Genomic DNA, 57,671 nt, shown 5'->3' on the forward strand with positions numbered 1-57,671 from the left:
TCGAGCGAGGAGGCCCGGCGCGTCTGCGCCGGGCCTCGTGCTGACTCTGCGCGAGCCCACGGCGACCGGCTTGACGCTGTTGCCGATAATCGTCGCCATGTACTACACGGACGCGCCCGGGGTGCGGCGGCATCGTCACCCCGAGGCCGGCAAGGGTCGTACCAAAGTCGCCTTCGCAGTCGTCGTCCTGCTGCTGGCGGCCCTCGGCGTCGGCGGGTACGCCGGCTACGACCGCGTCCGTGGCTTCTTCTCCGCGGCCGACTACGACGGGTCGGGGGTGGGGGACGTGCGGGTGGAGATCGGCGCCGGCTCGCTCACCGCCGTGGGTGACACGCTCGTCCGGGCCGACGTCGTGAAGAGCACCAAGGCGTTCATCGGGGCGGCCGAGAAGAACCCGGCCGGCACCGGCATCCAGCCCGGCACCTATGCGCTGCGTAAGCAGATGTCGGCGGACGACGCGGTGACGTTGCTGCTCGACCCGAAGGCCCGGGTCTTCGAGGGCGTCACGATCCCCGAGGGCAAGACCGCCAACCAGGTCTACACCATGCTGGCCAAGGCCACCGGGGTGCCGGTCGACGACTTCAAGAAGGCCGCCCGGGACCCGACGGCCCTGGGCGTGCCCGACTCCTGGTTCGTGCGCACCGACGGGCAGAAGGTCACCCGCTCGATCGAGGGCTTCCTCTTCCCGGCCGGTTACGACTTCAAGCCCGGCAAACGGGCGGCGGACTACCTGCGGATCATGGTCGAGCACTTCATGAAGGTCGCCGGCGAACTGGATCTCACCACCGGATCGAAAGACCGGGACCTCTCCGCGTACGAGGTTCTGACCGTCGCCTCGCTGGCCCAGGCCGAGGCCGGCAACACCGCCGACCTGGGCAAGGTCGCGCGCACCGCCTACAACCGCCTGCAGGTCGGATCACCCGAGATCCCGTGCAAGTGCCTCGAGTACGACGTCGGCATCAACTACTACTACCAGCTCACCGGCCGGCCCACGAAACCGTCCGGGAAGATGACCACCGAGGAGCTGCGGGACAAGAAGAACCCGTACCGCCTGCACGGTAAGGAGGGGCTGACCCCGACGCCGATCAACAACCCGGGCCGGGCGGCGCTGGAGGGCGCGCTGGATCCCCCGCCGGGGGACTGGTTCTTCTTCGTGGCCATCGACAAGCAGCGCCATTCGGCGTTCGCCAGGACCCTCGCCGAGCATCGGGTGAACGTCGACAAGGCCAAGAAGGCGGGCGTTCTCTAGTCGGTGCGAACCGTGTTCATCTCGGCCCAGCGGTCGCCGACCTCGTCGGGCGGGAGCGGCCGGCCGAAGAGGTAACCCTGGCCGTACTGGTAGCCGAGGCTCTGGATCAGCACCCGCTGCTCGTCGGTCTCGATGCCCTCGGCCACCGAGGAGAAATCCAGCGCGGTCGCCATCTGGCTGACCGCGGTGGCGACCGCCGCCTGCCGGCCGACCGTGGTGATCGACTCGACGAACGAGCGGTCCAGCTTCAGCGTGGTCACCGGGACGGTGAGCAGCAGGCCCAGCGAGGACGCGGCGGTGCCGAAGTCGTCCAGGGCCAGCCGGATGCCGAGACCGCGCAACCGCAGCATCGCCTCGGCCGACTCCTCGTCGTCGAGCACCGCGGTCTCGGTCACCTCGATGCTCAGGCAGCTCGCGGGCAGGCCGGAGTCGCGCAGCGCGGCCGCCACCTCGTCGACGAAACCGGCCGTGCGCAGCTGCGGGCCGGCCACGTTGACGTTGACGGTCAGGTCCTCGGCGGCCGGGAAGGCGGAACGCCAGTGGGCGGCCTGCCGGCAGGCCTCGCGCAGCGCCCAGCCGCCGATCGCCACGATGTGCCCGGAACGTTCGGCCAGCGGGATGAAGTCGACCGGCGAGACCACCCCGCGGGTCGGGTGGTTCCAGCGGATCAGCGCCTCGACGCCGGTCATCCGCTGGTCGTCGAGACGCACGATGGGCTGGTAGACCAGGGTGAACTGGCCGGCCTCGACGGCCGCGCCGAGCTCGCGCACCAACTGGGCCTCGGCGCTGATCTTGGCGCCCATCTCGTCGCTGTAGATCACCCAGGTGCTCCTGCCGCGCCGCTTCGCCTCGTACATCGCGATGTCGGCGTTGCCGAGCAGCGTCGACGCCCCCTCACCGGGGCGGGAGCCGGCCACGCCGATGCTGGCCCGGGTGGTGATGATGCGGCCGTCCAGGGTCAGCGGCTCGGCCAGCCGGCGCAGGATGTCCTCGGCGACCCGGCCGGCGCCCGCACTGTCGCAGTCCGGCAGCAGCACGGTGAACTCGTCACCGCCGAGCCGGGCCACCAGGTCGCCGTCGCGCACCGCCGCGCACAGCCGCCCGGCCACCTCCACCAGCAGCGCGTCCCCGGCGGCGTGCCCCATGGTGTCGTTCACCGTCTTGAAGTCGTCGAGGTCGATGAGCAGCACCGTCCCGGTCGTACCGGCCAGCTCCTGGTTGAAGCGGGACCGGTTGGCGAGCCCGGTGAGCCCGTCGGTGGACGCCTGCTCGCGCAGCAGCGTCTCCTGGTCGACCAGCCGCTCCACCGCGACGTCGAGCCGGCCCACCAGGCGCACGTTGTCCTGGAAGGCGATCAGCTGCCGGCCCGCCACCAGCGCGGTGATCACCACGACACCGGCGGTCGCCCCCCACAGCCGGGTGGACGCGTCCCCCGGAAGGACCAGGATGAAGACCACGAAGGTCAAGGCGCTCATCCCGTACGGCAGAAGGCTGTAGGGCCGGCGCCGGACGCTCCCCGCCGCGCCCCCGATGCGGGCCGTGACCTCCTGGATCCGCGGGCCGATCGCGATCAGCAGGGACGGCAGCAGCAGCACCATGAAGACGTAGTAGTGATCGTGCCGCTGGAACGGGCCCGGCAGGAACGCCGCGAGGCCCTGCACCACCGGCGCCGCGACCATCGGCCACGCCGCGATCCGGGCCATCGGCGGACGCGGCACGAGCGCCACCTTGGTCGCCGAGAAACCGCCGACGACGACAAGCGCGGCGGTGATGCTGGCCGTCACCCGGTCCAGCTGCGCGTCGACCGGGTTGACCGCGAAACACCAGGCCGTCACGCCGCCCGCGACGAGCACGGTGGTGGCGTCGAGCCAGAACACCAGCTTCTCCCGCGCCGTCTTGAGGCCCTGCGGGAAGAGCATGCAGGCCATCACGTTGCTGAACATGCCGATGGTGAAGAACGCGGACTGCACGGTGCCGCCGCTGGTCGACGCCCGCTCCGGGGCGAGCAGCGAGGACAGCGCCTGGAAGCTGTCGCCGGCGGTGAACGAGCAACCGGCGAACGCGATCGCCGACCAGAACCGCCGGTAGAGCGCGCCGAGCGCCCGCAGCCGCCACGCCCCGTAGGCGAGCGCCGCGTCCATCGGCACCTGCGCGACCCAGAGAACCTGGATCTGCCGTGTCCGGTCGCCCTGGAAGATCCCGAACAGCAGGAACCCGGCTACGGTCACGGCGAACAGGGCGAGCAGCACTGGATCTCGCCGGATAGCTCTCATCGCCTCTTCCCCACCGTACGTCCGCTGCTGTGTCTTTCGGCTGACAGACGATGTCGATGAGGAATTCAGCGGTTGGAGTTCCGCCTCGTCGGGCACAGTGCTCCGGTGGGTGAACTACGTACTTCTCCGCCTCCGCCGGACGCCGAGGAACTGGAGGTCTGGCCGCTCGACTCGACCATGCAGCTGCGCGAGCTGCGCGCCGCCCTGGTCGCGGCACTCAACCGGCACACGCCGGCTTCGCGGGCGGAACTGGACGACATACCCGACCGGATGGTGCTGGTCGCCACCGAGCTGGCGACCAACGCGATCCGGCACGGCATCCCGCCGACGGTGGTGCGCCTGTTGCGTACGCGGGACGAGTTCGTCCTCGACGTGGCCGACCACGACCTGACTGCCGTCCCCGAGCTCGCCGACACCCGCCCGCTCGACTCCGGCGGCCGCGGTCTGCACCTGGCGAACGCGTTCGCGCTGAAGGTCGGCTGGTACACCAGCGACCGCACCAAGCACATCTGGGCGGCGTTCCCACTGGCCGTATGACGGCTCAGGACTGGGCACCGACCTGCTGAGTCCGCTGGATCACGGTCCACAGAATGCTCGGCGCGGCCGTCCCCTGCACGGTCGAGACCGTCTTGCGCTGCCCGCCGCGCCAGGTCACCGTGACCCGGTAGGCGTACCGGTCGCAGCACGCGTTGGCCGGCAGGTAGCTGCCGCGCAACCGCCGGAAGTCGTTGCTGCCGGCCAGCCGCAACGGCTCCCGGCCGCCGGCGGTGGAACGGTCGACGACGTAGGACACGCTGGTGCCCGCGAAGCCGCCGGTCCGCTCGAGCACGATCCTGGTCGCCGAGCTGCTGAACGGGTAGCTGACGGGCTTGCCGGCGGTCACCGCCGTGGCTTCCCGGGCGGACGTGGCCTCCCGGGCGGGCGAGGCGAGGGCCGGCGAGGCGAGGGCCGGCGTGACCGTGGCGACGGAACAGACCGCGGCAAACGCGGCAATCATGCGCAACTTCATGGCAAACTCCCGTGTCCGGCGTTTTCTCACAGGGAGAACGCGGGACCCGATCATCTGGTTACGCCCAGTTTCTCTACAGCTCGGCCGGGCGGGCCAGGTGGTAGCCCTGACCGAAGCGGACGCCCACCGCGGCCAGCCGGGCCAGTTCGGCCGCCGTCTCGATGCCCTCGGCGACCAGGCTCGCCCCGATCTGGCCGGCGAAATCGTTCAGGCAACCGGCCAGGGCACCCTTCACCGGGTCGGTGTCGACGTCGCGTACCAGGCTGATGTCCAGTTTGATCAGGTCGGGCCGCAGGCGGAGCACGTGCGCGAGGCTCGCATAGCCGGCGCCGGCGTCGTCGACGCTCAGGCGCACACCGGCGCGGCGCAGCGCCGCCAGCGCGCCGGTGAGCAGGTCGTAGTCGCTGACCTGGGTATGTTCGGTGATCTCCACGGTCAGCCGGGGGCCGGCGTGGGCGAGCAGCGTGTCCAGTACCTCGCCGTCGAGCAGCGCCTCGGCCGACAGGTTGACCGCGAGATAGGCGTCCCCCGGCAGGTCCGGCAGCCGGTCGACGGCCCGCCGGAGAGCGAGGTGCTCCAGCGGTACGCCGAGGCCGCACAGCGAAGCCGCCGCGAACGCCCGGTCCGGCCCGGTGAACGCGTCGAACCGGGCCAGCGCCTCGTAGCCGACCGTGACCCGGTCGCCGAGCCGGACGATCGGCTGGAACACCATCCGGACGGCCTGGTGGTCGAGCACCTCCTGAACGGTGTGCCGGGCCGAGTCGACGGAGTGCCGCCGCGCGGTGAGCGGCCCGGTCATCTGATCGCCGATCAGGTCGGCGATCAGCCCGAGATAGCGGATCGCCTGCTGGTCGAGGGTCGGGTCGGGGTGCCGGCTGCCGCAGCACAGCATGCCGGCCGTGGTGCCGTCGGCCGAGCGCCACGGCACCCCGCAGTAGGAGCCGATGTCGAGGTCGCGGGTGGTGTCGAGGTCGCGGGTCACCGGGTGCCGGCGCACGTCGTTGATCACGTCCGGCAGCGTGCCGGCGAGCACCCGGGCGCAGAACGAGCCGAGTTGCCCGACCCGTTCGCCGACCGGAAGCCGCATCGGCTCGGCGGCGCCCGCCGCCGCCCAGACGGTCAGGTCGTCCGACCCGAGCGTGGACACCCAGGCCGCCTCGACCCCGAGGTGGAGGCGGACCTTGTCCAGCAGCCGCTCGACCTCATCGAGGCCGGTCATCGTCGCGGTATCCACGATCGCTCTCCTCGCACCCCCGGCGGTCGCCTCGCCTCACCCGGCGGCGCCACCAGGCCTGGTCATCGGCCCGGGGCCGCCGGTCCTGAGGAAAAGCCCGGCCGTTCGGCGACGTCAGCGGAAGGTGATGTCGGTGACGCGGGAGCCGGCTTCCAGGATCAGGTAGAGGTCGTGGACGCCGTCGGCCGCGGTGACCGGGACCGGGGACGCGCCCGGGGGGACGGTGGCGAGGGGGGTGCCGGCGTACGGGTCGTCGAGGCGGAGTTCGACCGGGGGGCCGTCGCCGCCGAGGGTGACCTCGTGGGCTCCGGTCAGGTCGATGCCGGACAGGCAGCACCAGGCGCCGTCCTCGGCCGCCCGGACCGCTTCGCCGCGGGTCGGGTCGCCGGTGGCGGCGAGGGTGGTGCCGCTGTACTCGTCGTGGTCGACGGCCGGGATGGGGTGGTCGAGGGCGCGCCGCGGGCCGATCCGGCGGCCGCGCACCGACAGCGACGCGGTCAGGCGGATGTCGCTGGCGGAGCGGCCCACCATGATCTTGTGGCGGGCCGTCTCGACCACGAAGCGGTCGCTGGTGACGTCCCAGAAGTGCAGGTCGTCGACCGTGAGGGAGAAGGTGACGAGGGACGACTGGCCGGGCTCGAGGGTGAGCTTCTCGAAGGATCGCAACTGGCGCAGGGGCTGCTTCACCCGGGAGAGCTGCTGGTGGGTGTAGAGCTGGACGACCTCGCTGCCGGGGCGGCGGCCGGTGTTGGTGACCCAGACGGTGATCGTGACCGTGTCGCCGGCGGCCGCGGACGAGTGCGAGACGTCGAGGTTGGAGTAGTCGAACGTCGCGTACGACAAGCCGTGCCCGAACGGGTAGAGCGGGGTGCCACGGTAGTACTGGTAGGTGGCGTCGTTGGTGATGATGTCGTAGTCGAGCAGGTCCGGCAGTTCGCAGGCGCTGCGGTACCAGGTCTGGGTGAGCCGCCCGCCCGGGTCGGCCCGGCCGGTGAGCACGTCGGTCAGGGCCCGGCCGAGCTCCTGGCCACCGTGCGACGTCCACAGCACGGCGGGGAGGTGGTGGTCGGCCCACTCCACCGCGTACGGGTAGCTGGACACCAGCACCAGGGCGGTGTTGTGGTTGGCCGCGTGCACCTCGCGCAGCAGCCGGTCCTGGGCCGGGGGCAGTTTCAGGTCGGCCCGGTCCTCGGTCTCCCGGCCGTTGACCAACGGATGGTTGCCGACCACGACGAGCACGGCGTCGGCGGTGGCGGCCAGGTCGGCGGCGTCCGCGGCCCCGTCGACCAGGGTCTCGAGGCCGAGGCGGGCGGCCCGCGGGCCGAGGTCGAGCTGGGCGGTCAGCGACCCGAGGTCGGTGTTGCCGGGGGAGGCGTGGGTGCGCAGCGCCACCGTGCCGTCCGGCCGGCGGTCCAGTTTGAACATCTCCCGCACCACCCACTCGGACGGGCCGGGTGAGTCGGCCGCGAGGCTGCCGTCGGCGGCGCGCAGGAATTTGCCGTTCACCGTGGACCGCAGCGTGACGACGCCGTTGCCCCAGTCGAAGACGTCGAACCCGCAGACCTCGTCGACCAGGTGCACGCCGTCCGCGTCGGCCGCCAGGTAGTGGTCGCCGAGCCGCAGCGCGATCCGGTCGACGCCCTCGGTGTGCAGGATCCGCGCGTCCCCGAAGACCTCGGCGAGGCCGTCGCGCACCGTCGAGGAGTAGGGCAGTGTCCCGGAGTACCAGTCGGTGTAGTTCTTCGCGGCGTGCGGGCCGACCACCGCGACCGTCCGGTGCCGCGCCGGATCGAGGGGGAGCAGGCAGCACTCCGACTTGAGCAGGGTGATCGACTCGCGGGCGGCCAGCCGGGCCAGCTCCCGGTGCTCGGCGCAGTTGATCACGTCGGTGGTGATGTCCGCGTACGGCCGGTCGTCCACCGGGTCGAACTCGCCCAGGCGTACCCGTACCGTCAAGGCCCGCCGGACGGCCCGGTCGACGTCGCCTTCGGTGACCAGACCCCGTCGCATCGCCTCGTCGATGCGTTCGATGGTCACGAACGAGCGGTTGTCGGCGTCGGTGAAGCTGTCGATGCCGGCCTTCAGCGCGGCCGCGTGGCTCTCCGCGTGATCGGGGAACCACGCCTGCTGGTCGGGGTCGGCCAGGTTGCTCGGCGCGTAGGCGTCGGACACCACGAAGATCTCGTCGGTGGTCCAGGTGCGCAGTTCGTCGTTGAGGTACGGGGTGACATGCGCGGGCCGCCCGTTGACCAGGTTGTACGACGCCATCACGGCCACCGCCGAGCCGCGCTCGATCGGCCGCCGGTAGCAGGGCAGCTCCCATTCGCGCAGCACCCGCGGACTGAGGTTGCTCGACGTGAGGCACCGGTCGGTCTCGCTGCCGTAGCCGAGGAAGTGCTTGAGGGTGGGCGCGGTCCGCAGCACGCGCGGGTGGTCGCCGGCCAGCCCGCGCGCGTACGCGTCGCCGGCGAGCGAGGTGAGCAGTGGGTCCTCCGCGTACCCCTCCTCGTTGCGCCCCCAGCGGGGGTCGCGCAGCGGGTTGACCACCGGCGCCCAGACGTTGAGGCCGCACCGTGTGGGGTCCTTGTGGTGCAGGCCGCGCACCTCGGTGGCGACGGCGGTGCCGACCCGGCCGATCAGTTCCAGGTTCCAGCTCGTCGCCAGGCCGATGGCCTGCGGGAAGACGGTGGCCTCGCCGAGCCAGGCGAGCCCGTGCAGGGCTTCGGTGCCGGTGGTGAACGCGGCCAGGCCGAGCCGGTCGATGGCCGGCTGGTGCTGGTGCAGCATCGCGATCTTCTCCGGCAGGGTGAGCCGGGCGAGCAGGTCGTCGACGCGCTCGGTGAGCGGCGCTTCGGCCTGGCGGAAACGCGGGTTCTCACTCATTGTCACATCCGTCGAGGCAGTCGAAGCGCTTCGACACGAGTCCCTTGTGTGTCGAAGGTGTTTCCGGGATTTGACGTGATGTCTACCGCAGCTGATCAGGTCAGTCAAGCGATGATGATCTATCGCGGTCAAGGAGTTGGGAGCGCTCCCGCGTCGATCGCGTCGAGCACGTGGGTCGCGCCGCCGGCCGCCGCCGCGCTGGAGTCGAGGGCCGAGGCGATGATCCGGGTGCCGCCGCCGGCGCCGGCCACCGAGCGGGTGACCAACTCGCGCGAGGCGTCCGGGATGAGCCAGGGCGCGAGCACCGTGAAGTAGCCGCCGAGGGCGACGAACTCCGGGTTGATCAGGTTGGTGAGCATCGACAGGCCGTGGCCGAGATGCCGGCCGGTGGCGGCGAGGGCGTCGAGCACCCGGGCGTCGCCGGCCTTGGCCAGCCGATGTATCTCGTCGACCTGCGGCCCGAACTCGGACGGCGACACGGTCGCCTCCGGTAACGCCCGGCGGATCAGCGCACCCAGCCCGGCGAGGGACTCGACGCAGCCGTGCCGGCCGCAGCCGCACAACGGGCCGGCCGGGTCGATCGGCAGGTGGCCGAACTCGCCGGCGAAGTTCCGGTTGCCCTGCAGCAGCCGCCCGTCGGCGATGATGCCGGCCCCGATGCCCGCCCCGCCGGCCAGATAGACCAGGTTGGCGCTGCCCTGGCCGCCGAACCGCTGCTCGGCGAGCACCGCGAGGTTGGCGTCGTTCTCCACCAGCAGCGGGAAGGCCGGTTCCTGCAGGGCGCTGAGCAGCGACTTACGCAGGTCGACCTGGTGCCAGCCGAGGTTGGGGGCCAGCTCGATCACGCCGTCGGGGTCGACCAGGCCGGGCACCGCCACGGTCAGGCCGAGCACCCGGCGTTCCTCGCGGACCATCTTGGCGATCGCGCGCTTGGCCAGCGCGGCCAGCGAGGCGATGGCCGGGCCGGGGGCCGAGGAGGCGCCGGCGAACGAGCGGCGCCACGACAGCAGGCGCTCGCCGGCCAGGTCGAGGGCGACCGCGGTGAGGTAGTCGGCGTTGACCTCGAGGCCGATCGCCGCGTAGGGGGAGCCGTCCAGCACGAGCATCATCGCCGGCCGGCCGATGCTCTTCTCCGACATGCCGACCTCGCGCACGAGCCGGCGCCCGATCAGGTCGGTGACGAGGCTCGACACGGTCGCCTTGTTGAGGCCGGTGGCGGCGGCGATGTTGGCGCGCGAGCAGGGCGCGTTGATCCGCAGATGACGCAGCACGACGGCGAGGTTCGTCGCCCGTACGTCCGCGAAGTCCGCAGGTTGCGGCCCGCCGTCCTTGGTGAACACCAATGGCCCCTGCCCCCGGTCCCATACCCTCGCCGCCCATCATGCCGCACCCCGGTGAGGGGTTGTGAGGTCGGATGGCCTCGGCTACTTTGTTTGTTTAACGACCCAACTAAAGGTTATCGATGTCTGGGCCGCGAAGGCAAACAAATTCGAATCCGGAAGTTCGTATCCCGGAAGGGAGTGACATAGTGAACCCTCTCGATGGAGTCCGTGCCGACCGTCGCCGGTTCCTGGAGTTGACCGGTCTCGGCGCGCTCGCGATCGCGGGGAGCGGGGTGCTGGCCGGGTGCGGCGACGCCAAGACCGGCGGCGGTCCGGGCACGACCGACAAGGGCCAGCTGGGCAAGATCCTCCCGGCGTACGTGCCGGCCACCGCGCTCACCCCGGACATCCCCGGTGTGGTGGGGGCGAACGGCTTCACCTCGACGCCGGTGTTCCTCAAATACCCGGCCAGCCCCGTCACCACCGTGACCGGCGTCCCGGGCAAGGGCGGCTCCTACACGACGATGACCCCGCTGTGGGGCTCCATCCCGTCGTCGAAGGGCAACAGCTACTACGAGACGGTCAACGCGGCGCTCGGGGCCGACCTCAAGATGCAGCCGGCCGACGGGGTCAACTACGAGAAGATCCTGCCGCCGCTGTTCGCCGGCAACAAGCTGCCCGACTGGATGATGATCCCGAGCTGGAACATGGGCAACCTCGGTTTCGCCGACGCCGTCAACAAGTTCGCCGACCTCGGGCCCTACCTGTCCGGCGACGCCATCAAGGCGTACCCGAACCTGGCCGCCATCCCGACCGCCGCCTGGCAGTCCTGCATCTGGAACGGCAAGTTGTTCGGCCTGCCGACGTTCTACAGCGGCGCCACCGCCGGCGGGGCCCTCTTCTTCCGCAAGGACATCTTCGAGAAGGAGGGCATCAACCCCGACAGCATCAAGTCGCCGGCCGACCTCGAAGGCATCGCCAAGCAGCTCACCGACCCCAAGGCGGGGCAGTGGGCGTTCGGTGACTTCTTCGACTACATGGCCCACGTCTTCCACTACCCGGGCGACCCGTACCGGTGGTCGGTCGACTCCAGCGGCAAGGTCGTCAACCGCTACGAGATGCCCGAGTACCTCGAGGCCCTCAACTGGTTCGCCAAGCAGGCCAAGGCCGGTTACGTGCACCCGGACGCCCTGGCCGGCAAGAAGGAGGAGGGCAAGCAGCGCTTCTGGAGCGGCAAGGAGGTCATCACCGGCGACGGCACCGGCAGCTGGACCGGCGCCGACGAGGAGTCCGGCCGGGCCGCCAACCCCGCCTACGTCAAGGCCGCCTTCAAGCTGCTGGCCAACGACGGCAAGCCGGCCATGCCGATGAACCCGGCCGCCAGCATGTACTCCTTCCTCAACGGCAAGCTCAGCGCCGACCAGATCAAGGAATGCCTGTCGATCGCGAACTACCTGGCCGCGCCGTACGGCTCGACCGAGTGGCTCACCGTCAACTTCGGCAAGCAGGGCCTCGACTACACCATCAAGGACGGCAACCCCCAGCTGACCGAGAAGGGCAGCAAGGAGGTCGCGCAGACCTACCAGTTCCTGGTCACGCCGATCACCCCGGTGCCGGTGAACCCCGGGCACGAGCAGGTGGCGAAGGACTACGCGGCCTGGGAGGCCGACATGGTGAAGTACGCGACGAAGCCGTCGTTCTACGGCATGAACATCACCGAACCGGCCCAGTACGCGAACCTCAACCAGCCGATGGTCGACGTCTCGCAGGACGTCCGGTACGGCCGTAAGCCGATCTCCGCCTTCCAGGACGCCCTCGCGACCTGGCGCAGCTCGGGCGGCAACGAACTGCGCAAGTTCTACGAGGACGTCAAGAACAAGTACGGAACGGGTCAGTGACAGCTCTTCACGAAGCGCCACCCACCGCCTCGGCGCGGCCCAGCCGCGCCGAGGCGCGCACCCTGAAGAAAGCCGACCGGCGGCGCCGGTTCCTGCGTGACCGCGCGCTGGTCGTGATGACGCTGCCGGCGATCGCGCTGGTGCTCGTCTTCAACTACGCGCCGATGTTCGGCACCGCGACGGCGTTCCAGACCTACAGCATCTACGCCGGCTTCTGGCACAGCCCGTGGAGCGGGCTCGACACGTTCCGGCGGCTGTTCGGCGACCCGCTGTTCTGGTCGGCCTTCGAGAACACGCTGACGCTCAGTCTCGTCCAGCTGGTGCTGTTCTTCCCGGTGCCGATCCTGCTCGCCATCCTGCTGAACTCGGTGCTGAGCACCAAGGTGCGCACGTTCGTGCAGTCGGTGGTCTACCTGCCGCACTTCTTCTCGTGGGTGCTCGCGATCACGATCTTCCAGCAGATGCTCGGCGGGGCGGGCGCGCTCAACCAGTTCCTGCGCTCGCACGACCTCGGCACGTGGGACATCATGACCAACCCGGACACCTTCAAGCTGCTGGTCACCGCCCAGGTGGTCTGGAAGGAGGCGGGCTGGGGCATCATCGTCTTCCTGGCCGCGCTGGCCGCCATCGACCAGCAGCTCTTCGAGGCGGCCGCGGTCGACGGGGCGGGCCGGTGGCGGCGGCTGTGGCACATCACGCTGCCCGGCATCCGCGGCATCGTCGTGCTCATGCTCGTCCTGCAACTCGGCAACGTGCTCACCGTCGGCTTCGAGCAGATGCTGATCCAGCGCCTCGCGGTCGGCCGGGACGCCTCCGAAGTGCTCGACACCTACGCCTACTACTACGGCGTGGTCAACGCGAACTTCAGCATCGGGGCGGCGGCATCGCTGTTCAAGGGCCTCCTCTCGCTGATTCTCATTCTCACCGCCAACAAGGTGGCCCACCTGTTCGGCGAGGACGGACTGTACCGGCGATGACTGCCACCGCACTGGCCCGCGCGGCCGAGAAGACCCGCCGCAACCGCAACCGGCCCCCCTGGGAGGAGCCACCGACCGCGGCCGGGCAGGCCGGCAAGGGCGCGGTCCTGGCGTTCATCGTCCTGGTCGTGCTCATCCCGCTCTACATGGTCGTGCTGACCAGCCTGTCGACCCAGGGTTCGATCAACCAGGCCGGCGGAATGGTGCTGGTGCCGCACGGCATCACCGTCGAGGCGTACCACCAGATCTTCACCAACAACCTGGTGATCAGCTCGCTGATCGCGAGCCTCGGCATCACCGCCGTCGGCACGCTGCTCTCGGTGGTGGTGACGGTCCTCTGCGCGTACGGCCTGTCCCGCTACCGCTCGTGGGGCCACCGCCCGATCCTGATGCTGCTGGTCGTCACGATGTTCTTCAACGGCGGCCTGATCCCCACCTTCATGGTGGTGGCCGGACTCGGCGGTTACGACAACTTCTGGGCGCTGATCCTGCCCAGCGCGGTGAGCGTGTTCAACATCCTGGTGATGCGCGGCTTCTTCGCCAACACGTCACGCGACCTGATCGACGCGGCCTACGTCGACGGGGCCGGCGAATGGCGGATCCTCACCCGGATCGTCCTGCCCACGTCGCGGGCCGTGGTCGCGGTGATCTCGCTGTTCTACGCGGTCGGCTACTGGAACACGTTCTTCAACGCGCTGCTCTATCTGCCGGACAACCAGAAGTGGCCGCTCCAGCTGGTCATCTACACGTACACCCTGCAGGGCAACCCGATGCCGGGCATGGGTGTCACCCAGACCGGCACGTACCTCGGCGCCCAGCAGATCGCCCCGCTCTCCATCCAGATGGCGGTGGTGACCCTGACCCTGATCCCGATCCTGATCATCTACCCGTTCGTGCAGCGGCACTTCGCCAAGGGCATGCTCCTCGGCGCGGTCAAGGGATGATCCGGTTCGGCGGCGACTACAACCCGGAGCAGTGGCCCCCGTCGGTGTGGGCCGACGATGTGGACCTGATGCTCCGGGCCGGCGTCAACCTGGTCACGGTCGGCGTCTTCGCCTGGTCGCGCCTGGAGCCCGCGCCGGGGTCGTTCGATTTCGGGTGGCTCGACGAGGTGCTCGACCTGCTTCAGGGCGCCGGGATCGGGGTGTGTCTGGCGACTCCCACCGCTTCACCGCCACCGTGGTTCTCTTCCGAGATGCCACAGAACCGTGATGGTGTACGGCTGTCGTACGGTTCCCGGGACACCTATTGCGTGAACGCCCCGTCCTACGCGGCGGCCTCCGCGCGGATCGTCGATGCCCTCGCCACCCGGTACGCCGCACATCCCGCGGTGCGGCTCTGGCATGTCCACAACGAGTACGGCACGACCTGTTACTGCGACCATTGCGCCGTGGCCTTCCGGCACTGGCTGGCCGCCCGCTATTCGGACGTCGCGGTGCTCAATGAGGCGTGGACCACCGACTTCTGGTCCCAGCGTTACGCGTCCTTCGACCAGGTCCGCCCCCCGCGCGCCACCCAGTACCTGGGCAACCCGGCCCACCTGCTCGACTACCGCCGCTTCGGCTCCGACGCGATGCTGGCGCACTACCTCGCCCAGAAGGCCCGGCTCGCCGCGTCGCCGGCCCCGGTCACCACGAACTTCGCCCTCGGCGGCTGGGTGCCGGTCGATCACGCCCGGTGGGCCCGCGAGGTCGACGTGGTGGCCATCGACGACTACCCGGAAACCCTGGCCGACCGCGCCTTCGCCGCCGACCTGGCCCGCGGCTGGGCCCGCGGCGGCCCCTGGATGCTGATGGAACACGCGCCGTCGCCGGCGGCCCGCGAGATCGCCGAGCCGTACCTCGCCCGGGGCGCCACCGGCATCCTCTACTTCCAGTGGCGGGCCAGCCGCGGCGGCGCCGAGCAGTGGCACCCGGCGATGGTCCCGCATGCCGGTCCGGAGACCCCCGTCTTCCGCGAGATCTGTGCGCTCGGCGCTGCGCTGCGAGGCCGCGCCCCGACAGTCGTGACCGCCCGGACCGCCCTGCTCTACGACGAGCCGACGATGTGGGCCCTGCAGGCCCCGCACCTGCCCGCGCACCCCGACTACGACCGGACCGTCCGTCGCTGGCACCGAGCCCTGGGCGCCCCGGTCGACGTGCTGCCGCCGGGCGCGCCGCTGGCCGGTTACGACCTGGTCGTGGCGCCCCAGCTCTACCTGCTGTCGGCGGCCCACCACCGGGCCCTGCGCGACTACGTGCGCGGTGGCGGCCGGCTCGTCCTCACCCACGGCACCGCCCTGGTCGACGACCACTGCCGGGTCACGCCGGGCGCACTGGACGACCTGCTCGGCGTCCGCGTCATCGACCCGTGGACCGGCGCCCTCGACCGCCCCACCGCCGAGCCGGCCCCGTCCGTGCTCGAGAACCACTACGGCGCCGGCACGGTCCGCTACCTGCCCGCCGACCTCGACGATCTCGATGCGACACTGCGGACGTGGCCCCGACCCTCGTGACGGTGCCCCGACTCGGCCTCACCGGTTGGGTCGTCGTACTGCTCGCCATCGGCTACTCGGCGATGCTGGCCCTGGTCGGCCATCGGGCGTACGCGGTGCTGCGGTCCGTGCGGCCCATTGACCCGGACGCGCTGGTCGCCTTCTACCGGGCCGACGTGGTCCGCAAACTCGGCCTGCTGCTCCCACCCGCCCTGCTGCCGCTGGTGGTGCCCCAGCTGCGGCCCGCGCACCTGGGGCTCACCTGGCCGCACGCCGCCGGCGACCGGCTCCGCTTCTTCGTCGAGCTCGCCGTGCTGATCGTCGCCGGCGGCCTCTGGTGGCGGCGGCAGGCCCGGCGCGGGGAACCGGTGCCCCGCCCGGCCCGCCTGGAAGTGCTGGTCCCCGCGACCCGGGCCGAGCACCGGTGGGCGTGGGCGGCCTCGATCAGCGCCGGGGTCGGCGAAGAGCTCATGTTCCGCGGCCTGCTCGTCCTCGCCGGCCTGGCGGCCGGGCTGCCCCCGGTCGCCGCGGCGCCGGCCGCCAGTGTCCTGTTCGGCGCCGCCCACCTCTACCAGGGCCGCTCCGGCATGCTCGGGACCGCCGGGCTGGGCCTGGTGTTGTGCTACTTCTACCTGCCCACCGGCAGTCTGCTGTTCCCGATCGTGCTGCACGTCCGGCTCGACCTGCGCGCGCTGGTGATGGTCCCGACCCCCGTCAGCCGCTCCTGAACCACCCGGTGTCGTCAGCTTCGGCCTCGCGCCTGCGGTAGAACGGCTCGGAGAACGGTGGATCGAACCGTTCTTGTCCAACGTGGATCGTCACCGCCTGGGCCACGGCACACCATTCGCCGGCCCACAGCCTCCCGAGCCGCAGCACCGCGGGCCGGGTGCCGTCGGCGAGCGTGACGGCGGGCGTGGTGCCGGCGGGAGCCTCGCCGAAGACGAGCCACCACGTCGCCACGCCACCCCATTCGCCGCCCCGTGCCTGCGGCCGAGCCAGTCCGCTCCACCGGATCCAGTCGTCCTCGGCGGGCCGATGGGAGCCGTCCTGCTCCGCCTGGAACTGCACGTCGCCGAGGTCCCGCCAGAAGCCGTCCCCGCGCCACTGCAGCCACCAGCCGAAACCGGGCAGCCGCAGGGTCGTGACGCCGTCGTCGAAAGGTCCGACATCCCGGGTGCCCATGCGACCTCCGCCGTACGCCGCGCTTCTGATGATCAAATTAGCCCGGCGAGGGCCTGCCGGCCTGTCGATCGGACGTCTCCACCATGCATCTGCTGGTACTCGGCGGCACCCGTTTCGTGGGTCGCGCCGTCGTCGACCACGCCTTGGCCATCGGCGCCGAGGTCACTCTCGGCAACCGGGCCGGACCGCCCCGCAGTGGTACCCCGACGTGGAAACCGTGCTCGGTGACCGAACCCTCGGCCGGCCGCCGGTTCGACCTGGCCCCGGGCGGCTGGACCGACCACGCGGCCGGCGGTCAGGAGCCGTTGTCCCCGGCGGACGAGGCGCGGCTGCTGGCCGGCCGCTGAGCGGTACGTGGGTCCGGCGACGGCGAGACCGACGGACTTGCGTCGGCTGCTAGTCTGAATTCAGACTAGTACATTCCTTGGACTAGCCGGGAATGTGAGGAGGTGCGCCGTGGTGGAGCCTGATCCGGCCGGGGGATGGCTGCGCGGGGCACTGGAGCTCGCCGTCCTGGCCGTCCTGTCGGAGGGCGACCGGCACGGCTACGCGCTGGCTCAGCGCCTCGCCGAGCACGAGGTCGGCCAGGTCAAAGGGGGCGCGCTCTATCCCGTGCTCGGCCGGCTCGAGGCGGCCGGGGCGGTGGCCGCCGACTGGCAGCCGGGGGAGGGCGGCCCGGGGCGGAAGGTCTACGCGATCACCCCCGCGGGCCGCGGTCGCCTCGCCGCCGAGCGCGTCCAGTGGCGGGCTTTCGCCACGGCGTTCGATCGCATGCTCACCGTGTCGGCGAAGGGGGCTCCTGATGGTCGAGACTGAACCGTTCGAGGCGTGGGAACTGAAAGCCCGAATCGCCCTCGGCGACCAGGGCATGGGATATCACGCCGCGAACCCGATCATCGCGGACGTCCGCGCGCACTGCGAGTACACCGGCGAGTCGCCCTACGAGGCGTTCGGCGACCCGCGGGAGTTCGCCGCGACCACGGCCGCCGACCAGCCGCCGGAGCTGTTGGAGAAGGTCGGCCGGGACGGTCTGACCGCGATCGACCAGCTGACCGGTGAGCTGTTCGTGCTGTCGCTGGCCGCGGTCGTGCTCCCGCTGTTCTTCGCGGTCAAGGAGAAGACCTGGTCTTTCCCGGCGACGGCGGCGGCGCTCACCGGCACGGCGCTGCTGGTCCTGGCCCTGTTCGCGGTCGGCAGCGGGCCCCGGGCGCTGCGCGCGGCCGGTCGGCCCGGACTGACGAAGTTCAGCTACCTCGCCGCCGGGCTCCTCGGTGCGGGCGCGGTGGCGGCCTTCGCGGGACTCCCGCACGAGCACCTCTTCCCGGTGCCGGCCCTCGCGATCGTCGCCCTCGCCCTGGTCGGCCTCTACCTGTTGACCCGCGGCCCGAAGAAGCCGGCCGAGTCGGCCCCGCACGTGCCGCCCACCCCGCGGACGGCCCGGCCGGTCGGCGCCGAGGCGTGGCTGACCCGCCTGACCGGGCTGCTGATCGGCCGCTACGACCTCGCCCCGGAACGCGCCGTGGAACTGGCTCGCGAGGCCGGCACGCATCTGGCCGACTCGGGGCGTACGCCGCAGGAGGAGTTCGGTCCGGTCGAGGACTACGCGCTCGAGGTCTCCCGGCACGAACCGGTCCGCAAGGAGCCGTTCCACCGCACCCGCCCGGCCCGGCTCCTGGGCGCCGTCCTCGGAGTGCTGATCTGCGGCGGGGCCTTCCTCGGCTGGCTGGACGGCGGGCCGTCGTGGGCGGCCTGGTCGGTGGCCCTTCCCGCGACGGTGGGCGCCCTCTGGATGCTGGTGCGCTCGATCCGGTAGGGCGGGCGTCGTCCGGGCGTGACCGGGCCGACATCGCCGGGCGAGCCACTTGACGAATTTGGCTAATGCGATTAGCTTTTAGCTAACGGAATTAGCCAACTGCTGGGAGGCACGTGATGACCGAACTTCTGACCGTCGACGGCGGCACCATCGCTTACGAAGTGACCGGCACCGGCCCGCTCGTCGTGCTGGCGCCGGGCATGGGCAACGCCCGCGACGCCTATCGGTTCGTGGCACCCCGGCTCGCGGCGGCCGGCTACCGGGTGGCGACGGTCGACCTGCGGGGCGCCGGTGAGTCGAGTGCGGTGTGGCCGTCGTACACCCGTACCGATATCGCGGGTGACCTGATCGCGGTGATCCGCCACCTCGGGGGTCCGGCCGTGCTCGTCGGCCACTCGATCTCCGGCGGCGCCGCCACCATCGCCGCCGCCCAGGCGCCCGACCTGATCACCGGCCTCGTCGAGCTGGCCCCGTTCACCCTCAAGCAGTCGTTCAAGCTGGGTGACCTGCGGGTCGCGAGCTATCGCAAGGGCATGCTGAAGATGTCCGGGGTGATGCTGCGCGGCAGCCTGGCGTCCTGGCGGAGCTACCTCGAGCTGGCCTACCCGGGCCGCCGGCCCGCCGACTGGACCGCGCACCTGGCCGCCGTCGACGCCATGTTGCGCGAGCCCGGCCGGCAGGCGGCGCTGCAGGGGATGACCAAGACCACCCCGGCCGACGCCGAGGCCCAGCTGGGCAACGTGCGCTGCCCGGTTCTGATCATCGAGGGCTCGCTCGACCCGGACTGGGCCGACCCGCGCGCCGAGGGCGAGGCGATCGTCGCGAAGCTGGCTCCCGGCCAGGCCCGCCTCGAGGTGATCGAGGGCGCCGGCCATTACCCGCACGCTCAGTACCCGGACGAGGTGGTCGACCTGATCCTCAGCTTCGTCCGGTCCGACGCCCGTGCCTAGGGCCGGACTCGACGCCGCCGGCCTCGTCACGGCCGGCGCCGACCTGGCCGACGAGATCGGTTTCGGCAACCTGACGATGGGCCTGCTGGCCGAACGGGTCGGCGTGCGCACGCCGTCGCTCTACAAACACGTCGACTCCCTGGACGCCCTCCGCCACGCCATCGCCAACCAGGCCCGCCGCGAGTTCGCCGAGGTGCTGGCCCGCGCCGCGGTCGGTAAGTCCGGGCCGGAGGCGGTGCGCGCCTTCGCCGACCGGTACCGTCGCTGGGCCCTCGACCACCCGGGCCGCTACGCCGCGACGGTCCGGGCCCCCGAGGCCGGCGACGCGGAGGGCCACCAGGTGAGCGGCGACGCCTTACAACTGATGTACGACGTCCTGGCCGGGTTCGAGCTGAGCGGCACCCGGGCGATCGACGCCGCCCGGGTCCTGCGCTCGTCCCTGCACGGCTTCGCCACCCTGGAGAGCGCCGGTGGGTTCGGCCTGCCCCAGGACGTCACCCGCAGTTACCACTTCCTCGTCGACACCCTGATCGCCGGCCTGGCCCACAGCGCCCCCGACGACGTCGCATAACCGACGTCCCGTTCGTTCAGGTCGCGCGACTTCCTGCCGATGGGGCAGATGAGTCGGCCAGGGAGCGGTGATGGACGGGCACGAGCAGCGTTGGTTCGGGGTCGGGCGCAGTGTGCTCGCTGATCCGGCCGAGGCCGGGGCGGAGGCCTGCCGGGCCGCGCTCGACGGCCGGCCGGCCACCCTGTTGATCGTCTTCGCCTCGCCGTCGCACTCGACGCCGGCGATGGCCGCGGCCGTGCACGCCGCAGCCGGCGGTTCCGTGCTGATGGTCGGCTGTTCGACGTCCGGCGAGTTCAGCGCGGCCGGGGTCGGCGCCGGCGTGGTGGTCAACGCGCTCGGCGGGGCCGGTTTCTCGGCCGCGGTACGGGCGGTGCCGCAGGGCAGCACCGGGCTGTACGAGGCCGGTGTGACCGCCGCGTCCTGCCTCGACGACATCGACGCCGAGCACCGTACGGTCCTGCTGCTCGGCGACGGGCGAAGCACCGACCAGCAGGAGATGGTGCGGGGCGCCTACGCCACCGCCGGCGCCGCGGTGCCGTTGATCGGTGGCTGTGCCGGCGACGCCATGACGCAGACCGGCACCTGGCACTTCTTCAGTTCCGGCGGCGACGTCCAGGTGCTGCCGAACGCCGTGCTGGGCGCCGCGATCGGCTCGACCAAGCCGCTCGGCATCGGCATCGCACACGGCTGGCACCGGGTCGGCGAGCCGATGGCGGTCACCCACAGTGAAGGCGGCAAGATCTTCGAGCTTGACGGCGAGCCCGCCCTGGACGTGTACGCGCAACGCACCGGCTGCCCGCCCGAGGTGCTCGCCGACGCCGGGGCGTTCCTGATGTACGCCGCGGTCCGCCCGCTCGGCCTGGCCCGGCGCACCGGCGAGGACATCCGGATCATCTTCGCGGCGGACGCCGAGGACCGGTCGATCTCCGGGCTCGCCGACACCCCGGAGGGCGCCCTGGTGTGGTTCATGGAGGCCGATCCGGACGCGATCGTGGCCGCGACGGCGGTGGCCGCCTCGGCGGCGCTCGAGGAGATCGGCGGCGAGCGCCCGCTCGGCATGCTGGTCTTCGACTGCTGCGTGCGCACACTGGCCCTGGGGGAACGCACCGGACAGTCCGTCGATCGGCTGCGAGAGATCCTCGGCCCGGTCCCGTTCAGCGGCTTCTACACCAACGGCGAGATCGTCCGCCGGCCCCAGGCGAAGGGCATGCACCACCTGACCGTCGCCGCCCTCGCGGTGCTCTGATCGACGACGATGGCCGGTTGGTCCCTGCTTCAGCTCACCGAGTTCTTCAGTGCCATCACCCGGGCCGACGACGTCGCCGTCGCCGCCCGCATCGCCGTGCAGCGGACGACCGAGGCGACCGACGCCGAGGTCGCCGCGGTGGTCTGCGACGCCGAGGTGGTCGCCTCGGTCGGGCTGGGCCGTGCTCCCGATCCGGCGGTCTTCGTCGGCCTGCGCGGCGGGGCCGACGTCACGACGCTGCCCGGCATCGGGCCGATGCACCTCGCCATGCTGGCCATGGACCGCGACACCGGCGCCCGGCTGATCGTCGCCCGCGCGGACGAGCCGTTCATCGCCGAGGAACGCCAGATGCTGCAGGGCATGGCCCGGGTGCTCGGGCTCGCGCTGCGCGGGCTGCGGACCCTCGAGAACGAACGGCGCCTGCGCCGCGAACGGGAGCAGGAGGCCGACGCCCGGCTCAAGCTGGTGCAGGCGCTCGCCTGGCGGGAACGGCTGCTCGAGACGCTGCTGCGGGTGCAGCGGGCGGCCAACCAGCATCCGCCGCTCGGCGAGGCGCTCGACGCCATCACCGGTGGCGCCCGGATGCTGCTGGACGACGTCACCGCCGCCCTCGTGCTCCGCGAGTCGGGCGACCCGGCGGCGCTCACCGTCGCCTCCCTCAGCGGCCCACCGGTCGATCAGGACATCCTGGTCGAGGTGGGCCGAGCGGCCGTGGTGGCGAACCGGCCGGTCACCGAGGGCCGGCTCAGTGCCGTACCGGTGCACATCGGCGACGACGTGGCCGGCGCCTTCGTGCTGGCCGACCACACCGCCGCCGAGGAAGGTCTCCGCGCTGAGGGCGGGCGTGCGGACGCGGGCAACGATGAGCGGCGGGACGTGCTGGCGGCATTCGGGGAGCAGGCCAGCCTGGCGCTCACCGGCGCCTCGACCCGCGCCGCCGTGCACGCCGCCCACCACGATCCGCTGACCCGGCTGCCGACCCGGTCGCTGTTCCTGCAGCGCGTCCACCAGATGCTCGCGGCTGCGCCCCGACCCGGGTCGGCGGCCCTGCTCTACCTCGATCTCGACCTGTTCAAGCAGGTGAACGACACCCTCGGGCACGCCGCCGGGGACGAGTTGCTGCGCCGGGTCGCGGAGCGGCTCACCGGGGTGGTCCGCGCCTCGGACATGGCGGCCCGGCTGGGCGGCGACGAGTTCGCGATCGTCCTCGAACCACTGGCCGGCCGGCACGAGGCGGGGGTGATCGCCCAGCGGCTGCTCGAGGCGATCGCGACGCCGTTCGACATCGGCGGCCGCACCGTCGTCACTCGGGCCAGCGTCGGCATCGCCTACAACGATCACGGGCACACCGCCGACGGCCTGATCGAGGAAGCCGACCTGGCGATGTATCGGGCGAAGAAGTCGATGCCGGGCACCTACCGGGAGTTCGAGCCGTCGATGCTCGACCCGGCGGTACGGTCCGTGCCCGGCTGAGCGTTGACGGCCGCCCGGTAACGGCCGGCTGGGCGGTCGCTGACGACTTGACCGGTCCCGCGGCCGGGCCGATTACCCTGTCTCGAAGAACGTCTAGCCACCTTCGAGGAGCAGCATGCCGCCGCCGTACCGCCTCTTCCGGATCACCGCCGTAGCCGAGGCGCTCTCCTGGACCGGACTCCTGATCGGCATGTACCTGAAGTACATTCCGGAGACCACCGAGGCCGGGGTCTGGTTGTTCGGCCGGCTGCACGGTGCGCTGTTCGTCGCCTACCTGGTGGCGACGCTCTGGGTGGCCCGGGTCGAGCGCTGGTCGCTGCCGCGCACCGCGGTGGGACTGCTGGCGTCGATCCCGCCGCTGTTCACCGTGCTCTTCGAGCGCTGGGTGGCCCGCCGCCGCCCGGTTCTCGAAGGAGCGTCCGCGGCCACGTCGTCCGTGGAGGCCTGACCGATGGCCGGCGGACTGGTAGCCCTGCTGGACGACGTCGCGGTGCTGGCCCGCGCCGCGGCGGCGTCCATCGACGACATCGGTGCGGCCGCCGCCAAGGCGAGCACCAAGGCGGCCGGTGTCGTGATCGACGACGCCGCCGTCACCCCGCAGTACGTACGCGGCCTGGCCGCCAAGCGCGAGCTGCCGATCATCCGGAAGATCGCCCTCGGCTCGCTGCGCAACAAGTTCCTGATCATCCTGCCGGTGATCCTGGTGCTCAGCCAGTTCGTCGAGTGGATGCTCACCCCGATCCTGATGGTCGGCGGCGCCTACCTCTGCTTCGAGGGCGCCGAGAAGGTCTGGGCGAAGATCGCCCACCACGAGGCTCCCGGCGAGGAGGCCGCCAAGGACGAGAAGTCCCTGGTCTCCGGGGCGGTCCGGACCGACCTGATCCTGTCCGCCGAGATCATGGTGATCACCCTCAACGAGGTGATCGACCAGCCGTTCTTCGCCCGGCTGGCGATCCTGGCAGTGGTCGCGCTGATCATGACCGTGGTCGTCTACGGCGCCGTCGCCCTGATCGTCAAGATGGACGACGCCGGCCTGCGCCTGGCCGAGCAGCGCTCCGGAGCCATCGCCGGCCTCGGCCGCGGCCTGGTCAAGGCGATGCCGATGGTGTTGACCGCACTGACCGTGATCGGCACCGCCGCGATGCTGTGGGTGGGTGGCCACATCCTGCTCGTCGGCACCGACGAGCTCGGCCTGCACCTGCTCTACGAGGCCGTGCACCACGCCGAGGAAGCCGCCCATGACGCCACCGGCCCGCTCGGCGGCCTGGTCGGCTGGCTGGTCAACACGATCGCGAGCGCCATCCTGGGTCTGCTGGTGGGCGCCCTGCTGGTGCTGATCATCACCCTGACCCTGCACCGCCGGTCCGCCGAACCGCACGCCGAGCCGGCCGCTCCCGCCGACCGCCCGGACACCCCCGAGCGGAGCACCTGACCCGGGCCGGAAAAGAAACGGGCTGCCCCACCCGGGGCAGGGCGGGGCAGCCCATCGACGGCGGTATCCCCCGTGGTCCGCCGTGGTCCAGGTGCAGGGGAGGCCGCCCGTCGTCCAAGTCTCACTTCGACGTTCCGATTCCCCCGTACGCTCCGCGTAACCGGACCGAAGGGCGAGCCTTTCCCTGCAACGCGACCAATACTCACGGCTGGACCTTGCGCGAAGCATGCAAGACTTGGCCCGGTCCTTGTAGAAATCTTGAATGTCCTGGTGAGGACGGAGGTCCGTTGACGGCGGAGTTCGGTGTGCTCGGCGCGGTGGAAGCGAAGGTCGCCGGAAAAGCGGTCGATCTCGGACATGCCCGGCAGAGCAGTGTGCTTGCCGTGTTGCTCGTGGAGGCGGGGCGGCCGGTCACGGTGGACCAGCTGGTCGACCGGGTCTGGGGCGAGGACGCGCCGCAGCGGGCCACCGCCGCGCTCTACAGCTACCTGTCCCGGCTGCGCCGGGCCGTGGCGGGGGCGACCGAGGTCGGGATCGAGCGCCGGCCGGGCGGCTATGTGCTGACCGCCGATCCGCTTTCGGTGGATCTGCACCGCTTTCGCAAGCTTGTCACGCAGGCGCGCTCCACCGAGCCCGATCGGGCCGCCGCCGAACACAGCACGCGGGCCCTTGCCCTGTGGCGGGGCGATCCGTTCGCCGGCCTGGAGACTCCCTGGCTGTCCGCGATGCGGCAGTCCCTGCTGGACGAGCGGTTCGCCGCCGAACTCGACCACAACGACACGCTGCTGCGGCTCGGCCGGCACAGCGAGTTGCTGCCCGCGCTGTCCGCCGCGGTGGCCGGGCACCCGCTCGACGAGCGGCTGGCCGAGCAGCTGATGCTCGCCCTCTACCGGTGCGGGCGGCAGGCCGACGCCGACGAGCAGTACCGCCGGATCCGCCGCAGCCTCGCCGACGAGCTGGGCAGCGACCCCGGCGCCGGGCTGCGCCGACTGCACGAGCGTATCCTCGCCGCCGACCCGGCCCTCGACGTGGCGGTGCCGTCGCCGCCGGTCACCGTGCCGGTGCCGGCGCGGGCGAACGTGCCCGCCCAACTGCCCGCCGACGTGCGCGCGTTCACCGGCCGTACGGGGGAGCTCGCCGCCCTCGACCGTTCGCTGGCGCCGGACGGCGACGAGCCCCCACTGACCGTCGTGCTTCTTTCCGGTACGGCCGGGGTCGGCAAGTCCGCCCTCGCGATCCGCTGGGCGCACCGGGTCCGCGACGCGTTCCCGGACGGCCAGTTGTACGTCAACCTGCGCGGCTACGACTCGGAACAGCCGGTCGCGGTCGGTGACGCGCTCGCCGGCTTCCTGAGCGCGCTGGGCGTGTCCGGCTCGGCGATCCCGCCCGGCGTCGAGGAACGGGCCGGCCGCTACCGCTCCGAGCTGACCGGCCGCCGCATGCTGGTGCTGCTCGACAACGCGTCCTCGGTGGAGCAGGTGCGGCCGCTGCTGCCCGGCACCGGCTCCTGCCTGGTGCTGATCACCAGCCGCGACTCGCTGCCCGGCATGGTGGCGATCCACGGTGCGGAGCGGGTCAACCTGGATCTGCTGCCGCTCGGCGACGCGGTGGCGCTGCTCGGCCGGCTGATCGGCGGCCGGGTCGCCCGCGAACCGGCGGTCGCCGCGGACCTGGCCGCGGCCTGCGCCCGGTTGCCGCTGGCGCTGCGGATCGCCGCCGAGCTGGCCGCCGCCCGCACCGACGTCACCCTCGCCGAGCTGGTCGAGGAGCTGGGTGACCACCGGCTGCGGCTCGACCTGCTCGACGCGGGCGACCCGCGGGCCGAGGTCCGGGCGGTGTTCAGCTGGTCCTACCAGAACCTGCCGGCCGACGCGGCGCGGATGTTCCGGCTGCTCGGCCTGCATCCGGGCGACAGTGTGCACGTCGACGCGGTGGCCGCGCTGACCGGCAGCGGCGCCGGCGAGGCCCGGCGGCTGCTGGGCGTGCTGGTGCGGGCCAGCCTGGTGCAGGCGGGCCGGGGCGGCCGCTACGGCATGCACGATCTACTGCGGGCGTACGCCGCGGAACTCGCCGCCGAGCACGATCCCGAACCGGCGCGCCGGGCCGCGCTGACCCGCCTGTTCGAGCACTACCTGGCCGGGTCGGTGGCGGCGATGAACATCCTCTACCCGGACCGGGAACCGGCCGCCGGCGATCCGGAGGCGGCCCGGAACTGGATCGAGGCGGAACGGCCCAACCTGGCCGCGACCTGCACGTACGGGGCCGCGCACGGCTGGCATCGACTGGCCGTGGAGCTGGCCGGCACGCTGTTCCGCTATCTCGACGCGGGCGGCCCGGTGGCCGAGGCGGCCACCGTCACCGCCGCGGCCGTGGCGGCCGCGGTGGCCCTGGGCGACCGGCCGGCGCAGGCTCGCGCACTGTCCGATCTGGGCCGGTTGCACCGTCGGCAGGGCCGGCTGGACGAAGCGGCCCGGACCTACCGCCAGGCCCTGGATCTTTACGCCGACCTGGGCGAACGTGCCGCCGAGGCGGTGGCGCTGCGCAACCTCGGCAGCGTGCACTGGCGGTTGGGGGACTATCGGCGGGCGGCCGAGCACTACCGCCGGGCCGAGGAGCACTACCGGCAGCTCGGCGACGACAGCGGGCAGGCCGACGCGTCGGTGCGGCTCGGCCTGGTGGACGCCCGGCTCGGCGACGAGGCGCAGGCGGCGGCGCGGCTCCGGTCGGCGCTGGAGCTCTACACGGGGCTGGGGGACCGGTTCAGTGAGGCGTACGTCATCTCGCTGCTCGCCCGGCTCTCGCAGAAGCCGGCGGATCTCGCGGCGGCCGCCGATCACCTGGAACACAGCCTGGCCGCCGTGCGCCAGGCCGGGGACCGCACCGCCGAGGCCTACGTGCTGACCGATCTCGCCGCGGTGTACGCCCGGGACCACCGGCTGGCCGAGGCGGCGGATCTGCTGCGCCGCGCCCTGGTGCTGCTGCGCCGGATCGGGGACCGGGCCAGTGAGGCGGAGGCGCTCAACGATCTCGGCGAGGTGCTGGGGGCCGCCGGCGACGGGGCCGGGGCGCGCGCCCAGCATGAGCAGGCGCTGATTCTGGCGGGGGAGATCGGCGACCGTTACGAGCAGGCCCGCGCGCATGACGGCCTGGGTGCGGACCACGCCCGGCGGCTGTTCGCCGACCTGGCGGTCCCGGCCGCGGCGGGCTGGTGAGCGGGGCCGGTGATTAGGGGCGGTGATCAGGGGCGGGTGACTCCGCTGATCCACAGCACGGTGATCGGGCGGCCCTGCTTGCGGGCGTAGCTCACCACGTCGGCGGTTCCGCCCAGGCCCCGGGCCGGGAGGCCGTCCCACACCGCGAAGAGGTGGTCGCAACTGTCCACGAGGGCGTGGCCGGCGGCGAGGTAGGCCTGGTCGCTGGGCTCCGGATAGGGCAGCGTGGTCACTTTCCGGGCGGCGCGGCGCAGGTCCTCGAACCGGGACCGGCTCTCGTCGGCCAGCAGCGAGCCGGCGTAGCCCTCGCAGGGCACGATCGCCTCCAGGGTGCCACCGGCCGCCAGCACGTGGCTGGCGAACAGTTGGTCGGCGCCGTCGGCGAGGCTCGACACCCCGTGCAGGCCCGCGCTGGGCAGCACCCGGTCCCAGTGCCGGACCGCGCGATCGGCGATGCGCGGCGGCAGAACCCGATGACCTGTGACACCGAACCGCACATCGACCTCCGTACCCGGGCTCGTCAAGGTGACGATGCCCGGAGACGATACGATCTCTCGCCTTTGCGTGTGAGCCGGAGGCATGCACAATCTGTGGTCGCAGTACGTGCCGTCTAGCGGGGGAACTCAATGACCTTCGATGGGTTCATTTCGTACAGTCATGCTGCCGACGGTCGGCTCGCGCCCGCCGTGCAGCGTGGTCTGCACCGTCTGGGCAAGCCCTGGCATCGACGTCGCGCGCTGTGGATCTTCCGGGACCAGACCGGTCTGGCGGTGACGCCGGGGCTGTGGTCGTCCATCCAGACCGCCCTCGACGGCTCCCAGTACTTCGTGCTGATGGCCTCGCCGGAGGCGGCCGGCTCGCCGTGGGTCAACCGGGAGATCGAGCACTGGATCGCCACCAAGACGGCGGAGCGCATCCTGCCGGTGGTGACCGACGGCGAATGGGCGTGGGACGCCGAACGCGGCGACTTCGCCGAGAATTCGACGGCGGTGCCGGCCGCGCTGCGTGGGGTGTTCACCGAGGAGCCGTTCTTCCTCGACCTGCGCTGGGCCCGCGGCAGCGAGCACCTGAGCCTGCACCACTCCCGGTTCCGCGACGCGATCGCGCAGCTCGCGGCCCCGATGCACGGACTGAGCAAGGACGAGCTCGAGGGTGAGGACGTCCGCCAGCACCGCCGGGCCAAGCGGCTGCGGTCCGGCGCGGTGGCCACACTGGTCGTACTCGCCCTGATCGCGTCCTTGACCGGATTGTCGGCGGTACGCAACGCCGACCGGGCCAAGACGGCGGCGGCCGAGGCCCTGCGCCAGACCCAGGTGGCCAACGAGCAGCGGGACAGCGCCAAACGCTCGGCCGAGGACGCCCGCGTCCAGCAGCAACTGGCCCGGCAGCAGCAGGACCGCGCGACCCGGGCGGCGGCCGACGCCAAACAGGCCGAGCGGCAGGCGCAGGCCCAGCAGGCGCTCGCCGACCAGGCGGCGGCCGACGCGAAACGCCAGCGCAAGCTGGCCGACCAGGCCACCGAGCGCAAGCAGGAACAGCAGCAGCTGGCCCGGGAGGCGGCCGAGCGGGCGCGGTCGGCGCAGAAGGAGGCCGACCGGCTGGCGGCCGTCGCGGCCGACAAGCAGCGGATCGCCAAGGAGGCCGCCGCGCAGGCCGACAAGCAGCTGCGCATCGCGGTCAGCCGGCGACTGATCAATCAGGCCGGGACGACGGTGGCCGACGACCCGAGGACCGCCCTGATGCTCGGGGCGGCGGCGCAGACGATCAACCCGGACGCGACCACTCGCGGCCAGCTGTCCGGCCTGCTCACCGCGACCAGCTTCGTCGGCTCGATCGACGGCCTGGGCCGTACGGTGGCCGGGCCGGCCGGCCTCCTGGCCGGGGTCGGCGGCGACGGCCTCGTGCAGCTGTGGGACGTGGCCGACCCGCGCAAGCCGTTCCGGCTCGCCGTGCTCGGCGACAAGACCGCCGACACCCCGGCGTTCAGCCCGGACGGGCGGACCGTGGCCTTCATCAACACCGACGACCTGGCGGTCCTGTGGAACATCGCGGACCGGTCGCACCCGTCCCGCATCGCGGTGCTGCCCGACGAGGACACCGTCACCGCCACCGCCTTCACCCCGGACGGGGCCACATACATCACCGCCGACTGGGGCGGCAACATCGATCTGTACGACATCACCGACCGGATGCACCCCGAACAGATCAGCACCAAGCGGGCCTTCCCCAACCACCGGGTCGACGAGATGGCGGTCAGCTCGCGGGGGCTGCTCATCGTGGTCCAGCAGATCTACACCTCGCACATCGACGTGTCCGATCCGTACTTCCCGGTCAACGCGCCGGTGGTGATGGGCTACCCCGGTGGGGCGATGACGTTCACCCGGGACGGGACGCTCCTGGCCGTCGCGGGTGCCGGCGCCTCGGTGAGCCTCTACGACGCGACCGCGACGGTCCCCTGGACCGAGGCCGACCTCATGCGGGCCCCCGTGGCCACCGCGCCTCCGCCGACGACCACCGCCCCCACTCCCACGAGCACCGTGGTGCGCACGCCGCCGGGTCCGGTGCCGACCCTCGAGCCGGACTACGCGCCGTACGACACCTTCAACGGCCTGGGCGACGGCATCCGCTCGGTGGCGTTCAGCCCGGACGGAACCATGGTGGCCGCCGCCGACAGCAACGGCACGGCGAAGGTGTGGAACCTGCTGCATCCCGCGGCGGCCAACACCATGCAGGCCCGCGGCCCGATCCGCACGGTGTCCTTCGATCCGACCGGCAAGATGCTGATCACCGGCGACGACTCGGGCACGACGACCATCTGGAACGTACGGCCGCCCGGCGCCCCGGACTCGCTCGCCACCCTCACCGTCCCGGACGGCAAGGCGCGGGCCACCGCCTTCCGCCCGGACGGCCGCTCCCTGCTGGTCGCCCGGTCGGGTGGCAAGGCGAGCATGTGGAACACCACCGACCCGGCCCGGCCGGTGCGCGGCGACGACCTGACGCTGCGCGGCGCGGCGGTCGGCGCGGTGGCGTTCAGCGCGGACAACAGCGTGGTGGCGACCATCGCCACCGCCGACGGTGCGCTCACGGTGTCCGACACCCGGGGGGCGGGCCGGGCGACGACGCTGGCCACCCTGCCGAACGGGGGCGGGCTGCAGTTCAGCCCGGACGCTCGGACGCTCGCGGTGTTCGCCGACAACAGCACGCTGATGCTGTGGGACTTGGCCGACCGCGCCCGGCCCACGCTGCTCGCCAGGCTGACCGGGGCCGCGTTCAACATGCGGGCGGCGTTCAGCCCGGACGGGCGCACGCTGGCCACCACCGGCAGCGACAGCACCATCACGCTGTGGAACGTGGCCAACCGGGCCGCCCCCGCCCGGCTGGCCACCATCGCCGGTCTCAGCGGCCCGGCGAACGCGCTCGCCTTCCGCCCCGGTGGGCGTTACCTGGCCAGCGGTGACTCGGACAGCAAGGTGGTGATGTGGAACGTCGCCGATCCGGCCCGCCCGCTCCGCCTCGGCACGATGCTCGGCCAGGCGAGCTCGGTGAATGCGGTGGCATTCAGCGCCGACGGCCGCACTCTGGTGACCGGTGACGCGCAGGGCGAGTCCATCCTGTGGGACACCACCGTCCCCGACGGGCCGGTCCTGCTGTCCCGGACCCGGACCAACTCCATCTACCCGGTGATCGGGTCGGCGTTCCGGCCCGACGGCGACACGATGGCGGTCACCATCCAGCCGAACACCTCGTCCGCGACGGTGACGCTGTGGAGCGTCAAGAACCTGAACGCCCTGCGGGCCGACCCGGGCAAGTTCGCCTGCACCGTCACCGGTCGCGGACTGACCAAGGACGAATGGGCCCGCTACGTCCCGGACCTCGGTTACCGGAAGACCTGCTGACCGGGCGGCACCCCGGCACCGGTCAGCGGCGCACCGGATAACGCAGGTGAAGCACCCGGGTGCCGGCCACCACGTCCGGGTCGGCCAGCAGGTGCTGCGCGTCGACCGACCCGAAGTAGCGCTTGCCGGACCCGAACACCACCGGCACGACGTCCATCCGCACCTCGTCGACCAGGCCCGCGGCAAGCACCTGGCCACCGACGTCACCGGCGGCGACCTCGACCGTACGGTCGCCGGCGAGCTCGCGGGCCTTGGCCACGGCCGCCTCGACGCCGTCGACGAAGTGGAACGGCGCCCCGGGGTCCCAGCCCTCGGGTGGCGGCCGATGGGTCACGACGACCACGTGGTCGATCGCGCCCGGCGGCTTGCCGTCCCAGCCGTCGGTCAGGTCGAAGACGTGGCGGCCGACGACGGTCACCCCGATCTGGTCCCAGTACGCCCGGGTGTAGTCGTAGGACGTCTGCGAGACCTTCAGCACCCCGCTGTCGTCCAGCGGGACGTCACCGCCGGTCAACCAGTCGAACAGCGGTCCGGGCTGATCGTTCTCGTCGGCGACGAAGCCGTCCACCGACACCGAGCTGTACATGACCACCTTGCCCACGAGCTCTCCTCCGAATCGGGTGGCCCCAAATTAGCGTGGTGCGAGGCGGTTCTCTTGTAAGAAATCAATCGGCCGGCAGCGGCCAGCCGTCCATCACGTGGCCCGGATGCTCCCGCCGGAACCGCTGCCGGACCTCGACGTAGCGGGTCGGGGTGAGCCCGGTGAACGCCCGGAAGTCGTGACCGAAGTGGGCCTGGTCGAAGTAGCCCGCGGCGCCGGCGAGGCCGCCCCAGTCGACCGGGCCGGCCGGGTCGATGGTCAACACGGCGGTGGTGAAGCGGTGGGTGCGGGCCAGCCGCTTCGGCGTGACGCCGATGAGCTCCTTGAACCGCCGCGCCAGGTGAGTGCTGCTGACGCCGGCCGCCGCACTCAGGTCGCCGATCGGCACCGCACCGCCGGTCGCCGCGATGAGGCCGCTCATCCGGCGGACCAGCCCCAGGCCGGCGGTCTCGCGCAGCCGCCGGATCAGTTCGTCCTCGAGCAGCGTCAGCATCTCGTGCGGTGCGCCCGCCGAGGCCAGCCGGTCCCGCAGGGCGGCGACGGCGGGCCGGCCCCAGACCTGCTCCACCGGCACCGGCCGGTCACACAGCTCGGCCGCGGGCATCGGCAGGAACGGCGCCGGCCCCCACGGCTTGAAATGCACGCCGACGGACCGGGTCCCGGGTGGGTAGCCGAACTCCCACGCCTCGGTGGGCACGGTGACGACGCAACCGTCGGCGTAGTCGACCGGCGCCCGGTCGGTGCCGGTGCGGATGCGAAACGGCGGCCCGAGGTTGACGATGAGCAACGCCGCCGGACTCGCCGGCAGCGTCAGCCGGGCGTACGGCGGTGCGCCGGCCAGGTAGTAGAGGTCGTCGATCAGCCCGGCCAGCGGCGGTCGCGGCGCTCTGGACAGGTATTCCACGCGCCCAGCATGACCGGTCGGGGCGCGCTAGGGCCGCAAGCCGGCGAAGAAGCGGGTCAGGGCGGCCGCGTCGGTGCGCGACTCCGGCGGCAGGGGGGTGGGCGTCGGGTTGTCCTCGCGCATGGCGAAGACCGGGGCGGCCGGCGGAAGCAGGGCGAGGAACCACAGCATGGTGTCGGCCCACAGCTCGGCGGAGCCGTCGCTCAGGGCCAGCACACCGGTCTCGGAATAGCTGCCGCCGTGGGTGTCGCCGTCGGCCAGGGGGATCTCGAAGTCCAGGGCCATCGCCGAGGTGACCCGGGACTCGGTGAGGCGCAGCGGGGCGTCGGGGTAGCGCTCGCGCAGCCTGGTCCGCAACGTCGTGGCCGGCAGAGGCCACGCGTGCCCGGGCGGGGCGCCGAGGAAGAGGCCGTCGTCCATGCTACGGAACGTACCGGACGTCGCTCGGCACGTCGTTGCCGGCGGTGAGGAACTGCCAGTAGCTCAGCGTCACCTCGTCGTCCGTGTCGATCTCCAGGTACTGGGCGTGGTTGGCCGGGTTGGCGATCGCCGAACCGTAGTCGCGGACCTCCTTCTCGTCCTTGACCACGGTGAACTTCGTCGCGAACTGCTCCTCGGCCAGGCCCTGCAGGGTGCGGGGGGTGCAGGACGGATCGCGGACGTGCTTCGCGTCGACCAGCGCACCGTCGGTCGAGCGGTAGCCGTCGGCCCACTGCGACGAGCCGTCGGCGCCGTAGACCCGCCGCTCCGGCTGACCGGCGACGCGCACCTGGTAGGCGCGGTCGTCGGGCGTACCGTAATTGGGGTCCCGGGTCGGCAGACCGGCCGCCCAGGCCGCGGCCGCCGCCTGGTCCTGGGCGCTGTAGGGCGGGAAGACCCCGCTCGGCGGAATCGGCGGCAGGGGCGGCACGGTGGCCGGCATCGCGAGCGGAACGCCGGACAACTCCGGGCCCTGGGCCGACGCGCTGTCGGCGGTCGCACCGACCACCGCGACCGTGAGCGCCCCCGTCGCGGCCAGCTTGGCCAGCGTCGACGTGAGCACCGCCTCGGCCTCGGCGACAGCCGCCGCGGCGGCCAGCTCGGCCTCGGCCACGGCGAGCGCGTCGGCGGCCGCGGCCGCCTCGGCGACCAGGGCGGCGTCCCCGGCCGCCGCGGCGGCGTCGGAGCCGCCGAAGGTGAAGACCGTGAGGAGTACGCCGGCGACGGTGATGATGCCGGCACCGACCCCGATCGCGATGAGCGTGGTGCGGCAGTCGTCGATGGCGTCCGCGTACTGGTCGCACATGCGCTGCATCTGGCGGCAAGCCGAGGACAGGTTCTCCATCAGCGGCTGACCGGCGTCGACGGTGGTGCCGCCGGCCGGGTCGGCCGCCCAGATCCGGCGGACGTAGGTGTTGAACGCCGCGATCGTGTCCCCGGAGCAGTGCACCGGCACCGGCGCGGCATGCTTCTCGGCGTTGCGCTGGGCGTCGTCGATCCGGTCGGCGGCCCGGGCCCACACATCGGCGGTGGCGCGCAGGTCGTCGGGGTTGCCCTGCGGCCAGAACCGGCCGATGACCGGGATCTCGTGCACCTCCTTGCTGCCGGTCACCATGGGCAGCGCGGCGGCGGCGTTCTGCGGCTCGCAGTCCGGGCTCGGCGGCGCGGCGAAACCCTGGGTGTCGACGTGCGGGGCGAGCCGGCCGGCGGCGCGCTGATCGGCGGCCAGGAAGTCGACGGCGGTGGCCAGCAGTTTGCTCGCGGTCACCCCGATCGCCTGCCCCGAGTTGCCGACGCCGGTGACGATGGTGCGCGCGGCCGGCTCGTACTTGGCGGCGAACGAGTGCGCGGTGCTGTCGTCGCCCGCCATGCCCGCCGAGACGTGCAGGTCGCCGGCGAGTCCACTCTCGATGGCGTACGTGTAGTCCTTCGTGGCGACCATGTCCACGGCGGCCCGGAACATCACGTCCCGGTCCATGCCGAAGCCGCCGCCACCCCCCGGGTCGGCCAACATCCCGGCAGGATATCGGCACCCGTCGACCCCGACGGGTGACAGATGTCAGGGGTTCGGTGCTCCGGTCACCGCTCGGACCGGTTGCCCGGATCTGCCATCGTGGCCGGGTGCCCACGTCCATAGTCGAACTTCTCCGCCTGCACGCCGCCGAGCGGCCGGACCGGATCGCGTACGAGAGCGGTGGCCGCCGGCTCACCTTCGCCGAGCTGGCCGATCGCACCCGGCGTTTCGCCGCGGGCCTGGCCGCCCGCGGGGTCGGGCGCGGGGAACCGGTGCTGGTGTGCCTGCCGGCCGGCCTCGACGCGGTCGTGGCAGTGCTGGGCGTGGTGCGGGCGGCGGCGATCGGGGTGCCGGTCAACCCGCGTTCGTCCACCTCGGAGCTGGCCGCGTTCGTCGCCGACTGCCGCCCCAAGCTCGTGGTGAACGCGGACAGCTTCGTCGCCGTCGAGGCCGCCGGGACCGGTCCCGCCCGCGACGACCTCGGCCCCGACGAGGACACCTGGATCCACTACACGTCCGGCAGCACCGGCAGCCCGAAAGGGGTGCTGTCCAGTCAGGCGCAGTGGCTCGACACGGTCGGCCGGGTGCTCGCCCGCCTGGAGGTCGGGCCGGACGACCGGCTGCTGTGGCCGCTTCCGCTGCACCATGCGCTCGGCCACGCCCGCTGCGTGCTCGGCGTGCTCGTCACCGGGGCCACGGCGACGATCCTCGACCACCCGTCGGACGCCGAGCTGATCGACGCCCTGGCCAGTGCCGCGCCGACCGTCCTCACCGGCGTGCCGACGACCTACCACCGGTTGCTCGCCGGCCTGGGCGAGCGGCGGCTGCGCGTACCCTCGCTGCGGGTCTGTGTCACCGGCGGCGCGCCCTGTCCCGCCGAGATGCGACTTTCCGTGCGGGACGCCCTCGGCGTCCCGCTGGTGAACAGCTACGGCAGCACCGAGACGTGCGGCGCGATCGCCCTCGAGACGCCGGGGGTGGTACCGGTCGAGGGCTCGGTCGGGCGGCTCACCGGGTTCGAGGCGCGGATCGTGCGGCCGGACACCGGCGCGACGCTGCCGCCCGGCGCCGAGGGCGAGCTGTGGCTGCGCGGGCCGGGCATCATGCGCGGTTACCACAACAAGCCCGAGGCGACCGCCGAGGTGCTCACCGACGGCTGGTACCACACCGGCGACCTGGCCCGGCTCGTCGACGGCGACCTGCTCGTGCTCACCGGCCGCGCCCGCGACCTGATCATCCGCGGTGGCCAGAACGTGCACCCGGCCGAGATCGAGGAGGTTCTGCTCGGCCTGCCCGGCGTGGCCGACGCGATGGTCGCCGGCCGCCCGCATCACCGGCTCGGGCAGGTGGCGATCGGTTACGTCGTGCCGGCCGGGCCGGGGGTCGACCCGGTGGCGCTGCTGGCGGCCTGCCGCAGCCGCCTGTCGGCCGGCCGCGCCCCCGACGAGATCCGCCTGGTGACCGCCATCCCGCGGACCGACACCGGAAAGGTGCTCCGCCACCAGCCGCTCGCCGGCGCCGACGGGGCCGCCGCCGACGGGACCGCTGCCGACGGGGCCGCTGCCGACCCGATCGCGATCGTCGCGATGGCCTGCCGTTACCCCGGCGGCGTCCGGTCGCCCGAGGACCTGTGGGACCTGGTCGACCAGGAGACCGACGCCATCACCGACTTCCCGGCCGACCGGGGCTGGGATCCCGGTCTGTACGACCCCGACCCCGACCGGGCCGGGCACTCCTACACCCGCAGCGGCGGCTTCCTGCACGACGCGACCGGCTTCGACCCGGCGCCGTTCGGGATCGGGCCGGCCGAGGCGCTCGCGATGGACCCGCAGCAGCGGCTGCTGCTCGAAACCGCCTGGGAGCTCTGGGAACGGGCCGGCATCGACCCGGCCGCGGTGCGGGGCAGCGACACCGGGACGTACGTCGGCCTGATGTACCGCGACTACGCCAACTCGGCCGGCGACCCGTCCGCCGAACTGGAGGCGCACCTGGGCCTGGGCTCGGCGGGCAGTGTCGCGTCGGGCCGGATCGCCTACACGTTCGGGCTCACCGGCCCGGCCGTCACGGTCGACACCGCCTGCTCGTCGTCGCTGGTCGCGTTGCACTGGGCGGCCCGGGCGCTGCGTTCCGGCGAGTGCGCACTGGCCATCGCGGGCGGCGCGACCGTGATGTCGACGCCCGGTCCCTTCCTGGGCTTCAGCCGGCTGCGCGGGCTCGCCCCGGACGGCCGGGTCAAGGCGTTCTCGGCCGAGGCCGACGGCACCGGCTGGGCCGAGGGGGCGGGCCTGCTCCTGCTGGAACGGCTCTCCGACGCCCGCCGCCTCGGACACCCGGTGCTGGGCCTGCTCCGCGGCTCGGCGGTCGGCTCGGACGGGGCCTCCAACGGCCTGGCCGCCCCGCACGGGCCCGCCCAGCAGCGGGTGTTGCGCGCCGCCCTGGCCGACGCCCGGCTCGCACCCGCCGAGGTGGACGTGGCCGAGGCGCACGGCACCGGCACCGCGCTCGGCGACCCGATCGAGGCGCAGGCGCTGCTGGCGGTCTACGGCCGGGACCGGCCCGCCGGTCGCCCGCTGTGGCTCGGCACGCTGAAGTCGAACATCGGCCACACCCAGGCGGCGGCCGGGGTGGCCGGCGTCATCAAGATGATCGAGGCGATGCGGCACGGCCGGATGCCGCGTACGTTGCACGCCGACCACCCCACCGACAAGGTCGACTGGACCGCCGGCGACGTCTCCCTGCTGACCACCGCCCGGCCGTGGCCGGCCGGCGAGCGGCCCCGGCGCGCCGCCGTCTCGTCCTTCGGCATCTCCGGCACGAACGCCCACGTGATCATCGAGGAGGCCCCCGCCGACTCCGACCGGTCCGCTCGGCCCGACCGGTCCGGGCCCGTCGAGAGCGGGCTTCCGCTGCTGCTGTCGGGGGCGGACGAGGCGGGACTGCGCGCGCAGGCGGCGCGACTGCCGGCCGCCGGCCCGATCTCCGCCGCCGCGCTCGGGACCCGCGCGGCGCAGCGTCGCCGGGCCGCGGTGACCGGCGGCCGGGACGGCTGGGTCGACGGGCTGGCGGCGCTCGCGGCCGGTGCGGCGCACCCGGGCGTGGTGGTCGGTGACGGCCGGCCGGCCGGGCGGGTCGCCTTCCTCTTCCCCGGCCAGGGCGCGCAACGGCCGGGCATGCGGGAACTGTTGTCGCATCCGCTGTTCCGGGACGCCTACGACGAGGTGCTGGGCAAGTTCGACCCGATGCCGGCGGATGCGGATCCCGACCGGACCGAACACGCGCAACCGATGCTGTTCGCGTTCGGGGTGGCGGCGTTCCGGCTGCTGCGCTCCTGGGGCGTACGGCCCGACGTTCTCGTCGGGCACTCCGTCGGCGAGCTGGCCGCCGCCCACGTGGCCGGGATCCTCTCGCTCGACGACGCGGTCCGCCTGGTCGGGGCGCGGGCCCGGTTGATGGGAGCACTGCCGCCCGGCGGGGCCATGGTCGCGGTCGACGCCGCCGAAGCGGACGTGCGGCCCCTGCTGGGCGAGCGCGCCGGCCTCGCCGCGGTGAACGGGCCCCGGTCGGTCACCCTCTCCGGCGACGAGGACGCCGTCGCGCGGATCGCCGCGACGCTGCGCGAGCGCGGCCACCGGGTGACGGCGCTGCGGGTCAGTCACGCGTTCCATTCCGTACGGATGGAGCCGGTGCTCGCCGACTTCGCCGAGGTGGCCCGCTCGGTCACCTACCAGGCACCGGCGATCCCGATCGTCTCGACGCTCACCGGCCGGCCGGCCGGCCTCGGCGACGCCGGCTACTGGGTGCGCCAGATCCGCGAGCCGGTGCGGTTCGCCGACGCGGTGGCCGGGCTGACCGGCGTCACCGTCGAGCTGGGGCCGCGCCCGACGCTGGCGCACCTGGTGCCCGGCCGGACGGTGGCGATGTCCGAGGACACCGCGGCCCGGCTCTGGGCGGCCGGCGTCGACCTGGACCGGACCGCCGTGCTGGGCCGGCCCGACCCCCGGCTGGCGGCGGCGCTGCCCACCTACGCGTTCCAGCGCCGGCGCTTCTGGCTGGCCGACACGGTGCGCGCGCCGCACATCCGGTCCACCGGCCGGTTGTCGCTGCGCGACCATCCGTGGCTGCGTGACCACGCGGTCGGTGGCACGCCACTGGTGCCGGGCACGTTGCTGGCCGAGCTGGCGGTCACGGCCGCCCGGGAGGCCGGCTTCCCGACGCTCACCGAGCTGGTCGTCGAGCGCCCCCTGGAGCTGCCCGACGACGAACCGGTCGAGGTGCGGGTGCTCGTCGGCGACGGCATCGAGATCCAGGCCGGCCGCGACGGCGCCTGGACCAGGCACGCGACCGGCACCTTCGGGCCCGACGCCGGCGAACCCGAGCCGTGGCCGTGGGCGCGCACCTGGCCGCCCCCGGGCGCGCCGGCGGCCGACCTCGGCGAGCTCTACGCGGGCGACGACTACGGGCCGGCCTTCCGCGGGGTGACGGCGGCGTGGCGGGCCGGCGACACGATGTACGCCGAGCTGCGGCTGCCCGTACCGGCCGGCAGCGCGGGCACCGATCTGCACGCCGCGCTGACCGACGCCGCTTTGCATCCGGCGCGCCTGTTCGACGGGGCCGGGCGGGAGCCGCGGATGCCGTTCGTCTTCACCGGCGTACGCCGCTGGGGAGCCGACGCCGCCCGCGCCCGGGTGCGGGTCACCCGGGACCCGGACCGGCCCGACCGGATCGCGGTGGCGATGGCCGGCGAGGACGGCCGGCCGCTGCTGGAGATCGAGTCGCTGACCTTGCGCCCGGTGCCGCGCCCCCAGTTCGCGCCGTCCCTGGCGCCGGTCCCGGTGCCGGCCGGCGGCGAAACGCCGGCTGTGCTCGAGCTCGACTTCCCCGAACCGGCCGGCCCCGAGGACGTACGCGACCAGGTGTGGCACGCCGTCCAACGGCTGCGCGAACGGCTCGGCGGCCCGGGCCGGCTCGTCGTCACCACCCGCTCGGCGGCGGTGGCCGGACTGGTGCGGGTCGCCGCCGCCGAATACCCGGGCCTGGTCGGGCTGGTCGCCCACGACGGCACCGCCGAGTCGGTGCGCGCCCTGCCCGGCGCCGTGCGGGTGGCCGCCGCCGAACCCGAGGCCGGCGTGCGCCGGGGCGTGCTCGGGGTGCCCCGCCTGGTGCGGGCCGCGGCCGGCCGGGACGACGTGTCGTTCGGTTCGGGAACCGTGCTGCTCACCGGCGGCACCGGCGCGCTGGCCGGAGTGCTCGCGCGGCACCTCGTCACCGCGTACGGGATCAAGCATCTCCTGCTCGTCAGCCGTCAGGGCGAGAGGTCACCGCGGGCGTCGCGATTGCGCGCCGACCTGGGCGCCGCCGTCACCATCCGGGCCGCCGACACGGCGCACCGCCCCGACGTCGCCGAGCTGCTGGAGAAGGCGGACCCGCCGGTCACCGCGGTCGTGCACGCCGCCGGGGTGCTCAGCGACGGCACCATCGAGGGGCTCACCCGCGACCGCGTCGACGACGTGCTGCGGCCGAAGGTCGACGCCGCCTGGCACCTGCACGAGCTGACCGGCGACCTGGCGGCGTTCGTCCTGTTCTCGTCGGCGTCGGGCCTGCTCGGGAACCCGGGTCAGGGCCCCTACGCGGCCGGCAACTCGTTCCTCGACGACCTGGCCCGCCGCCGGCACGAGGCCGGTCAGCCGGCGCTGTCGATCGCCTGGGGGCCGCTCGACCTCGCCGGTGGCATGCCGGTGACCAGCCGGTCCCGGCTGCGCCCGCTGACCGCCCCGGAGGTGACGGCGGCCTTCGACGCCGCCCTGCGCAGCGGCGAACCGGTGATCGCGCCGCTGCCGGCCGTGCCCAGCCCGGCAACCGGTCCGCGGTCCGCCGCCCCGGCCCGCCCCGAGGCCGCCCCGGCCCTGCTCGCCGGCCTCACCGGCGACGAGCTGATCGGCGCCGCCGAGGGCCTGATCCGCACCGAGGTGGCCGGCGAGCTCGGCTATCCGGACGCCGGCCTGGTCGACCTCACCGCCGCCTTCACCGACCAGGGCCTCGACTCGGTCGCGTCGATCCAGCTGCGCACCCGCCTCGTCGCCGCGACCGGGATCGCCATGCCGGCCACCGTCGTCTTCGACCACCCGACCCCGGCCGCGCTGGCCCGCTGGATCGCCTCCCAGCACGCCCAGCCCTCGCCCCCGGCCGCCGCGGCCGCTGTGCCTGCTGTGCCTGCCCGGTCCACCGTGCCAGGCGGGTCCGGCGGGGAGGCGGCCGCCGCGGTTCCGGCGCTGTTCCACTCGATCCTCGCCGGCGGGCGCCCGGAGCTGGCGTTGAACCTGTTGATCAGTGTGTCGGCGGCGGACCTGGGCGCAACCGGGGGCCGGGCGCCGGATCCGGTGCCGCTGGCCGGGTCGGACGACGGGCCGGTGCTGGTGTGCCTGCCGTCCTACGGGCCGTTCCCGCACCTGGAGTTCCAGGCGTTCGCGCGGGCGGCCGGGGCGGCGGTCACCGTCGTACCGTTGCCCGGTTTCGCCTCGCTCCCGGCCCGGCCGGAATCGCTGGCGCAACTCACCGAGGTCCTTGCCGGCCGGGTCGCCGAGGCCGCCGGCGGCCGGGCGTTCGTGCTGGTGGGCCGGTCCAGCGGGGGTCACCTGGCCCATCTGGTGGCCGACCACCTGGAGCGGGCGGGCGACCCGGCCGCCGGTCTGGTGCTGCTGGACACCTACGAGAACGACCGCGAGCACGACCACCTGCGCGCCGCCCTGGTGGCGACCGGTCTGACCAGGATGCGCACCCGCCTCGACCCGGACGCCGAGCGGACCCTGATGCTGGCCGCCGGCACCTACGTGCGCCTGCTGCACCATTGGCGTCCGGAGCCGATCGCCACGCCGAGTCTGCTGGTCACCGCGGCCGAACCGCTGCCCGGCCTGCCCGCGACGTGGCGGGCAGCGCGCTCGGTCCCGCACACCCGGGTGGAGGTGCCGGGCGATCATTTCAGCATGCTCAACGTGCATGCGCGAAGCACCGCCGCCGCCGTCTGCTCCTGGGTCGCAACCGGGGACCTGCGAAGGGCGGGCGGCTAGGGACCGATCGGGTGGGCATGGCTGAGCTGCGTGCCCGTCCGTCCCGGCTCCGGACGGCATCGGTGTGGGGGTCGGGTGCCGTGCTGGGCGTCATTCTCGTCCAGTACGGCACCGGCTGGGGGAGTGACGCCCAGGCCCGAGCCGTCAACGACCTCGCGTACCTCCCGGTCGTCCTGCTGACCGCGGTGCTGGGCCTGCGGCTGATCCGCGAGGGCGGGCTGGACCGGCGTGAGCGCCGGGCCTGGACGCTCCTCGAGGTGGCGTTCCTCTGCCAGGTCGCGGCGCACGTGGTGGCCCTGGTCCAGATGCTCCGGCCGGGGCTGCCGGCCTACCCGAGCGTCTCCGACTGTCTCTACCTGGCGGCGATCCCGTTCGTGATCGCCGGCCTGCTCCTGCTGCCGGCCGCGCGGCGCAGCGGGGCCGAGCGCGTCAAGCTGCTCATCGACTCGCTGATCGTGGTGGGCGGGGCGTGCATGGCGCTCTGGTACGTGGAGATCGGCCCGCTGCTGCGGACGTCCGGGATCGACCCGCTGGTGCTCGCGTTCTCGACGGCGGTGCCGGTCGCCGACCTGCTGTTGGTCTGGGCCCTGATCATGCTGTTGCTGCGGCGCTCGTCGGCGGGTGCCGCGGTGGGCCTGCTCGGCGGCGCGATGGCGCTCAAGGTCGTCGCGGACAGCACCTATGCCATCGCGTACGTCCAGTTCGGCTTCGCCTTCCGGCCCGGCAGCTGGCCCTATCTGCTGTGGGCGGCCGGCAGCTTCCTCATGCTGCTCGCCGTGCACCGCCGGCTGGGCCAGGACGGGCCCGCCCGGGCCGAGCGACCCGGGCGCGGCCGGCTCGGCTGGCTGCCGTACGGGGCCGTCGCCCTCGCCTCCGGCCTGCTCGCCTTCGCCGCCCGGGAGCAGTCGTTGTTCCCGCTCGGCGGCATGATCATCGGAGCGATCGCGATCACCGCCCTGGTGATCATCCGACAGATGTACGCGCAGCGGGAGAGCCGCCGTCTCGCCGTCACCGACCCGCTCACCGGATTGTCGAACCGGGCCCTGATCACCGAGCGCCTCGCCGAGCTGGTCCGCCAGCCGGTGCGCGACGACCGGCACGGCGCGGTCCTGCTGATCGACCTCGACCGGTTCAAGCCGATCAACGACGCGCACGGCCACGAGGCCGGCGACGCCGTGCTCAAGGCCGTCGCGGTGGCGCTGCGCAAGGTGATCCGTTCCGGGGACACCGCGGGCCGGCTCGGCGGCGACGAGTTCGCCGTGGTGCTGCCGGGGCTGCCGACCCGGGCCGCCGCCGAGGGCGTCGCGCAGCGGCTGGTCGACGCCCTGCGCACCCCGGTGATCTTCGGTGAGCTGCTGCTGAGCGTGGAGGCGAGCATCGGCGTGGCGTTCCACGACGAGACCACCGCCGACACCGAGCAGCTGATCGCGCACGCCGACGCCGCCATGTACGCGGTGAAGCGCCAGGGCCGCGGCCACTTCCGGGTCTACTCGCCGGAGCTGGACACCCGCGCCCGGGACGCCGAGCTGCGCCGCGCCGTGGACAACGACGAGCTGGTCGTGCACTTCCAGCCGGTGGTGCCGCTGTCCGGCGGGCCGGGCCTGGGGGTCGAGGCGCTGGTGCGCTGGAACCACCCGGTCCGGGGGCTGCTGATGCCGGGCGCCTTCATCGACTTCGCCGAGGAGACCGGCGCGGTCGTCCCGATCGGTGAATGGGTCCTGCGGGAGTCGTGCCGGCAGGCCGCCGGCTGGCGGGCGGCCAACCCGGACGCGGAGCGGCTGCGGCTGAGCGTCAACCTCTCCGCCCGGCAGGTCGTGCAGCCCACGCTTGTCGAGACGATCCGGGACATCCTCGCGGAGACCGGTTTCCCGGCCGACCGGCTGGTGCTGGAGCTGACCGAGAGCGTCATCCTGCAGCCGTCCGAGCAGACCGTCGCGCGCCTGAACGCCCTGCGGGAGATGGGCATCGGCATCTCGGTCGACGACTTCGGCACCGGTTACGCGGCACTGAGCTACCTGCGGTCGCTGCCGGTCACGGTGCTGAAGATCGACAGGTCGTTCGTCGCCGGCATCGACACCGACCCCGACGCGTACGCCGTGGCCGAGGCCCTGGTGCGTCTCGCTCAGGCGTACAAGCTGCAGGTGGTGGCCGAGGGCATCGAGACCGCCGCGCAGCGGAGCTGCCTCGCCGACATGGGTTGCGGGTACGGCCAGGGTTACCACATCGCCCGCCCGATGCCCGGTGACGCCCTGGCCGAGCTGCTGGTGTCGGCGGGCCTCGGGCATGGACGCCAGTGACTATCCTCGGACCCCGGGGAGCGCCGGCCGGTGCTCGATGCGGGGGTGCGCGTGAGCTCGCTGGCGGAGACGTACGACTCGATGCGTGCCGTCGGGCGGTCGCCTGACCGCTCGGTGACGATCACGCTGGGCGGCCGCGGCGGCGTCGACGTCGAGCTGGCCGACGACGCGACCGGCCGGCACGACGAGGCCGGACTGGCCCGCCAGGTCGCGGCGGCGGCGCGGGTCACCCTCGCGGCGTTCCGGCAGCAGCAGCGGGCCGCCATCGACGAGGCGCTGGGCCAATGATCCGGCGCCTGGTCGCGGCCGGCGCGGTGATCGTCGCGGGGTTGTCGGGGTGTTCCGGCGAACCGGCGCCCTTGCCTTTCGCCAAGGCCCTGCCCAGCTGCGAGGCGATCGCCTCGGCCCTCGCCGCCCAGGGCATGCCGTCACCCAGCCCGGCGCCACCCGGCACCGTGGCCGCGGCCGGTTCGGAGTGTTCGTTCGTGGCCCGGCCGGGGGCGGAACGCCCGGTCCTGACGTCGGCCGTGATCCACCTGTCGCGTCCGGCCGTCGACACGTTCGACGGCAAGGCCACGCCCGGCTGGGCCGCCGACTTCGACGCCGACAACCAGTGCCCCGGCCAGGCCGCCGCCGACCCCACGCTGCCCGGCGGGCGGTCCTGCTACACCCGCACCGCCGACGACGCCGGCCAGGCCAAGGTCACCGGCTACACCGCCCGGACCGGCATCAGCGTGCTGCTGATCCGGGTCGGCGGGGGCACGCCCGACACGGTGCGCACCGAAACCCTCGCGACGGCCGGCGCCGTCGCGTCGGCCGTCGCCGGGATGCTGTGAGGAGAGCGATGACCGGCCCGATCGAGCAGTTCCGCACCGAGCTGGAGGCCAGCCCGATAAGCGGCCGGTCACCCGACGGGTGGGTCCAGGTCGGCCGCGACCGGCACGGCGAGATCAGCGTGCGGATCGAGCCCGGTGCTTTCCGCTCGCTGAGCCACCGGCAGCTGACCGACGAGATCCGCGGCGCGCTCACCGCCGCCGTGGCCGACTATTCGCGGATCTCCGACCGGCTCTTCCAGCGCTGGGGCGGTGCCTGGTGACCACGCTGAGCGTCGAGGCGGCCGCGCTGGTGCGGCAGGCCTCCGGACGGTACGCCGACGCGATGGTCTGCGATGCCGTCGGCCACTACGTCACCCACGTCGGCGCGGTGCCCGACGCCGCCTGGGGCACGATGGACTGGACCGCGATCTGGAAGAAGAACTGGCACGAGGCCGTCGCCGACCGGGCCCGGGAGGCGCGCTCGGCGGGCGAACGGTTCGACGACATCGCCGAGACGCTCTACCAGGTGGCGGCCGACTACACCGGCACCGACGTCAAGGTCGCCGCCGACTTCACCGCCATCGGGGACAGCCCGCTGAGGCCGTTCGTCGACGCCCTGGAGCGCGTCGCCGACGCGACCGCGCACCCGGGCGGCCGGCTCAGCATGTCGTCGGGCTTCGGCGGCGGCCCCTATGCGCCGGCCATCCCGGACGACACCGGCGAGGGCCACCGTCTCAACCTGCTGTTCCAGGACGGGAAGATCAACCAGCAGGAGATGTGGCCGGCCGGCACCGACCTGTCGCGGACGCCGAGCCACCGGATGCGCGCCGAGCTGACCACCGAGGGCCGGCGCAAACTCGCCGAGTTCATCCACCGGTGGGCCGACGACCTGGGCCGTGCCGAGTCGATCGTCGGCCAGTGGGGCCTGCTGCCGGCCGAGTCGGGCCTCGACCGGATCACCGCCGCGCTCAGCGCGTGGCCGGGCGTCATCGCCAACCGGGCCAACCTGCTCAAGCTCGGCGCCAACACCTACCGCGACCTCAGAGCGAACATGGCCGCCCAGGTCAAGGACCTTCAGCAGTACTGGAAGTCGCCGGCCGCCGGGGCCTACGCGATCTACGCCGGCAGCCTCGGCGACTACTACGAGGCGATCGCCGGGAACCTGCAGTGGCTCGGCGAGGAGGGCGAGAAGGCCGCCCAGACCATCGACGGGCTGCAGCTCGCCTTCGCCAACCTCGGCTACCAGCACATGCTGATCATCTCGGCCCAGCTGAAGGCCTACCTCGACGCCGCCAACAGTCTCAGCCACGCCGTCGAGGACCCGCTCAAGGGCCTCGCGAACGCCGTGACCGGCCTGCTCAGCTCGCTGAACACGAGCTGGGCCGCGGCGGTGCAGAAGGCCCAGGCCGACCTGGACGTCTCCCGGAAGGTGATCGAGGGCGCGCCGCGTTTCACCGACGAGACCCGCGACGCCCGGCAGCCCCCGGCGAGTCCCTCCACCGAGTGGCGCGGCCACGCCTGGAAGCCCTGACCGGGGCCGGCCGGCGTCGGGAAGCGTTCGGTTGCCGTCCGGGAGTTCTCATGATCCGCGTGGGCGGGCCGATGGGCAGGCAACGCTCAGCTCGCGGAGGGGGAACGGTGTGACCACTGTTTCGATGCCGACGGTCGCCGGTCTGCTCGCGCTCGCCGAGCAGAAGCGGCTCGCCGGTGACTACCGGGGCGGCGGCGAGATCGCCCGGGAGGCCGCCGACCTCGCCGCCGCCACCGGGGACGCCGCCGGCCAGGCGGAGGCACTCCGCTCGCTGGCCGCCTCGATGCTGCGGGTCGGGGAGCAGGAGCAGGCGATCACCCTGTGCCGGGAGGCGGTGGCGCACCTGGAGGCACTCGGCGACGAGGCCGGGATCTGTGAGGTGCTGACGCTGGAGGCCATGCCGCTCAGCGACCTCGGCATGCACGAGGAAGCCCTCGACGTGCTGGCCCGGGCCCGTGACATCGCGCAGCGGCTGGGCAACCGCACGCTGCTCTACTGGGTGCACAACCGCACCGGCGTGGTGCACGGCAGCCTGGGCAACCGGGAGCTGAGCACCGAGTATCTGATGCGGGCGCTCGACATGGTCGACGGGATGGACGACGAGGCCCGGTTCTGCATCCTCAACAACGTCGGCGACAACGCGGTGTACGAGGTGGCCCGGCTGCGCGGCCTCGGCCACACGAAAGCGGCCGACCGGCTGCTCAGCGACGCGCTCGGCTACGTCGCCGAGGCGCTGCGACTGGCCCGGGCGGCGGAACACCCGTTCCGGGAGTCGATCAGCCTCGACAACTTCGGGATGCTGCTGGCCCTCGACGGCGATCTGGACGCGGCGGCCCGGCTGATCGAGCAGTCCCGGCAGATCGCGGTGCGGTCCGGTTACCGCTCCGTCGAATCCGGGGCCCTGCAACACCAGGCACGGGTCCGGCTGATGCGCGGTGAGCACGCCGAGGCGATCGAGGGCCTGCTCCTGGCCCTGGACCGGGCGCGCGATGCGGGGGAGCGGCCGATGGCGATGGAGATTCTGCGGGAGCTCTCCGACGCGTACGAGATGGCCGGTGATCTTGCCCTGGCTCTGCGCCACCACCGGGCGTTCCATGACCTGGAGCGGGAGCTGCACAGTCAGGTCGCCGCGGCGCGGGCACGGATGGCCGCGCACTACTTCGAGCTCGACAACGCCCGGCTGGAGGCGGCGAACGCCCGGCTGGAGACCGAACTGCATCGGACCCGCAGCGCCGAGTGGGAGCGGGCGGCCACCGAGGACGCGCTCACCGGCCTGCCCAACCGGCGGTCCGCCGACGAACGGCTGCCGAAGCTCGCCGCCGACGGCGCCGCGGTGAGCGTGGCGCTGGCCGACGTCGACCTGTTCAAGCGGGTCAACGACCAGTACGGCCACTTCATCGGCGACGAGGTGCTGCGCCGGCTCGCCGCGATCCTGCTCGACCACGTGCGCGACACCGATCTGGTGGCCCGGTTCGGCGGCGAGGAGTTCCTGATCGCGTTCAGCGGGGCCGGCCTGCAGGACGCGCAGGCGCGCTGCGAGCTGCTGCGGGCGACCGTCGCCGCGTACCCGTGGGAGCAGATCGAGCCCGGCCTGAGCGTGACCATCAGCCTCGGCGTCGCCGAGGTCAAAGGCATCGATCTGCTTCCGTACGCGCTGGGCCAGGCCGACGAGTGCCTCTACGACGCGAAGCGGGCCGGCCGGAACCGGGTGGTCAGTCGCCCGTGACGGTGACGGTGGCCCTGGCGCACTTGTAGCGGCCCGGTTCGTCGATCGCCAGCAGCTGGGTCTCGCCGTCCGCCAGCCGGGTGTTGTCCCGGTTGCTGCCCGGATCGGGGGTGCAGGTCACCTTCTGAGTCGTGCCGGTCTCGTTGATCACCGCGAAGTTCTCGGTGGCCGCGACCGTGAGCTCGGTCGTGCGCCCGATGGTCAGCCGTGGCTTCGGCGCCCCGCAGCCGCTCTCCCCGGCCACCGTTACCCGCAGCGTCGCGCCGGCGCTCGTCACCCGGAAGGTCCCGGCCTTCGGGAACTGGACGACCTGGCGTTCCTGGCGGTCGACGACGCTCGTGCCGAGCCCGGCGTCGGGGGCCGACTCCAGCGGTTGCGCCACGCCTGTGGTGTTGACCAGGGCGAGGAAACCGCCGCGCTGGATCGTCACCTTCGCCGGGCTGAACGCGTCCGCGCCGATCTTCACCTTGGTCGCCTTCGTGCACACCGGATCGGCGCCGTCGCGCCGGGCGACCGGCTCGGAGGTGGCCTCGGCCGGGCCGGCCCCGGCCGGTCGCTTGGCGGCGACGGTGGTGGTCGCCGGCGCACAAGCCGTCAGCGACAACACCACCGCGCAGCAGATCATCCACGGAACTCGGCGCATGCTCAGAGCTACGGGCGCCGGGCCCGGCCGGTTCAACCGACCGTGACCTCCACCCGCAGCACCGTGCCGGGTTCGGCGGCCGGCACCACCGTGCCGTCGAGCCGTTCGCCGTCCACGACCAGGCCGGCCTCGGCCCCGCGGCGGACCGTGATCTCGTAGGTGGCGCCCCGGAACGCCCGGGTGGCCTGGAAACCGGGCCAGTCGGCCGGCAGCACCGGCTCGATCCGCAGCCCGGTCAGCTCCGGGCGGATGCCGAGGATCCACTGGGTGATCGCGACGAAGTTCCACGCCGCGGTGCCGGTCAGCCACGAGTTCTTGGCCTCGCCGTGGGTCGGGGCGTCCTTGCCGGCGATCATCTGGGCATAGACGTACGGCTCACAGCGGTGCAGCTCGCTGAGCTCCTCGCGGGCGGACGGGTTGATCCGCCGGTAGTAGTCGAACGCGCGGTCGCCGTTGCCCACCATCGCCTCGGCGATCATGATCCACGGGTTGGTGTGGCAGAAGATGCCGGCGTTCTCCTTGTAGCCCGGCGGGTAGGAGGAGATCTCGCCCAGCTCGATCCGGTAACTGGAGTAGGCCGGCTGCTGCAGCACGATGCCGTGCGGGGTGGCCAGCCGTTCGGCCACGCTGCGCAACGCCCGGGTGGCCAGGCCGTCGTCGAGGCCGACGCCACCGAGCACGCACATGCCCTGCGGCTCGATGAAGATCTGTCCCTCGTCGTTCTCGCCGGAGCCGATCGGGTTGCCGTGGAAGTCGTAGGCCCGGCGGAACCACTCGCCGTCCCAGCCGTGCTCGACGATCACCCCCGTCATCTTCTCCGCGGCGGCGCGGTACTCGCCCGCCTCCTCGCCCAGCCCGCGCAGGTCGGCGATGGCCGCCAGCTCCTTGGCGGCCAGCACGAACTGCCCCGCGATGAACACCGACTCGGCGGTGCCGCCGCTGACGTTCTCGGTGGTCTGGAACGGCTCACCGGGAGTGTCGGAGAAGCAGTTGAGGTTGAGGCAGTCGTTCCAGTCGGCCCGCCCGATCAGCGGCAGGCCGTGCGGCCCGAGCCGTTCCTGGGTGTAGCGGACGGACCGGCGCAGGTGCTCGTACAGCGGTTGTTCGCTGCCGGGCTCGTTGTCGAACGGCACCGGCACGTCCAGGATCGACTCGTCGCCGGTCTCCTTGACGTACGCGGAGACACCGAGCACCAGCCACAGCGGGTCGTCGTTGAAGCCCTCACCGATGTCGTTGTTCCCGCGCTTGGTCAGCGGCTGGTACTGGTGGTAGGCCCCACCGGTCGCCATCTGGGTGGCCGCGATGTCGAGGATCCGCTCCCGGGCCCGCTCCGGGATCATGTGGACGAAGCCCAGCAGGTCCTGGTTGGAGTCGCGGAAACCCATGCCCCGGCCGATCCCCGACTCGTAGAACGACGCCGACCGGCTGAGATTGAAGGTCACCATGCACTGGTACGCGTTCCAGATGTTGACCATCCGGTCGGTGTCCGGGTCGGGGGTCGTCACGTGCAGGCCGCCGAGCAGCCGGTCCCAGTAGTCGCCGAGCGCCGCCAGCCCGTCCGCGACCGTCTCCGGGCGCAGCCAGCGCTCGATGACCGGCCGTACGTTCCGCTTGTTTATCGTCTGTGACCCGGGCGGGTCGAATTTGTCGTCCCTCGGGTTCTCGGCGTAGCCGAGCACGAAGACCACCTCGCGGCTCTCGCCCGGCTGCAGCGCCAGCCGCACGTGGTGGCTGCCGATCGGCGCCCAGCCGTGCGCGATCGAGTCGGTGGCCGCGCCCTGCTCGACGACCCGGGGCTGGTCATAACCGCGGTAGGGGCCGAGGAACGCCTCCCGCTGGGTGTCGAATCCGGCGAGCGGCTCCGAGCAGGCGAAGTACGCGAAGTGGTCGCGCCGCTCGCGATATTCGGTCTTGTGATAGATCGTCCCGCCGTCCACCTCGACCTGGCCGGTGGAGAAGTTGCGCTGGAAGTTGGTGGCGTCGTCCTGCGCGTCCCACAGGCAGAACTCGACTGACGAGAACAGCGACAGCTCGGCCGCGGTGTCGCGTTCGTTGGTGACGTTCACCCGCCACACCTCGAGGGTCTCGCCGAGCGGCACGTAGTACAGCGTCTCGGCCCGGATCCCGCCGCGCCGCGCCGCGATCCGGGTGTAGGACAGGCCGTGCCGGCACTCGTAGTCGTCCAGTTCGGACTGGGTCGGCTGCCACGACGGCGACCAGAAGTCGCCGGTGGCGTCGTCCCGCACGTACAGGTAGCGGCCGCCGACGTCGAACGGTGCGTTGTTGTAGCGGTACCGGGTCAGGCGCCGCAGCTTGGCGTCGCGGTAGAACGAGTAGCCGCCGGCGGTGTTGGTGACGATGCCGAAGTACGCCTCCGTGCCCAGATAGTTGATCCAGGGCAGGGGCGTGTCGGGGCGGTCGATGACGTACTCACGCCGCTCGTCGTCGAAGTGTCCGTAGCGCACCAGGTTCTCCCTTGAGGTGTGGGAGCGCTCCCATGAGAAGCTCTGGTTGTCATGCTATGTGTGACCCTGTTCACTGCGCGACCCTCTGCGTCTTCTCGGGTGGCGCTTTTTGGTGTTCGGCGTGGCCTTCTGCGTCTTCCCGGGTGGAGCTTTTGGTGCTCGGCGTGGCCCTGGACGGGGCTCCCGGGTCAGCGCGGCAGGGCTCCGAGGATTCCGGTGATGATCGCCAGTCGCAGCGAGACGCGCAGGTCGAGCTGGAGCGTGAACAGCGCCGGCTCGGTCTCGTAGGCGGCGAGCACGCCGGCCGGCGGCGGGCAGTAGGCCGACAGCGTGCCGGCCATGAGCATGGTCTGCAGGCACACCGTCTGGGCGCCGTCGCCCACTTCGGGCAGATGGTGCTTGATCAGGCCGACCATCGTTCGCAGGGCGTCGAGCGAAGCGCGCTTGTGCCGCAGGACGACGTCGATCGAGACGTTGTGCTCCAGCACGCCGCCCTGCGCGCCGAACAGGTCGCAGAGCGCCACCCGGCCCGCCAGCGACCGGCTGAGCACGTCGGCGAGCTGCTCCGAGCGCGCCTCGGCGGGCAGGGTCGCGTCGATGCCGGCGGCCAGCTCGGCGGGCAGCTCGGCCACCCAGGTCTGCAGGAAGTAGTCGAGCAGTTCGAGCAGCACCGCCTCGCGGGACTCGAAATAACGCAGCACGTTGGACTTGGCCAGACCGACCCGGCGGCTCAGCTCGTTGAGGCTCAGCTCGGCCACCGGCATCTCGCCGAGCATGGCCGCCGCCGTGTCGAGGATCGCCTGCCGGCGCGCCTCGCGCTGCTCGTCGTTGCGGGCCCGCTTGAACGTCATGCCGGTGATCCTAGCTTAAAGACCGCCGGTCTCTTGACATCAGACCGTCGGTCTCTTAACGTTGCTCTCGTAAAAGACCGGCGGTACTTTAGGAGACGTCATGTGGACCGAACAGAACATCCCGGACCAGCGCGGCCGGCTGGCCATCGTGACCGGAGCCAACACCGGCCTGGGCTTCGAGACCGCGCGGGCACTGGCCGCCCGCGGCGCGACCGTGGTGCTGGCCGTGCGCAACGTCGAGAAGGGCAAACAGGCGGCCGCCCGGATGACCGGCGACGTGCTCGTCCAGGAGCTCGACCTGACCTCGCTCGAGTCGGTCCGCGGCGCGGCCGCCGACCTGCGCGCCGCCCATGAGCGCATCGACCTGCTGATCAACAACGCCGGCGTGATGTACACCCCGAAGCAGACCACCCGCGACGGCTTCGAGATGCAGTTCGGCACCAACCACCTCGGCCACTTCGCGCTCACCGGGCTGCTGCTCGACCGTCTCCTGCCGGTGCCCGGTTCGCGGATCGTGACGGTCAGCAGCGTCGGCCACCGCATCCGGGCCGCGATCCACTTCGACGACCTGCAGTGGGCGCGGTCCTACAGCCGGACCGGGGCCTACGGACAGGCCAAACTCGCCAACCTCATGTTCACGTACGAGCTGCAGCGACGCCTGGCCGCCCACGGTGCCCCGACCGTCGCGCTGGCCGCCCACCCCGGCGTCTCCAACACCGAACTGGCCCGGAACTCGCCGGCCCTCGTGCGCCTGCCGCTGACCTGGCTGGGCCCGCTGATCACGCAGAAGCCGGCGATGGGTGCCCTGCCGACCCTGCGAGCCGCGACCGACCCGGCCGCGCTCGGCGCTCAGTACTACGGTCCCGACGGCCTGGGCGAGGTTCGCGGCCATCCCCGGCTGGTCACTTCGAGCCCCGAGTCCCACGACGTGGCCGTCCAGCAGCGCCTCTGGTCGGTCTCGACGGACCTCACCGGCGTGACCTTCCCGGTCTGAGTCGTCCCGCCGATCGCCCTCTCGGCTTCGCTCCGCCGAGGGGGAGTGGGGCGACGGCTCCACCTGACACCAGGTGCCGTCCGTGCCGCCGACCTGAGCCGGTCCGGCCTGGACGAGGCCGCGAAGTAGGTCCGGTTCGCCACCTCGAACCCCGGAACCGCCGCCGCTTGATCGGCGGGCAGCCGCTCCAACTCAGGCATGTCCGACCCTGGCTACCAGTTCAGCGGCCCCGTTTCGTCCTGGAACGTGCCGGTCGGTCCATCGGCGCCGAGGGTCGCCAGCCGCACGACGACCCGGGCGCTCTCCTCCGGTGACCGTCCGATGCCGAACGCGGCTGTCATGTCGGTGGCGGTGGCGCCGGGCTCGACGGCGTTGAACTTGATGCCCGGCTCCGACTTGGCGTACTGGACGGTGAGCATGGTGGCCGCCGCCTTCGACGCCGCGTACAGGGGGAGCGGGAAGCCGAACTCCGGCCGGTGCGGGTTGGTGACCGCCCAGAACGAGCCCATGCTGCTGGACACCGTGACGACGGTGGCGTTCGGCGACCGGCGCAGCAGGGGCAGGGCGGCTTCGGTGACTCGTACGATGCTGACCGCGTTGGTGTCGAACGCCCGCAGCGCCGCCGGCCCGTCGACGTCGCCGGCCGCGAGGATGCCGGCGTTGTGCACGAGCACGTCGAGCCGCCCTTCCGCCGAGCCGATGGTCGCCAGTGCGTCGCGCACCGAGTCGTCCTCGGTCACGTCCAGTTGCACGAACCGGGCGCCGAGCGCCGCCGCGGCCTTCTCGCCCCGCTCGGCGTCCCGGGCGCCGACGTAGACGACGTGGCCCAGTGCCAGAAGCTGTTTCGCGGTCTCGAATCCGATGCCCTTGTTGGCCCCGGTGATCAATGTGACGGTCATGCGGCCACGCTAGGTACGGCCCCTTCCGCCAGCCAGAGCCCCGTTCAGCCGGGGGTCTCGCAGGACCCCCGCTGCTCGCCCGGCTCCGGCCTAGGCTGGTCGGGTGAGCGAGACGACGAACGCCCTCGGCGCCTATCTTCGGGCGCGGCGCGAATTGGTCACCCCGGAGCAGGCGGGTATCCCCGGGGTCGGCGTACGGCGTGTGCCCGGCTTGCGCCGTGAGGAGGTCGCGATGCTTGCCGGCATCAGCGCCGACTACTACCTGCGTCTCGAACGGGGCCGGGACCGCAACCCGTCCGTGCAGGTGCTCGAGTCGATCGCCCGGGTGCTGCAGCTCGACGACGACCACATGGCCCACCTGCTGACCCTGGTCGCCGCCCCGTCCCGCAAACGCCGCCGCCGTGCACGCCGCGAGACCCCGCCGCCCGGCGCGCTCAAACTGCTCGACTCGCTCGTCCAGCCGGCTTTCATCGAGGACCGCTACTTCGACATCCTCGCCTCGAACAGCCTGGCCAAGGCGCTTTCACCCCGCCTCGCCGTCGGCGGCAACCAGATGCGCGACCTGTTCCTGGACCCGACCGAGCAGGCCCTGCACCCGGATTGGCAGTCCGTCACCGAGTGCTTCGTGGCAAACCTGCGCCAGGCGGTCGGCACCGACACCGACGACCCACGCTTCATCGAACTCACCGGCGAACTGACCCTGGCCAGCCCTCGATTCCGCCAGCTCTGGGCCCGCCACGAGGTGCGAGGCCAACGTGGAACGCCACTACGCATCAACCACCCCCAGGTCGGCGAGATGACCCTCAACCGCGAACGCCTGAGCATCGGCGGATCCGAGACCCTGATGCTGGTCGTCTACCACCCGGACCCCGGCTCCACCGACGCCGACAAACTGGCCCTGCTGGCCTCCGCCGCCCTGCCCTCCGCCGCCCTGCCCTCCGCCGCCCTGCCCTCCGCCGCCTCACCTTCCGCCCCCTCGCCGAGGGCCGGCACGCCGTCGTCGGCCTCGGCGCCGGGTTTCGGCTCGTCGAGGGCCGTTCTGCCGGGTTCCGGCGCCGGGCCTGGGGCTGAGGCCGGGCCTGGGTCAAGCGTCGCGGGATAGGAAGGCGACGGTGCCGGCCGCGGCCACCGACGCCGTCCACGCGAGCAGGATTGCGGCGCCCGTCGTGAAGTCGCCATGCGGCTGGGACAGCGCGCGCCCTGCCTGGTCGGGCAGCCAGCGGGCGTGCTCGGTGTAGCCGGCCAGCAACGGCGAAACGACAAGCACGAGCGTGAGCAGGCCGGCCAGCGGCAGGACAAGTGACCGGAGGAGAACGGTCAGCCCGAGCGCGAGCAAACCCATGAGCACCAGATAGGCCGCCGCTCCGATCACTGTCCACCGGCCGGCGGGCCGCCCCGGAACGAGCCACCCGCCGATGGTGATGACGCTGGTGGCGGTGGCCGCGATCAGGTAGGCGCCGGCCTTGCCCGCCAGGAGCACCAGCCGACGGGGCATGGCGATCAGTGTGGTGGCGATCTGGCGTCCGGAGTATTCGGCGGCCACCACCAGAACGCCGAGCACGATCGGCCCGATCTGAAGGAACGGGACCGCTTGAGCCGGCCCGGCGGGGTCGGCCGCCGCGAACAGCGCCCCGGCCACGACGGTCGCGAGCATGGCGGCGAGAGCGGCGGGCAGGCCACGGAGCTTGATGAGCTCGGCGGTGGTAGCACGCCTGAGCCGGTGGCGCCGCGCGGTCATGCGTCGCGCCGGGTGAAGACGACGGAGGAGATCGCGAGCAGGCCCAGCGCCCAGGTAGCCATGACCAGTCCGCCGGGAATCGGGTCGAGCGCCCCGTCGAACGTGGCGATCGAGTCGTCGGCGAACAGCCGCATGCCGGCGAGGTCGGGTAGGTAGTAGGCCAGCGGCGTGACGTGTGACAGCAGGACCGACACCGACACGAGGGAACTGTTCACGATGCCGGCGATCAGCGGGCCGATCCCGTTGCGGGTCAGGACCGTGATCGCCAGGACCATGAGCGCCGTCAGGGTCCAGTAGACGGCCGCACCCACGCCCCGGGCAACCGTGTCGCCCACGTCGGCGGGTGTGCCGAGACCGCCGAGGACGAGATTCGCCGCCCCCAGGCAGACCGGGATGGTGACCGCGGCGGTGGCGAGCACGAGCAGCGCGACGACCGTGGCCTTCGCCGCCACGACGGCGAGCCGGCTCGGCGTTGCCGTCAACGTCGCCGTGATCTGCCGGCCGCCCCCGGCGTCGGGAGTGTTCGCGGTGTATTCGCTGCTGACCGCGATGACGCCGAGAACGACCGCCCCGACCGTGCCGAGCGGGGCCGCGGAGAAGACCGCGTCGGCCGCGGACGTGTAGGCGACCAGGTCCGGCTGCCCGGATCGCAGCGCGTTGCGGACCCCCATCGAGTTGAGCAGGCTGATGCCGAGCGGGCCGACCGAGGCGACCGCGAGAGCGGCGAGGCTCCCCGGAAGGGTGGCGGTCTTGCGCAGCTCGGCGACGAGAGTGCGGGGAAAGGTCAGCACCGCTGCTCCGACCGGTCGGCGGTGAGGGCGAAGAAGGCCTCCTCCAGCGTGGCGTGACCGGCGATCACCTGGTCGAGCGGGCCAGCCGCCGCGATCCGCCCGCCGGCGATGACCACGAGATCGTCGGCGATCTCCGCGACCTCGCTCATCAGGTGACTGGACAGCAGGACGGTGCCGCCCGCATCGGCGTGGGCGCGGAGCAGGCCGCGTATCCACCGGATGCCCTCGGGGTCGAGGCCGTTCACCGGCTCGTCGAGCACCAGCGCCGCCGGGTTGCCCAGCAGCGCGGCGGCGAGCCCGAGGCGCTGCCCCATGCCGAGGGAGAATCGGCCGACCCGGGTGCGCCCGCTGCCGGCGAGACCCACCTGGTCGAGCACCTCGGTCACCCGCCGCTTCGGTAGGCCGCCGGCACGGGCGACCCAGGCCAGGTGGTTGCGGGCGGTGCGGGACCGGTGGGCGCCCGAGCCGTCGAGCATGGACCCGACCGTACGCAACGGATCGGGCAGCTCTCGATAGGGCCGGCCGTCGATGAGCGCCGTGCCTGCGGTGGCGCGGTCCAGCCCGAGCAGGATGCGCAGCGTCGAGGACTTTCCCGCCCCGTTGGGACCGAGGAAGCCGGTCACGCGGCCGGGCAGCGCATGGAACGTCACGTCGGACAGCACGGTGCGGGAACCGTGTCGCTTGCTGAGGCCGCTGATCGAAAGCATGGGCCAATGCCATCAGGTGGCGACGGTGGGGGCATCGGACCGTGGCCCGAACTTCCTCGGACCCTGGTCCCTCGTACTCAGGACGGATCCCGGCCACGGCCCACGAACCTAGACTCGCGGCATGGAAACCGACCGGCCCGCCTGGCGTTCACGAGTGTGGATCGCTGCTGTCGCCGTGCTCGTGCTCCTGGCGCTGGTGCTCACCACCGCCGGCTTCGCCAACCCGGCCTCGGCGTGGGCGACGCTCGTGGCCGTCGCCGGGTTCACGGCCGCGGTGATCGGCTGGGCTCTGCTCCGCACCAGCGCGCAGCGCCACCATTATGAGGAGGAGCTGGCCACCTGGGCGGCGGAACGGGCGGCGCAGGGCGAGCGGCTCCGGATCGCCCGTGAACTGCACGACCTCGCCTCGCACGGTCTCGGCCTCATCACCGTCCGTGCGAGTGTCGCTCGCACCGTGACCGGCCCGGGTGGCGAGGCCGAGCGGGACGACGCGCTCGCCGACATCGAGCGGATCAGCCGGGAGGCCACCACCGAGCTGCGGCGCATGCTCGCCGTCCTG

The 57,671-nt window shown here is 72.6% G+C and carries 45 protein-coding genes and 1 pseudogene (1 of these 46 running past the window's edge); 28 read left to right on the plus strand and 18 right to left on the minus strand.

The window, feature by feature from the left end; genetic code table 11:
• Positions 1-1,249 (plus strand): endolytic transglycosylase MltG (gene mltG, locus Afe05nite_RS39235; RefSeq protein ID WP_307835673.1); only part of this gene is annotated, 1,249 nt, incomplete at its 5' end.
• Here mltG and Afe05nite_RS39240 read toward each other — a convergent pair.
• Positions 1,246-3,522, minus strand: coding sequence for a putative bifunctional diguanylate cyclase/phosphodiesterase (locus Afe05nite_RS39240; protein WP_203822409.1), 2,277 nt, complete (start codon positions 3,520-3,522; stop codon positions 1,246-1,248). The two genes, mltG and Afe05nite_RS39240, sit on opposite strands and share 4 nt — an antisense overlap.
• A gap of 105 nt (positions 3,523-3,627) precedes the next feature.
• Here Afe05nite_RS39240 and Afe05nite_RS39245 point away from each other — a divergent pair, with 105 nt between their 5' ends.
• Positions 3,628-4,059, plus strand: a complete 432-nt coding sequence (locus Afe05nite_RS39245; protein ID WP_203822410.1) for an ATP-binding protein — start codon at positions 3,628-3,630, stop codon at positions 4,057-4,059.
• 4 nt (positions 4,060-4,063) lie between these two features.
• On the opposite strand, the gene Afe05nite_RS39250 is transcribed toward Afe05nite_RS39245, so the two are convergent.
• From Afe05nite_RS39250 to Afe05nite_RS39265, 4 genes are all read right to left on the minus strand, one after another.
• Entirely contained in the window at positions 4,064-4,519 is a 456-nt protein-coding gene (locus tag Afe05nite_RS39250) for a protealysin inhibitor emfourin (protein WP_203822411.1), read from the minus strand.
• Between the two features lie 85 nt (positions 4,520-4,604).
• Positions 4,605-5,765 carry a sensor domain-containing phosphodiesterase gene (locus Afe05nite_RS39255; protein WP_239118550.1) on the minus strand — a complete coding sequence of 387 codons (1,161 nt, stop codon included), beginning with the start codon at positions 5,763-5,765 and terminating at the stop codon, positions 4,605-4,607.
• Between the two features lie 114 nt (positions 5,766-5,879).
• Positions 5,880-8,648, minus strand: a complete 2,769-nt coding sequence (locus tag Afe05nite_RS39260) for a glycoside hydrolase family 3 protein (protein WP_203822412.1) — start codon at positions 8,646-8,648, stop codon at positions 5,880-5,882.
• Positions 8,649-8,776: 128 nt separating this feature from the next.
• Complete coding sequence (locus tag Afe05nite_RS39265) at positions 8,777-9,988, minus strand: ROK family transcriptional regulator (protein ID WP_203822413.1); 1,212 nt, start codon at positions 9,986-9,988, stop codon at positions 8,777-8,779.
• A gap of 188 nt (positions 9,989-10,176) precedes the next feature.
• Here Afe05nite_RS39265 and Afe05nite_RS39270 point away from each other — a divergent pair, with 188 nt between their 5' ends.
• From Afe05nite_RS39270 to Afe05nite_RS39290, 5 genes are read left to right on the plus strand one after another with little or no spacing between them, the layout of a single operon-like run.
• Positions 10,177-11,868: a type 2 periplasmic-binding domain-containing protein gene (locus Afe05nite_RS39270; RefSeq protein WP_203822414.1), complete on the plus strand. Its 1,692-nt coding sequence runs from the start codon at positions 10,177-10,179 to the stop codon at positions 11,866-11,868.
• Positions 11,865-12,845, plus strand: a complete 981-nt coding sequence (locus tag Afe05nite_RS39275; RefSeq protein WP_239118551.1) for an ABC transporter permease — start codon at positions 11,865-11,867, stop codon at positions 12,843-12,845. Before Afe05nite_RS39270 ends, Afe05nite_RS39275 begins: the two co-directional genes overlap by 4 nt.
• On the plus strand, positions 12,842-13,789 hold the full coding sequence (locus Afe05nite_RS39280) for a carbohydrate ABC transporter permease (RefSeq protein ID WP_203822415.1): 948 nt from the start codon (positions 12,842-12,844) through the stop codon (positions 13,787-13,789). The genes Afe05nite_RS39275 and Afe05nite_RS39280 overlap by 4 nt, the downstream gene beginning before the upstream one ends.
• A complete protein-coding gene (locus tag Afe05nite_RS39285; RefSeq protein ID WP_203822416.1) occupies positions 13,786-15,339 on the plus strand; it encodes a beta-galactosidase in 1,554 nt (517 codons plus the stop codon). Before Afe05nite_RS39280 ends, Afe05nite_RS39285 begins: the two co-directional genes overlap by 4 nt.
• The gene (locus tag Afe05nite_RS39290) at positions 15,321-16,046 is read left to right on the plus strand and encodes a CPBP family intramembrane glutamic endopeptidase (protein WP_203822417.1); all 726 of its coding nucleotides are present in this window, start codon (positions 15,321-15,323) and stop codon (positions 16,044-16,046) included. The genes Afe05nite_RS39285 and Afe05nite_RS39290 overlap by 19 nt, the downstream gene beginning before the upstream one ends.
• On the opposite strand, the gene Afe05nite_RS39295 is transcribed toward Afe05nite_RS39290, so the two are convergent.
• The gene (locus Afe05nite_RS39295) at positions 16,033-16,500 is read right to left on the minus strand and encodes a hypothetical protein (RefSeq protein WP_203822418.1); all 468 of its coding nucleotides are present in this window, start codon (positions 16,498-16,500) and stop codon (positions 16,033-16,035) included. The two genes, Afe05nite_RS39290 and Afe05nite_RS39295, sit on opposite strands and share 14 nt — an antisense overlap.
• 83 nt (positions 16,501-16,583) lie before the next feature.
• On the opposite strand from Afe05nite_RS39295, the gene Afe05nite_RS39300 reads away from it, so the two are divergent.
• The 10 genes from Afe05nite_RS39300 to Afe05nite_RS39345 all read left to right on the plus strand — a co-directional run bounded on the left by Afe05nite_RS39300 (position 16,584) and on the right by Afe05nite_RS39345 (position 27,197).
• Positions 16,584-16,847: a hypothetical protein gene (locus Afe05nite_RS39300; protein WP_203822419.1), complete on the plus strand. Its 264-nt coding sequence runs from the start codon at positions 16,584-16,586 to the stop codon at positions 16,845-16,847.
• Between the two features lie 109 nt (positions 16,848-16,956).
• The gene (locus tag Afe05nite_RS39305) at positions 16,957-17,316 is read left to right on the plus strand and encodes a PadR family transcriptional regulator (protein ID WP_239118552.1); all 360 of its coding nucleotides are present in this window, start codon (positions 16,957-16,959) and stop codon (positions 17,314-17,316) included.
• A complete protein-coding gene (locus Afe05nite_RS39310) occupies positions 17,303-18,313 on the plus strand; it encodes a hypothetical protein (RefSeq protein WP_203822420.1) in 1,011 nt (336 codons plus the stop codon). Before Afe05nite_RS39305 ends, Afe05nite_RS39310 begins: the two co-directional genes overlap by 14 nt.
• Positions 18,314-18,429: 116 nt before the next feature.
• Positions 18,430-19,263, plus strand: a complete 834-nt coding sequence (locus tag Afe05nite_RS39315; protein WP_203822421.1) for an alpha/beta fold hydrolase — start codon at positions 18,430-18,432, stop codon at positions 19,261-19,263.
• Positions 19,256-19,834: a TetR/AcrR family transcriptional regulator gene (locus tag Afe05nite_RS39320; RefSeq protein WP_203822422.1), complete on the plus strand. Its 579-nt coding sequence runs from the start codon at positions 19,256-19,258 to the stop codon at positions 19,832-19,834. Before Afe05nite_RS39315 ends, Afe05nite_RS39320 begins: the two co-directional genes overlap by 8 nt.
• A gap of 70 nt (positions 19,835-19,904) precedes the next feature.
• On the plus strand, positions 19,905-21,080 hold the full coding sequence (locus Afe05nite_RS39325; protein WP_203822423.1) for an FIST signal transduction protein: 1,176 nt from the start codon (positions 19,905-19,907) through the stop codon (positions 21,078-21,080).
• A 9-nt stretch (positions 21,081-21,089) separates the two neighbouring features.
• Entirely contained in the window at positions 21,090-22,553 is a 1,464-nt protein-coding gene (locus Afe05nite_RS39330; RefSeq protein WP_203822424.1) for a GGDEF domain-containing protein, read from the plus strand.
• Between the two features lie 115 nt (positions 22,554-22,668).
• Positions 22,669-23,001 carry a DUF3817 domain-containing protein gene (locus tag Afe05nite_RS39335; RefSeq protein WP_203822425.1) on the plus strand — a complete coding sequence of 111 codons (333 nt, stop codon included), beginning with the start codon at positions 22,669-22,671 and terminating at the stop codon, positions 22,999-23,001.
• A 3-nt stretch (positions 23,002-23,004) separates the two neighbouring features.
• Positions 23,005-23,985 carry a DUF808 domain-containing protein gene (locus Afe05nite_RS39340; RefSeq protein ID WP_203822426.1) on the plus strand — a complete coding sequence of 327 codons (981 nt, stop codon included), beginning with the start codon at positions 23,005-23,007 and terminating at the stop codon, positions 23,983-23,985.
• 287 nt (positions 23,986-24,272) lie between these two features.
• Complete coding sequence (locus Afe05nite_RS39345; protein ID WP_203822427.1) at positions 24,273-27,197, plus strand: AfsR/SARP family transcriptional regulator; 2,925 nt, start codon at positions 24,273-24,275, stop codon at positions 27,195-27,197.
• Between the two features lie 26 nt (positions 27,198-27,223).
• On the opposite strand, the gene Afe05nite_RS39350 is transcribed toward Afe05nite_RS39345, so the two are convergent.
• Positions 27,224-27,694 carry a hypothetical protein gene (locus Afe05nite_RS39350; RefSeq protein WP_239118553.1) on the minus strand — a complete coding sequence of 157 codons (471 nt, stop codon included), beginning with the start codon at positions 27,692-27,694 and terminating at the stop codon, positions 27,224-27,226.
• Between the two features lie 129 nt (positions 27,695-27,823).
• Here Afe05nite_RS39350 and Afe05nite_RS39355 point away from each other — a divergent pair, with 129 nt between their 5' ends.
• Entirely contained in the window at positions 27,824-31,093 is a 3,270-nt protein-coding gene (locus tag Afe05nite_RS39355; protein WP_203822429.1) for a TIR domain-containing protein, read from the plus strand.
• A 22-nt stretch (positions 31,094-31,115) separates the two neighbouring features.
• Here Afe05nite_RS39355 and Afe05nite_RS39360 read toward each other — a convergent pair whose 3' ends face one another.
• The 4 genes from Afe05nite_RS39360 to Afe05nite_RS39375 all read right to left on the minus strand — a co-directional run bounded on the left by Afe05nite_RS39360 (position 31,116) and on the right by Afe05nite_RS39375 (position 34,591).
• Positions 31,116-31,694 (minus strand): dihydrofolate reductase family protein, encoded by a 579-nt coding sequence (locus tag Afe05nite_RS39360; RefSeq protein ID WP_203822430.1) that lies wholly within the window; start codon positions 31,692-31,694, stop codon positions 31,116-31,118.
• Between the two features lie 64 nt (positions 31,695-31,758).
• Positions 31,759-32,598, minus strand: coding sequence for a helix-turn-helix domain-containing protein (locus Afe05nite_RS39365; RefSeq protein WP_203822431.1), 840 nt, complete (start codon positions 32,596-32,598; stop codon positions 31,759-31,761).
• A gap of 27 nt (positions 32,599-32,625) precedes the next feature.
• Positions 32,626-33,018 (minus strand): hypothetical protein, encoded by a 393-nt coding sequence (locus tag Afe05nite_RS39370; RefSeq protein ID WP_203822432.1) that lies wholly within the window; start codon positions 33,016-33,018, stop codon positions 32,626-32,628.
• A 1-nt stretch (position 33,019) separates the two neighbouring features.
• Positions 33,020-34,591 (minus strand): restriction endonuclease fold toxin-2 domain-containing protein, encoded by a 1,572-nt coding sequence (locus Afe05nite_RS39375; protein ID WP_203822433.1) that lies wholly within the window; start codon positions 34,589-34,591, stop codon positions 33,020-33,022.
• A 152-nt stretch (positions 34,592-34,743) separates the two neighbouring features.
• On the opposite strand from Afe05nite_RS39375, the pseudogene Afe05nite_RS39380 reads away from it, so the two are divergent.
• From Afe05nite_RS39380 to Afe05nite_RS39410, 7 genes and pseudogenes are all read left to right on the plus strand, one after another.
• Positions 34,744-41,568, plus strand: a pseudogene (locus Afe05nite_RS39380) (beta-ketoacyl synthase N-terminal-like domain-containing protein); the annotation flags it as partial.
• Positions 41,569-41,672: 104 nt separating this feature from the next.
• A complete protein-coding gene (locus Afe05nite_RS39385) occupies positions 41,673-43,952 on the plus strand; it encodes a putative bifunctional diguanylate cyclase/phosphodiesterase (RefSeq protein ID WP_239118554.1) in 2,280 nt (759 codons plus the stop codon).
• Positions 43,953-44,003: 51 nt separating this feature from the next.
• Positions 44,004-44,240: a YbaB/EbfC family nucleoid-associated protein gene (locus tag Afe05nite_RS39390; RefSeq protein ID WP_203822435.1), complete on the plus strand. Its 237-nt coding sequence runs from the start codon at positions 44,004-44,006 to the stop codon at positions 44,238-44,240.
• On the plus strand, positions 44,237-44,788 hold the full coding sequence (locus Afe05nite_RS39395) for a hypothetical protein (RefSeq protein ID WP_203822436.1): 552 nt from the start codon (positions 44,237-44,239) through the stop codon (positions 44,786-44,788). The genes Afe05nite_RS39390 and Afe05nite_RS39395 overlap by 4 nt, the downstream gene beginning before the upstream one ends.
• Positions 44,789-44,796: 8 nt before the next feature.
• A complete protein-coding gene (locus tag Afe05nite_RS39400; protein WP_203822437.1) occupies positions 44,797-45,048 on the plus strand; it encodes a hypothetical protein in 252 nt (83 codons plus the stop codon).
• The gene (locus Afe05nite_RS39405) at positions 45,045-46,298 is read left to right on the plus strand and encodes a hypothetical protein (RefSeq protein ID WP_203822438.1); all 1,254 of its coding nucleotides are present in this window, start codon (positions 45,045-45,047) and stop codon (positions 46,296-46,298) included. The genes Afe05nite_RS39400 and Afe05nite_RS39405 overlap by 4 nt, the downstream gene beginning before the upstream one ends.
• A gap of 109 nt (positions 46,299-46,407) precedes the next feature.
• Positions 46,408-48,024: a GGDEF domain-containing protein gene (locus tag Afe05nite_RS39410; protein WP_203822439.1), complete on the plus strand. Its 1,617-nt coding sequence runs from the start codon at positions 46,408-46,410 to the stop codon at positions 48,022-48,024.
• On the opposite strand, the gene Afe05nite_RS39415 is transcribed toward Afe05nite_RS39410, so the two are convergent.
• From Afe05nite_RS39415 to Afe05nite_RS39425, 3 genes are all read right to left on the minus strand, one after another.
• Positions 48,011-48,667 (minus strand): hypothetical protein, encoded by a 657-nt coding sequence (locus Afe05nite_RS39415; RefSeq protein WP_203822440.1) that lies wholly within the window; start codon positions 48,665-48,667, stop codon positions 48,011-48,013. The genes Afe05nite_RS39410 and Afe05nite_RS39415 overlap by 14 nt on opposite strands.
• Before the next feature lie 32 nt (positions 48,668-48,699).
• Positions 48,700-51,132, minus strand: coding sequence for a glycoside hydrolase family 94 protein (locus tag Afe05nite_RS39420; protein WP_203822441.1), 2,433 nt, complete (start codon positions 51,130-51,132; stop codon positions 48,700-48,702).
• Between the two features lie 188 nt (positions 51,133-51,320).
• Positions 51,321-51,983 (minus strand): TetR/AcrR family transcriptional regulator, encoded by a 663-nt coding sequence (locus Afe05nite_RS39425; RefSeq protein ID WP_203822442.1) that lies wholly within the window; start codon positions 51,981-51,983, stop codon positions 51,321-51,323.
• 100 nt (positions 51,984-52,083) lie between these two features.
• On the opposite strand from Afe05nite_RS39425, the gene Afe05nite_RS39430 reads away from it, so the two are divergent.
• The gene (locus Afe05nite_RS39430; RefSeq protein WP_203822443.1) at positions 52,084-52,977 is read left to right on the plus strand and encodes an SDR family NAD(P)-dependent oxidoreductase; all 894 of its coding nucleotides are present in this window, start codon (positions 52,084-52,086) and stop codon (positions 52,975-52,977) included.
• Between the two features lie 212 nt (positions 52,978-53,189).
• Here the strand turns inward: Afe05nite_RS39430 and Afe05nite_RS39435 are convergent, their stop codons facing one another.
• Complete coding sequence (locus Afe05nite_RS39435; RefSeq protein WP_203822444.1) at positions 53,190-53,876, minus strand: SDR family NAD(P)-dependent oxidoreductase; 687 nt, start codon at positions 53,874-53,876, stop codon at positions 53,190-53,192.
• A 103-nt stretch (positions 53,877-53,979) separates the two neighbouring features.
• On the opposite strand from Afe05nite_RS39435, the gene Afe05nite_RS39440 reads away from it, so the two are divergent.
• Entirely contained in the window at positions 53,980-54,978 is a 999-nt protein-coding gene (locus Afe05nite_RS39440) for a helix-turn-helix domain-containing protein (protein WP_203822445.1), read from the plus strand.
• Here the strand turns inward: Afe05nite_RS39440 and Afe05nite_RS39445 are convergent.
• The 3 genes from Afe05nite_RS39445 to Afe05nite_RS39455 are packed head-to-tail and all read right to left on the minus strand — an operon-like array spanning position 54,961 to position 57,112.
• Positions 54,961-55,614: a hypothetical protein gene (locus Afe05nite_RS39445; RefSeq protein ID WP_203822446.1), complete on the minus strand. Its 654-nt coding sequence runs from the start codon at positions 55,612-55,614 to the stop codon at positions 54,961-54,963. The genes Afe05nite_RS39440 and Afe05nite_RS39445 overlap by 18 nt on opposite strands.
• Positions 55,611-56,405 (minus strand): hypothetical protein, encoded by a 795-nt coding sequence (locus Afe05nite_RS39450; protein WP_203822447.1) that lies wholly within the window; start codon positions 56,403-56,405, stop codon positions 55,611-55,613. Before Afe05nite_RS39450 ends, Afe05nite_RS39445 begins: the two co-directional genes overlap by 4 nt.
• Positions 56,399-57,112: an ABC transporter ATP-binding protein gene (locus Afe05nite_RS39455; protein ID WP_203822448.1), complete on the minus strand. Its 714-nt coding sequence runs from the start codon at positions 57,110-57,112 to the stop codon at positions 56,399-56,401. The genes Afe05nite_RS39450 and Afe05nite_RS39455 overlap by 7 nt, the downstream gene beginning before the upstream one ends.
• 121 nt (positions 57,113-57,233) lie before the next feature.
• Between Afe05nite_RS39455 and Afe05nite_RS39460 the strand changes: the two genes are divergently transcribed.
• Positions 57,234-57,671, plus strand: partial view of a sensor histidine kinase gene (locus Afe05nite_RS39460; protein ID WP_203822449.1) — the beginning only. The gene runs 507 nt beyond the window's last position; only the first 438 of its 945 coding nucleotides appear in the window; its start codon is at positions 57,234-57,236; its stop codon lies beyond the right edge, outside the window.

This window comes from Paractinoplanes ferrugineus (assembly GCF_016862195.1).
GTDB classification, from domain to species: domain Bacteria; phylum Actinomycetota; class Actinomycetes; order Mycobacteriales; family Micromonosporaceae; genus Actinoplanes; species Actinoplanes ferrugineus.

Excerpts from the sequence above, each read along its gene's own strand:
- Afe05nite_RS39240 (WP_203822409.1), bottom strand. The coding sequence starts at position 3,522 with ATGAGAGCTATCCGGCGAGATCCAGTGCTGCTCGCCCTGTTCGCCGTG.
- Afe05nite_RS39250 (WP_203822411.1), bottom strand. The coding sequence starts at position 4,519 with ATGATTGCCGCGTTTGCCGCGGTCTGTTCCGTCGCCACGGTCACGCCG.
- Afe05nite_RS39260 (WP_203822412.1), bottom strand. The coding sequence starts at position 8,648 with ATGAGTGAGAACCCGCGTTTCCGCCAGGCCGAAGCGCCGCTCACCGAG.
- Afe05nite_RS39280 (WP_203822415.1), top strand. The coding sequence starts at position 12,842 with ATGACTGCCACCGCACTGGCCCGCGCGGCCGAGAAGACCCGCCGCAAC.
- Afe05nite_RS39285 (WP_203822416.1), top strand. The coding sequence starts at position 13,786 with ATGATCCGGTTCGGCGGCGACTACAACCCGGAGCAGTGGCCCCCGTCG.
- Afe05nite_RS39295 (WP_203822418.1), bottom strand. The coding sequence starts at position 16,500 with ATGGGCACCCGGGATGTCGGACCTTTCGACGACGGCGTCACGACCCTG.
- Afe05nite_RS39300 (WP_203822419.1), top strand. The coding sequence starts at position 16,584 with ATGCATCTGCTGGTACTCGGCGGCACCCGTTTCGTGGGTCGCGCCGTC.
- Afe05nite_RS39310 (WP_203822420.1), top strand. The coding sequence starts at position 17,303 with ATGGTCGAGACTGAACCGTTCGAGGCGTGGGAACTGAAAGCCCGAATC.
- Afe05nite_RS39315 (WP_203822421.1), top strand. The coding sequence starts at position 18,430 with ATGACCGAACTTCTGACCGTCGACGGCGGCACCATCGCTTACGAAGTG.
- Afe05nite_RS39325 (WP_203822423.1), top strand. The coding sequence starts at position 19,905 with ATGGACGGGCACGAGCAGCGTTGGTTCGGGGTCGGGCGCAGTGTGCTC.
- Afe05nite_RS39330 (WP_203822424.1), top strand. The coding sequence starts at position 21,090 with ATGGCCGGTTGGTCCCTGCTTCAGCTCACCGAGTTCTTCAGTGCCATC.
- Afe05nite_RS39335 (WP_203822425.1), top strand. The coding sequence starts at position 22,669 with ATGCCGCCGCCGTACCGCCTCTTCCGGATCACCGCCGTAGCCGAGGCG.
- Afe05nite_RS39340 (WP_203822426.1), top strand. The coding sequence starts at position 23,005 with ATGGCCGGCGGACTGGTAGCCCTGCTGGACGACGTCGCGGTGCTGGCC.
- Afe05nite_RS39355 (WP_203822429.1), top strand. The coding sequence starts at position 27,824 with ATGACCTTCGATGGGTTCATTTCGTACAGTCATGCTGCCGACGGTCGG.
- Afe05nite_RS39370 (WP_203822432.1), bottom strand. The coding sequence starts at position 33,018 with ATGGACGACGGCCTCTTCCTCGGCGCCCCGCCCGGGCACGCGTGGCCT.
- Afe05nite_RS39375 (WP_203822433.1), bottom strand. The coding sequence starts at position 34,591 with ATGTTGGCCGACCCGGGGGGTGGCGGCGGCTTCGGCATGGACCGGGAC.
- Afe05nite_RS39385 (WP_239118554.1), top strand. The coding sequence starts at position 41,673 with ATGGCTGAGCTGCGTGCCCGTCCGTCCCGGCTCCGGACGGCATCGGTG.
- Afe05nite_RS39395 (WP_203822436.1), top strand. The coding sequence starts at position 44,237 with ATGATCCGGCGCCTGGTCGCGGCCGGCGCGGTGATCGTCGCGGGGTTG.
- Afe05nite_RS39400 (WP_203822437.1), top strand. The coding sequence starts at position 44,797 with ATGACCGGCCCGATCGAGCAGTTCCGCACCGAGCTGGAGGCCAGCCCG.
- Afe05nite_RS39415 (WP_203822440.1), bottom strand. The coding sequence starts at position 48,667 with ATGCGCCGAGTTCCGTGGATGATCTGCTGCGCGGTGGTGTTGTCGCTG.
- Afe05nite_RS39425 (WP_203822442.1), bottom strand. The coding sequence starts at position 51,983 with ATGACGTTCAAGCGGGCCCGCAACGACGAGCAGCGCGAGGCGCGCCGG.
- Afe05nite_RS39430 (WP_203822443.1), top strand. The coding sequence starts at position 52,084 with ATGTGGACCGAACAGAACATCCCGGACCAGCGCGGCCGGCTGGCCATC.
- Afe05nite_RS39435 (WP_203822444.1), bottom strand. The coding sequence starts at position 53,876 with ATGACCGTCACATTGATCACCGGGGCCAACAAGGGCATCGGATTCGAG.
- Afe05nite_RS39445 (WP_203822446.1), bottom strand. The coding sequence starts at position 55,614 with ATGACCGCGCGGCGCCACCGGCTCAGGCGTGCTACCACCGCCGAGCTC.
- Afe05nite_RS39455 (WP_203822448.1), bottom strand. The coding sequence starts at position 57,112 with ATGCTTTCGATCAGCGGCCTCAGCAAGCGACACGGTTCCCGCACCGTG.